The 57,671-nt window shown below is 40.6% G+C and carries 51 protein-coding genes, 3 tRNA genes, 3 pseudogenes and 1 riboswitch (1 of these 58 running past the window's edge); of the genes and pseudogenes, 16 read left to right on the top strand and 41 right to left on the bottom strand.

Annotation, left to right across the window (positions count from 1 at the left end):
• A protein-coding gene (locus P20480_RS10765; RefSeq protein WP_008129022.1) for a hypothetical protein crosses the window boundary here: on the top strand, nt 1-160 show its end. 452 nt of this gene lie to the left of the window's left edge; the window shows 160 of its 612 coding nt (coding positions 453-612); its start codon lies off the left edge, out of view; its stop codon occupies nt 158-160.
• 92 nt (nt 161-252) lie between these two features.
• Here P20480_RS10765 and P20480_RS10770 read toward each other — a convergent pair whose 3' ends face one another.
• From P20480_RS10770 to xerD, 14 genes are all read right to left on the bottom strand, one after another.
• Nucleotides 253-1,398: a RelA/SpoT domain-containing protein gene (locus tag P20480_RS10770; protein WP_006794360.1), complete on the bottom strand. Its 1,146-nt coding sequence runs from the start codon at nt 1,396-1,398 to the stop codon at nt 253-255.
• A gap of 279 nt (nt 1,399-1,677) precedes the next feature.
• The gene (locus P20480_RS10775) at nt 1,678-2,760 is read right to left on the bottom strand and encodes a hypothetical protein (RefSeq protein WP_008129019.1); all 1,083 of its coding nucleotides are present in this window, start codon (nt 2,758-2,760) and stop codon (nt 1,678-1,680) included.
• Between the two features lie 259 nt (nt 2,761-3,019).
• Nucleotides 3,020-4,396, bottom strand: a complete 1,377-nt coding sequence (locus P20480_RS10780; protein WP_006794362.1) for a Na+/H+ antiporter NhaC family protein — start codon at nt 4,394-4,396, stop codon at nt 3,020-3,022.
• Between the two features lie 177 nt (nt 4,397-4,573).
• Nucleotides 4,574-6,226 carry a penicillin binding protein PBP4B gene (gene pbp4b / locus P20480_RS10785; RefSeq protein WP_008129015.1) on the bottom strand — a complete coding sequence of 551 codons (1,653 nt, stop codon included), beginning with the start codon at nt 6,224-6,226 and terminating at the stop codon, nt 4,574-4,576.
• A 9-nt stretch (nt 6,227-6,235) separates the two neighbouring features.
• A complete protein-coding gene (locus tag P20480_RS10790) occupies nt 6,236-7,411 on the bottom strand; it encodes an exo-beta-N-acetylmuramidase NamZ family protein (RefSeq protein ID WP_008129013.1) in 1,176 nt (391 codons plus the stop codon).
• 505 nt (nt 7,412-7,916) lie between these two features.
• A tRNA-Arg gene (locus tag P20480_RS10795) sits at nt 7,917-7,993 on the bottom strand.
• A gap of 149 nt (nt 7,994-8,142) precedes the next feature.
• Nucleotides 8,143-8,219: transfer RNA gene (locus tag P20480_RS10800), tRNA-Arg, on the bottom strand.
• Nucleotides 8,220-8,254: 35 nt separating this feature from the next.
• A tRNA-Ser gene (locus P20480_RS10805) sits at nt 8,255-8,347 on the bottom strand.
• A gap of 128 nt (nt 8,348-8,475) precedes the next feature.
• Nucleotides 8,476-8,658, bottom strand: a complete 183-nt coding sequence (locus P20480_RS10810) for a hypothetical protein (RefSeq protein WP_008129011.1) — start codon at nt 8,656-8,658, stop codon at nt 8,476-8,478.
• 280 nt (nt 8,659-8,938) lie between these two features.
• Nucleotides 8,939-10,474 (bottom strand): lysine--tRNA ligase, encoded by a 1,536-nt coding sequence (gene lysS, locus P20480_RS10815; RefSeq protein WP_006793137.1) that lies wholly within the window; start codon nt 10,472-10,474, stop codon nt 8,939-8,941.
• 26 nt (nt 10,475-10,500) lie between these two features.
• Nucleotides 10,501-11,599 (bottom strand): peptide chain release factor 2 gene (prfB, locus tag P20480_RS10820; protein WP_096801177.1). Its coding sequence is split into 2 segments (ribosomal slippage): nt 10,501-11,523 and nt 11,525-11,599, totalling 1,098 coding nucleotides; the frame shifts between segments, so codons are not numbered across the junction.
• Nucleotides 11,600-11,743: 144 nt separating this feature from the next.
• On the bottom strand, nt 11,744-13,465 hold the full coding sequence (gene recJ, locus P20480_RS10825) for a single-stranded-DNA-specific exonuclease RecJ (RefSeq protein ID WP_008129007.1): 1,722 nt from the start codon (nt 13,463-13,465) through the stop codon (nt 11,744-11,746).
• 80 nt (nt 13,466-13,545) lie between these two features.
• Entirely contained in the window at nt 13,546-14,274 is a 729-nt protein-coding gene (gene dsbC / locus P20480_RS10830) for a bifunctional protein-disulfide isomerase/oxidoreductase DsbC (RefSeq protein ID WP_006793140.1), read from the bottom strand.
• Between the two features lie 62 nt (nt 14,275-14,336).
• Nucleotides 14,337-15,263, bottom strand: a complete 927-nt coding sequence (xerD, locus tag P20480_RS10835) for a site-specific tyrosine recombinase XerD (protein ID WP_008129006.1) — start codon at nt 15,261-15,263, stop codon at nt 14,337-14,339.
• A 94-nt stretch (nt 15,264-15,357) separates the two neighbouring features.
• Between xerD and fldB the strand changes: the two genes are divergently transcribed.
• Complete coding sequence (gene fldB, locus P20480_RS10840) at nt 15,358-15,879, top strand: flavodoxin FldB (protein ID WP_006793142.1); 522 nt, start codon at nt 15,358-15,360, stop codon at nt 15,877-15,879.
• Nucleotides 15,880-16,015: 136 nt separating this feature from the next.
• Here the strand turns inward: fldB and P20480_RS10845 are convergent.
• Both P20480_RS10845 and P20480_RS10850 read right to left on the bottom strand, forming a co-directional pair.
• Nucleotides 16,016-18,026 (bottom strand): annotated as a pseudogene (locus P20480_RS10845) (alpha-amylase).
• Nucleotides 18,027-18,177: 151 nt separating this feature from the next.
• On the bottom strand, nt 18,178-18,879 hold the full coding sequence (locus P20480_RS10850; protein WP_008129000.1) for a tRNA1(Val) (adenine(37)-N6)-methyltransferase: 702 nt from the start codon (nt 18,877-18,879) through the stop codon (nt 18,178-18,180).
• 75 nt (nt 18,880-18,954) lie between these two features.
• Here P20480_RS10850 and srmB point away from each other — a divergent pair, with 75 nt between their 5' ends.
• Both srmB and P20480_RS10860 read left to right on the top strand, forming a co-directional pair.
• Nucleotides 18,955-20,181: an ATP-dependent RNA helicase SrmB gene (srmB, locus tag P20480_RS10855; RefSeq protein ID WP_006793145.1), complete on the top strand. Its 1,227-nt coding sequence runs from the start codon at nt 18,955-18,957 to the stop codon at nt 20,179-20,181.
• Nucleotides 20,182-20,421: 240 nt separating this feature from the next.
• Nucleotides 20,422-20,742 (top strand): BON domain-containing protein, encoded by a 321-nt coding sequence (locus P20480_RS10860; RefSeq protein ID WP_008128997.1) that lies wholly within the window; start codon nt 20,422-20,424, stop codon nt 20,740-20,742.
• A 773-nt stretch (nt 20,743-21,515) separates the two neighbouring features.
• On the opposite strand, the gene P20480_RS10865 is transcribed toward P20480_RS10860, so the two are convergent.
• The 3 genes from P20480_RS10865 to yaaA form a co-directional block, all read right to left on the bottom strand.
• A complete protein-coding gene (locus P20480_RS10865; RefSeq protein WP_008128993.1) occupies nt 21,516-22,472 on the bottom strand; it encodes a mechanosensitive ion channel family protein in 957 nt (318 codons plus the stop codon).
• A gap of 289 nt (nt 22,473-22,761) precedes the next feature.
• Nucleotides 22,762-23,172: a hypothetical protein gene (locus P20480_RS17975; protein WP_033025331.1), complete on the bottom strand. Its 411-nt coding sequence runs from the start codon at nt 23,170-23,172 to the stop codon at nt 22,762-22,764.
• 96 nt (nt 23,173-23,268) lie between these two features.
• Entirely contained in the window at nt 23,269-24,048 is a 780-nt protein-coding gene (yaaA, locus tag P20480_RS10870) for a peroxide stress protein YaaA (protein WP_008128991.1), read from the bottom strand.
• 221 nt (nt 24,049-24,269) lie between these two features.
• On the opposite strand from yaaA, the gene tal reads away from it, so the two are divergent.
• Nucleotides 24,270-25,220: a transaldolase gene (tal, locus tag P20480_RS10875; protein WP_006793149.1), complete on the top strand. Its 951-nt coding sequence runs from the start codon at nt 24,270-24,272 to the stop codon at nt 25,218-25,220.
• Between the two features lie 303 nt (nt 25,221-25,523).
• Nucleotides 25,524-25,712 carry a DUF3545 family protein gene (locus P20480_RS10880; RefSeq protein WP_006793150.1) on the top strand — a complete coding sequence of 63 codons (189 nt, stop codon included), beginning with the start codon at nt 25,524-25,526 and terminating at the stop codon, nt 25,710-25,712.
• Between the two features lie 69 nt (nt 25,713-25,781).
• On the opposite strand, the gene ung is transcribed toward P20480_RS10880, so the two are convergent.
• From ung to P20480_RS10920, 8 genes are all read right to left on the bottom strand, one after another.
• Nucleotides 25,782-26,444, bottom strand: a complete 663-nt coding sequence (ung, locus tag P20480_RS10885) for a uracil-DNA glycosylase (RefSeq protein WP_008128988.1) — start codon at nt 26,442-26,444, stop codon at nt 25,782-25,784.
• On the bottom strand, nt 26,444-27,301 hold the full coding sequence (locus P20480_RS10890) for a cobalamin-binding protein (RefSeq protein ID WP_008128987.1): 858 nt from the start codon (nt 27,299-27,301) through the stop codon (nt 26,444-26,446). The genes ung and P20480_RS10890 overlap by 1 nt, the downstream gene beginning before the upstream one ends.
• A complete protein-coding gene (gene cobO, locus P20480_RS10895; protein WP_008128984.1) occupies nt 27,301-27,900 on the bottom strand; it encodes a cob(I)yrinic acid a,c-diamide adenosyltransferase in 600 nt (199 codons plus the stop codon). Before cobO ends, P20480_RS10890 begins: the two co-directional genes overlap by 1 nt.
• Nucleotides 27,893-29,374, bottom strand: a complete 1,482-nt coding sequence (locus P20480_RS10900) for a cobyric acid synthase (RefSeq protein WP_008128982.1) — start codon at nt 29,372-29,374, stop codon at nt 27,893-27,895. The genes cobO and P20480_RS10900 overlap by 8 nt, the downstream gene beginning before the upstream one ends.
• Nucleotides 29,375-29,376: 2 nt before the next feature.
• Nucleotides 29,377-30,381: a FecCD family ABC transporter permease gene (locus tag P20480_RS10905; RefSeq protein ID WP_008128980.1), complete on the bottom strand. Its 1,005-nt coding sequence runs from the start codon at nt 30,379-30,381 to the stop codon at nt 29,377-29,379.
• 1 nt (nt 30,382) lies between these two features.
• Entirely contained in the window at nt 30,383-31,183 is an 801-nt protein-coding gene (locus P20480_RS10910; RefSeq protein WP_008128979.1) for an ABC transporter ATP-binding protein, read from the bottom strand.
• A gap of 76 nt (nt 31,184-31,259) precedes the next feature.
• Nucleotides 31,260-31,398: riboswitch (cobalamin riboswitch) on the bottom strand.
• 47 nt (nt 31,399-31,445) lie between these two features.
• Nucleotides 31,446-32,378, bottom strand: a complete 933-nt coding sequence (locus tag P20480_RS10915; protein WP_008128978.1) for a porin — start codon at nt 32,376-32,378, stop codon at nt 31,446-31,448.
• Nucleotides 32,379-32,564: 186 nt separating this feature from the next.
• A complete protein-coding gene (locus P20480_RS10920; RefSeq protein WP_008128976.1) occupies nt 32,565-33,419 on the bottom strand; it encodes a LysR family transcriptional regulator in 855 nt (284 codons plus the stop codon).
• Between the two features lie 91 nt (nt 33,420-33,510).
• Between P20480_RS10920 and P20480_RS10925 the strand changes: the two genes are divergently transcribed.
• Together P20480_RS10925 and P20480_RS10930 are read left to right on the top strand one after the other, a co-directional pair.
• Nucleotides 33,511-33,885: a MaoP family protein gene (locus P20480_RS10925; protein WP_008128975.1), complete on the top strand. Its 375-nt coding sequence runs from the start codon at nt 33,511-33,513 to the stop codon at nt 33,883-33,885.
• An 85-nt stretch (nt 33,886-33,970) separates the two neighbouring features.
• Nucleotides 33,971-35,206, top strand: a complete 1,236-nt coding sequence (locus tag P20480_RS10930; RefSeq protein WP_008128973.1) for a diguanylate cyclase — start codon at nt 33,971-33,973, stop codon at nt 35,204-35,206.
• Between the two features lie 8 nt (nt 35,207-35,214).
• Here P20480_RS10930 and rarD read toward each other — a convergent pair.
• Nucleotides 35,215-36,136: pseudogene (gene rarD, locus P20480_RS17970) on the bottom strand (EamA family transporter RarD).
• A gap of 51 nt (nt 36,137-36,187) precedes the next feature.
• Nucleotides 36,188-36,644 (bottom strand): annotated as a pseudogene (locus tag P20480_RS17965) (thioesterase family protein).
• Nucleotides 36,645-36,751: 107 nt separating this feature from the next.
• On the opposite strand from P20480_RS17965, the gene recQ reads away from it, so the two are divergent.
• The 4 genes from recQ to P20480_RS10950 all read left to right on the top strand — a co-directional run bounded on the left by recQ (nt 36,752) and on the right by P20480_RS10950 (nt 41,466).
• Complete coding sequence (recQ, locus tag P20480_RS10935) at nt 36,752-38,575, top strand: DNA helicase RecQ (protein ID WP_008128967.1); 1,824 nt, start codon at nt 36,752-36,754, stop codon at nt 38,573-38,575.
• 7 nt (nt 38,576-38,582) lie between these two features.
• Nucleotides 38,583-38,867 (top strand): DUF3630 family protein, encoded by a 285-nt coding sequence (locus P20480_RS10940; protein ID WP_008128966.1) that lies wholly within the window; start codon nt 38,583-38,585, stop codon nt 38,865-38,867.
• A 197-nt stretch (nt 38,868-39,064) separates the two neighbouring features.
• Entirely contained in the window at nt 39,065-40,774 is a 1,710-nt protein-coding gene (locus P20480_RS10945) for a BamA/TamA family outer membrane protein (protein ID WP_033025330.1), read from the top strand.
• A 119-nt stretch (nt 40,775-40,893) separates the two neighbouring features.
• The gene (locus tag P20480_RS10950; protein ID WP_008128964.1) at nt 40,894-41,466 is read left to right on the top strand and encodes a mechanosensitive ion channel domain-containing protein; all 573 of its coding nucleotides are present in this window, start codon (nt 40,894-40,896) and stop codon (nt 41,464-41,466) included.
• Nucleotides 41,467-41,526: 60 nt separating this feature from the next.
• Here the strand turns inward: P20480_RS10950 and P20480_RS10955 are convergent, their stop codons facing one another.
• The 3 genes from P20480_RS10955 to P20480_RS10965 form a co-directional block, all read right to left on the bottom strand.
• Nucleotides 41,527-42,585, bottom strand: coding sequence for a succinylglutamate desuccinylase/aspartoacylase family protein (locus tag P20480_RS10955; RefSeq protein ID WP_006793167.1), 1,059 nt, complete (start codon nt 42,583-42,585; stop codon nt 41,527-41,529).
• Nucleotides 42,572-43,477, bottom strand: a complete 906-nt coding sequence (gene rimK, locus P20480_RS10960) for a 30S ribosomal protein S6--L-glutamate ligase (protein WP_006793168.1) — start codon at nt 43,475-43,477, stop codon at nt 42,572-42,574. Before rimK ends, P20480_RS10955 begins: the two co-directional genes overlap by 14 nt.
• Nucleotides 43,478-43,552: 75 nt before the next feature.
• Nucleotides 43,553-43,975, bottom strand: a complete 423-nt coding sequence (locus P20480_RS10965) for an ATP-dependent zinc protease family protein (protein ID WP_006793169.1) — start codon at nt 43,973-43,975, stop codon at nt 43,553-43,555.
• A gap of 266 nt (nt 43,976-44,241) precedes the next feature.
• On the opposite strand from P20480_RS10965, the gene P20480_RS10970 reads away from it, so the two are divergent.
• The gene (locus P20480_RS10970; RefSeq protein WP_008128963.1) at nt 44,242-45,213 is read left to right on the top strand and encodes a zinc transporter ZntB; all 972 of its coding nucleotides are present in this window, start codon (nt 44,242-44,244) and stop codon (nt 45,211-45,213) included.
• A 220-nt stretch (nt 45,214-45,433) separates the two neighbouring features.
• Here the strand turns inward: P20480_RS10970 and rraB are convergent, their stop codons facing one another.
• From rraB to P20480_RS11015, 9 genes are all read right to left on the bottom strand, one after another.
• A complete protein-coding gene (rraB, locus tag P20480_RS10975) occupies nt 45,434-45,769 on the bottom strand; it encodes a ribonuclease E inhibitor RraB (RefSeq protein ID WP_006793171.1) in 336 nt (111 codons plus the stop codon).
• Nucleotides 45,769-46,482: a 1-acylglycerol-3-phosphate O-acyltransferase gene (locus P20480_RS10980; protein ID WP_006793172.1), complete on the bottom strand. Its 714-nt coding sequence runs from the start codon at nt 46,480-46,482 to the stop codon at nt 45,769-45,771. Before P20480_RS10980 ends, rraB begins: the two co-directional genes overlap by 1 nt.
• A 225-nt stretch (nt 46,483-46,707) precedes the next feature.
• A complete protein-coding gene (parC, locus tag P20480_RS10985) occupies nt 46,708-49,005 on the bottom strand; it encodes a DNA topoisomerase IV subunit A (protein WP_008128962.1) in 2,298 nt (765 codons plus the stop codon).
• Nucleotides 49,006-49,015: 10 nt separating this feature from the next.
• A complete protein-coding gene (locus P20480_RS10990) occupies nt 49,016-50,110 on the bottom strand; it encodes a PQQ-dependent sugar dehydrogenase (protein ID WP_008128961.1) in 1,095 nt (364 codons plus the stop codon).
• A gap of 29 nt (nt 50,111-50,139) precedes the next feature.
• Nucleotides 50,140-52,029: a DNA topoisomerase IV subunit B gene (gene parE / locus P20480_RS10995; RefSeq protein WP_006793175.1), complete on the bottom strand. Its 1,890-nt coding sequence runs from the start codon at nt 52,027-52,029 to the stop codon at nt 50,140-50,142.
• A gap of 42 nt (nt 52,030-52,071) precedes the next feature.
• Entirely contained in the window at nt 52,072-52,632 is a 561-nt protein-coding gene (locus P20480_RS11000; RefSeq protein ID WP_008128958.1) for a YqiA/YcfP family alpha/beta fold hydrolase, read from the bottom strand.
• Nucleotides 52,617-53,402 carry a metallophosphoesterase gene (locus tag P20480_RS11005; protein ID WP_008128956.1) on the bottom strand — a complete coding sequence of 262 codons (786 nt, stop codon included), beginning with the start codon at nt 53,400-53,402 and terminating at the stop codon, nt 52,617-52,619. Before P20480_RS11005 ends, P20480_RS11000 begins: the two co-directional genes overlap by 16 nt.
• Nucleotides 53,389-53,847, bottom strand: a complete 459-nt coding sequence (locus tag P20480_RS11010) for a DUF1249 domain-containing protein (protein WP_008128954.1) — start codon at nt 53,845-53,847, stop codon at nt 53,389-53,391. Before P20480_RS11010 ends, P20480_RS11005 begins: the two co-directional genes overlap by 14 nt.
• Nucleotides 53,848-53,880: 33 nt before the next feature.
• Complete coding sequence (locus P20480_RS11015) at nt 53,881-54,519, bottom strand: NUDIX domain-containing protein (protein ID WP_008110587.1); 639 nt, start codon at nt 54,517-54,519, stop codon at nt 53,881-53,883.
• Nucleotides 54,520-54,670: 151 nt separating this feature from the next.
• Here P20480_RS11015 and tolC point away from each other — a divergent pair, with 151 nt between their 5' ends.
• The 3 genes from tolC (at nt 54,671) to P20480_RS11030 (ending at nt 57,668) form a co-directional block, all read left to right on the top strand.
• Nucleotides 54,671-56,026 carry an outer membrane channel protein TolC gene (gene tolC, locus P20480_RS11020; protein WP_008110585.1) on the top strand — a complete coding sequence of 452 codons (1,356 nt, stop codon included), beginning with the start codon at nt 54,671-54,673 and terminating at the stop codon, nt 56,024-56,026.
• Nucleotides 56,027-56,124: 98 nt separating this feature from the next.
• Complete coding sequence (gene lpxL / locus P20480_RS11025; protein WP_008128950.1) at nt 56,125-57,051, top strand: LpxL/LpxP family Kdo(2)-lipid IV(A) lauroyl/palmitoleoyl acyltransferase; 927 nt, start codon at nt 56,125-56,127, stop codon at nt 57,049-57,051.
• 44 nt (nt 57,052-57,095) lie between these two features.
• Nucleotides 57,096-57,668 (top strand): toxin co-regulated pilus biosynthesis Q family protein, encoded by a 573-nt coding sequence (locus P20480_RS11030; protein WP_033025327.1) that lies wholly within the window; start codon nt 57,096-57,098, stop codon nt 57,666-57,668.
• The last annotated feature ends 3 nt before the right edge of the window (nt 57,669-57,671 follow it).

The following is a 57,671-nucleotide window of genomic DNA, read 5'->3' as shown; positions in this document are numbered from 1 at the left end:
AGTGCAAATTAAGCAGTCGCTCTTAAGTGATTTAAAAACTAAACACGCGGTAGAAAGTGGCATAAACACCGGCGACATGCTGGCCATGGCACATAACGGCAAAGGGCAGATTGTAGGGCTTAAACATGCGAGGGGTGGAGTGAGACAATGCGAGGCTTAGTGAGATTCCGTAGTAAATTAGGTAATAATCACCACTAAGAACAGTTACCAAATCATTTCGGATACAGATTAATTTAAAATAACCTGTTTAGCTCAAAGCTCTCCTGCAAACTTCATTCTTTTCTTCATATTTAACTTAATGGGATTGTCAATCTTAGTCAATAACTCTAGATATTTTAGGAAGTTGGTAGAATCTGCAAAGTAGTTTGGGTATGCCTCTTTTATACCTCCAACATTAGAGGAAGAAACAAGCGCGACTACTATACCTTCCTCTTTTGCAGCATGCTTCTCTGCTTCGATATATTTTTTTTCTGCATCTCTTTTACCATTAAGGTCATCAGCAAATAAGGTTGATGTTAAATTATGATCTTTAAAGTTAATGACTAGTAGTATATAACCAGCTTCACTTTCAATTTCTATAAGTTGATTATCAATGACCTTTAGAGAATTAGCAAAAGCCCCTAAGCGCTCGAATACATCTAAATCCTTTAAATAATATTGGCACAGTTTGTGACTATAAATTAAGTCAATATCATTACTACTACCTAATTTTTTTGCAAATTTTGAAACTTGTTCCTGTTTTTCTAATTTTGAAAAGGCAGGGATTCTTTCTATTATTTCAAATTGCTCACTTGTAGCACTGAAAAAGTCTTTCCACTTATCCTCTCCAATACTTGACTTTAATGCTTGACCGGTAAATAGATCTACTATTTCCAATCCTGTTGCCCAATAGTGCTGAATTCGAGTCCTCAGCTGTATCTCAATGTTTTTTATTTCACCATTACAGTCAGTAAATCGTCCTATTAAATGATAACCTCGATAACCATCTTTTTTTGGAGATGTAATATAATCTTTATACTTATATTTACCATTTTCGCATTGAAATTCAGGCAGTAATTTTAGGCTTCGCACTACTTTTCGTAATTTTTTCTCGTCTTTTAATATTACTCTACACCCACCTATGTCCTGCATATTCTTAAGTTTCATCGTATTAAATCTCTTTAACTTGGAAACAATAGAAGGGTGACGCTTTAGCCTTTTAGCAAAGATAGCATCACGGTCGTGAGGCAATGCAACTTTTACTAGTATTGAAAATGCAGTATCTAAGGCATTTTCAAATGAAAACCTCCAAAAAGATAAAACATCCATGCTTTTAGAAAATAAGACAGGATCATTATCGCCTAGATTTGGCGATAAAAGTGTTTCACCAGCTTTAATTACTTGCTTCCCTGAATACATGGCTACCCTAGTTTAGAAAATATTTACATAACTAAAAGTTTAACTAATTCTTATAGTAAATCATAAAATTTTAAATAAAAGACAAAAGTTCTTAAAAGCAGTGCTGCACTTTTGAAACCTGATAATGAGAGACATGCCTTGTTTATCTTAGCTAAAAAGTGAAACACACACTTATCAATTACCAACAATAATTTTTCTGTATAAGTTTAAAAATAGATCCCATTTAACTCTGTGCAGTACGAATATCTCAGTTCTCAAATAGTTACTAAGATGAACTGACTACCTAGCAGGCTTGTAGTGTCGGATATAACGATAGTCGAATGTATTGTTATCAAGCTCGTCGCAATAACTATTAAAATCGTCACTGAGCATCATTTGTACGTCGTTTATAATCGCTTGCTCTTTAACATGTTTATCAAAGCTTAATAATAGCTGGCGGCCTTGCTTGGCATCAACAAGGCACCCAAAGTTATAAATAGCGAATAACCTTGCAAATTTATCTCCTACTTCTTCTGCTTGTAAAAGCAGCGCTTGTCCTCTGTCGTTATTAATAATACGGCCAAGAATAAATTGAGCGCGAGAATCTGATTGTTTATCAGCTAAATAACGCAATATAACTTCGGCCTGAAAGCTGTCTTGCGGAAAATCACCATGATATTGTCCTTTTTCATCAAAGTGACGGCCTGAATAATAAGCATAGGCATAAGTTAATGCTTTTTTTATGCTCATACTTGCAAGGGTTTCATCGTCAGTGCTTATATGCTTGTTTCTGAACTGCTCTGCTTGTTTGTCATAATGCGCTTGTTCAAATTCTATGGCTTTACTTTCTTTAAAAAGAATCACGCTTACAACGGTTAAAAAACAAGTTGCTAAAGACAAGCCCGTTACTAAGGGAAGCACAACAAACCAGCGGTTTTTAAACTGTTTTTGTTGTTGGTATTCGTCTGATTCGAACGCGCTATCAAAGGCTTTATGTTCGTGAAAAGGGATGTTAATACGTGAAAAATACATAGCACACCACGCACCCACTATGTATACACCCACAACAATAACAGCAAGGACATTACCACCTAATAGCATGTCTAATTGCAATGCAGAAAAAACCACACAAAAGTGCGCTAACACCCCAATAAATGCAAATATACGCTCATAGCCTCGCCCATGAATTCTCACAGCTAAGCCAATTAACACGCCGCTTATAATAAGCATGGCAATACCCGCGCCCGGCTTTAACTGATAAATAAATGCCCATAGTACTAAAATTGGCATACTCCAAAAGGCCGCACCTAACGCTGCCGACTGCGATGTTTGATTTTTTATTTTTTGAAATGCACTATTTTGGGCTTCAAGGTCGGCTCGCATCGTAAGTCCTTATACTGTTGTTAAATTTGATAATAATATAACTAGGCTTCAGTTTCAGCAGGAATTTATAAGGGAAATTTTATAAGTGGCTGGCTTTATTTGTGCCTTTATAAAATACAGATTTACATTATCGGGCTTAATTTTATCAACACATAATTGTGAATGATGTGATAAACCTATTTAACTTATTCATTGTTTGCAATATAGAACAAAAAAGCCTGCGATTAAGCAGGCTTTTAAATATTTGAGTTCCGAGCTTTTACAGCACAATAATGCTAATAACCAAATAAGCAATAAAGGTCAGTGCGCCACCAAATAACGCGTACGGTAGCTGGGTTTTAACGTGAGTGAGTAAGTCACACCCCGATGCAAGTGCCGACACTGCGCTGGTGTCGGATATAGGCGAACAGTGATCGCCAAATATACCGCCGCCTAAAATAGCACCGACCACAAGTGAAGGTGGCAAACCCAGTGCTTGTATGAGCGGTACGCCAATGGGGATAAGTATGGCAAACGTGCCCCACGATGTGCCTGTAGTAAACGACATAACCGCCCCTGTTAAAAACAGCACAGGCACTATTAAGTAAATAGGTAAGTAGTCGCCTACCAATGACGCAACAAACACACCCGTACCTAGCTCTTTTAAGCTTGCACCTAGCGTAAGCGAGAGCAAAACAATACTTACCAATGGGAGTAATTCGCCCATGCCTTTAAAGCCAGTATCAACCAATTGGTGGTGGGTAAATTGGCGCGAACTAATCATTAGTAAGTAAGCAACCACAATCGCGAGTACAGTTGCATACAATACCGATTTAGAGCCGCTACCTTCTGCCAACACACCGTTACCAGTGTAGAACATAAAGCCTACCATGCTGGCAATTAGCGTAAATAATGGCACTAACATAAAGCGCGCTTTAGAGCCTTTTACTTCTTCTTTTAGCTCGTTTGTTTGTAGCTCTAATTTTTGTTCGGCCTCTTTCATTGGGCCGTGTACTTTATCAAACGCAATGGTGTAAAAAACAATAACCAAGGTAATTATGGCGTAAAAGTTATACCCAACGCTGCCCCACAATACCGATACCGCCGATTCGCCCAATTCGTAATTACCTAATAAGCCCAGTACAAATGCCCCCCAGCCGTTAAGTAGTATTAAAATACACACAGGGGCACTGGTACTATCTATAATGTAGGCAAGGCGTGCACGGCTCATTTTAAATTTGTCGAACAGGCCACGCGACAAAATACCCGACGTAAGCACGCTTAGGTTTGACTCTATAAACACCGCAACGCCAGTAAACATAGTTAAAAAACCAACTTGGCGTTTACCTTTTGCAACCCCTTTGTTCATTAGTAAATTAACCGTTGCCGCTACGCCGCCAGATTCGCGAATGTAGGCAAGTAAAGCACCTATTAAAATACTAAATATGAGTATGCGGCTGTTACCCGGCGAACTTGCCACCGAGATAATACGCTCTATGGTATTTAAAAATGTTGTAAATACGCTATTTCCTTCCCCTTGTAGGGCAAGTAAAAACTCAGAAGACGCCACGGCAACTAGCAGCGCCATAATGACTTCTTTGCGCCAAAACACGATAGCAATCGCAATTAGCGGCGGTAAAATAGAATACCAATGCATAAAAAGTTAACCTTAATTATTAACAACCCGCGCTCAAACGCTTATATGTTAAGCCCAAAACTTAAAAAGTGGCTTAATGGAGTAAACCGCCTAGCTTAATGGATTGATGTTGCCAAGTCACCTGCAAATAAGCCATTGGGCGTAACTGTATTAGCCCATTTTAACCTATACGATAATTTATTGATTTAACAGCGCTTCGTAAACAAGCGATACCACAGATCCATATTGTGCGGTTTCGAATTGTTTGCCTGTAAATTCATAACGTTTTTGTGTGCCTTTAATTGCAGTGTGGCGCGCGTTAGTAAGCAAAACAATGGCCAAGTCGTAAGCGGGATCGATTACTGTTACGGTGCCTGTCCAACCGGTATGGCCATAGGCTTGTGCACTGGCATAAGGGCCAAAGTGCCAACGCCGTGCTTGGTTATTGCCCGCAAGCCTAAAACCTAGGCCGTACGTTTCGTTAGTGCTTTGCGGCGTTAAAAACTGCGCTAAGGCACTTGCACTAAATAATTGTTTGTCGCCGTAGCCACCATTATTTAATAATAGCTGGCAAAGCACCGCTAAATCGTGGGCGTTACTAAATAACCCGGCATGCCCAGCAACGCCGCCAAATGAGTAAAATGCGCGTTCGTCATGAACTTGGCCTTGCAACACATGTGTACGAATATTATCAAAAGTTATGCGCCCATCGCGGGTGTTGCCGCTAAGTTCGGTGGCTGCAAATTGACTGCGCTCAAAGCCTTTTTTAAGTGGGTTAAATAGCGTATTACTCAGTGCAAGGGGTTTATAAACGTGCTGCTCTAAGTACTCGTCTAGTGGCTGCCCTGTTATGCGCTCAACCAATACACCTAAAATCATGTAATCAATATCAGAATACACATGTTGCATTGGCTTTTTATTATTAAGCGGCACTTTGGTGAGCAAAAGCTGTTTAGTGGTTTGGCTATTTTGAGAATAAAATGCATCGCCTTGCTGTGTATCTTTTCGGTGAAAATCAAACACGGGTGGGTAGCCTGCGCTATGAGTAAGCAACTCTTTTACTGTGCGTTGCTCTCGCCCACCGCCTGTGTATTCTGTTAAATAACTTTGCACGGGGTTGTTTATATTGAGTTGCCCTTCGCTTATTAGTTTCATGAGTGCAAAGTTAGTGGCAAATATTTTAGTGTTTGAGGCTAAGTCGAATAGAGTATTGGTTTGCATAGGCTCTGGGCGCAGTAGCATTAGATCGTTTTGCTGGTACTGCTTTGCATCACCATAAGCTGTGAGTTTTATTAGCTCGCCATTTTTAACAACCGCCAGCACTGCACCAGGAAACCCCGCTTTAATATCACGCTCAATCAGTTCATCAACGTCAGTAAAATCAACTGGCTTGTTAGGCGTTAAATTTAATGTAGGAAATGCAAAACGCAGCGTTAAGCTTGCGCCTTTAGGTAAAATATTTTCTACCTTAAATGTGTTTACCCCATTATGAGTATGCGCCGCTAAGCTGTAATTATAAAGCGTATTAGCGGTTAACGTATTGGTAGCAAGTTTTTGATTGTTTATGTAAATATCGGCACTTTCGGCGCTGTGGTTTTGTATTAATAATTGGCCGCGCCCTTTATACGCTTTAAATGTGCCACGGTTGTTTACATAAAACCGGCTACTTGGATTTGGCTCAGGAAAGCTGGCTACAACTTGTGCGTTTGGCAGCTCTATTAGCTGACTTTTAATCAGCACTGGCTGCGATTTTAATGAGTTATGTGTACTACTGCAGCCTACAATAATTAAACTCAAAGCGGCTAACCATGCGTTTTTTATGAAGCGAGTATTTTTTAAAATAAATAACATGGTTAAGCCTTACTCATATAACAAATAAGGCGCTCGTTGCGCTTTAAATTGTGTAAGGCCACGTTGCCAACTTTGCTTTATTTGCTCAACCGACTGCCCTGCCTCTATAGCTAAACGCAGTTTATTAGTACCTGCCAATTTATCCATAAATCCAGCGCGTTCAAAAAAGTCGACGTTATGTTTATTAAGGGTGGCGTAGGCGTTTATTAAGTACGTTAAATTTAGCCCTGTGCTGTTTACTTGCCTTAAATCAAGGCCATGTATCGTTGTATTTTTAAATTTAGGGTTTAAAGCAGCGCCTTTAATAGCCCGCGGTGTAAAATTAAAATCCCCTAATTTTACCGGCGAATAACCAATAACCTGAAACGCAAAATCGGTGCCGCGGCCAATACTCACAGGGGTTGCTTCAAAAAAGCACAGCGATGGGTAAAGCGCGATTGATTGATCGTTTGGTAAATTAGGGCTGGGTTTTACAGGTAAGCTATAACGAGTTGTGCGTGTGTAACGATCAACCGGGATCACGGTGAGCTTTAGATCGGTGGCTTTATTGATCCAGCCCTCGCCTTTGATCATGTTAGCCAGCTCACCTACCGTCATTCCATGTAGCACGGGTATTGGGTGCATGCCTACAAACGATTTAAATTCGCGCTCAAGAATTGGCCCGTCAATATAGGCAATATTGGGGTTTGGCCTATCAAGCACTATAAATTCAACACCTTGCTCAGCCGCAGCCTCCATCATGTAATGCATAGAGCTTATGTAGGTGTAAAAACGTACACCCACATCTTGAATATCAAAAACAATAACATCTACATTGCTAAGAGCTTCAGCGCTTGGCTTTTTATTTTTACCGTAAATAGAAATTAGTGGAATGCCGGTTTTGCTATCTATGGCGTTTTTAACATGAGCACCGGCGTCGTGATCGCCTCTAAAACCATGCTCGGGTGCAAAAATTTTGGTTATGTTTATATTTTTAGTAAGCAGACTGTCAACCAAGTGTGCTTGCCCTACTAAAGAGGTTTGATTTACCACTAACCCAACACGTTTGTTTTGTAATTGCGGTAAGTACACTGCCGGCTGTTCAGCCCCTACGGTTACTGAATGCTTTGCTTCATTCGCATGTGTGGTAATAGTAAAAAGCGCACTTAAACTCAATAAAAATATAAAAAATACGGTTTTAAACATACAGCAAGATCCTTTTAAACAAGGTGTTTAAAATACCACAGCTTAAGTTAAAGAGCAGCGAATGCTTTTGAGTCGATACATAAGTAATTAGAAGCTACGCTTCTCACGCGAACAAGCTCTACGTCTACGACGATTTAAGCTTCAGCGTTTAATTACTCATAGTGGTTTTGAACTACTCATTTACTCCTCTTTTATTTCTCTTTGTGCAGTTATTTTTAAGAGCGTTATTCACAAAGAGGTTTAGAGACGCTGCGCTTTTAGAGAAGGACTAAATGGAAGATTTGGCAGTATGTATCATTAGGTTTAACTGATATCTGAAAGCTTTCTCAAATTTCAGGCATAAAAAAAACCGACTTAGCATCGGCTTATGTATGAAAGTGGTGGGCGCAGGACGTACCTTCTAAGAGTGAACCTCTGACCGTCGGGTTCGTGGCTTGCTATTTTCCCATATTCACTTTATTTCAGGCACAAAAAAACCGACTTAATGTCGGCTTATTTATGAAAGTGGTGGGCGCAGGAGGATTCGAACCTCCGACCGCCTGGTTCGTAGCCAGGTACTCTATCCAGCTGAGCTATGCGCCCACTTTTACTATTTGCTTTTTTATACTCAAAGCAGAGTGTGTAAAAAGTGCTGGAAGCAGGACGTATCTTGTAAGAATGAACCTCCGACCGATTTGGTTACAAACCAAACACTTTAACTTATTTATACTCTAAGCAGAGTGTGTAAAGAGTGGTGGGCGCAGGAGGATTCGAACCTCCGACCGCCTGGTTCGTAGCCAGGTACTCTATCCAGCTGAGCTATGCGCCCATCTTTACGTTTACAAGATTTCGCCATTTAAAAAATGGTGGAGAGGGAGGGATTCGAACCCTCGATAGAGCTACAAACTCTATACTCCCTTAGCAGGGGAGCTCCTTCGGCCACTCGGACACCTCTCCGTCTTGTGGGGCGTATAATAAAGATTTCAGAAAATATGTCAAACACTTTTCTATCAAAAGTGTCTATATGGTTACAGAACACACATATGTTATGTTTTTATATTAAAGAAGCCTAATTTTTAAGCTAATTAACTCTCTTCGTTAGGCGTAAGTGTGTCGTCGGTTGGGTCGCATTTATCTTTTAAACTAGCTAGGTACTGCTCTTGATAACCTAGTTGTTGAAACTCTGCAATGCATGCTCGGTAAAAAGCTTCTCGCTCTCGCTCTGTTTGACTGAGTTCTTCCGACTCTTCGATAGTTTTATCTGTCATTTTATTATTTTGTAAATCCGTTTTTATTATTTACAGCACCTAAAGAAATTAGGCCGTTTAAAATTTGGCCATAGTGTAGCTAATAAAGTTACAAAAATACAACATAATGTTTAAAAGTTACCCATTAATTTGTTATATACACATAAAATTTTTCATATAGATAATGACTAACTATCAACAGCTTAATATATGAATAATGATCTTATTAGCTATGAATAAACAAAGTAAAAACAAAAACGCCGCAATTAAGCGGCGTTTCAAGGTGTTATTTTCGTTAAGCTTAGTCAGCTTGCGGACGCATATGCGGGAATAAAATAACATCTTTAATTGTAGATGAGTCAGTAAATAACATTACTAATCGGTCAATACCAATACCCTCACCAGCTGTAGGCGGTAAACCGTACTCTAGTGCGCGTATGTAATCTTCATCGTAATGCATTGCCTCATCATCGCCTGCGTCTTTTTCTTCAACTTGGCGAGTAAAGCGTTCTGCTTGGTCTTGTGCATCGTTAAGCTCCGAGAAACCATTTGCAAGCTCACGTCCGCCAACAAAAAATTCAAAGCGGTCGGTAACAAATGCATTGTCGTCGTTACGACGTGCAAGTGGCGACACTTCCCATGGGTAACCTGTAATAAATGTAGGTTGGATAAGCATGTGCTCAGCCGTTTCTTCAAATATTTCACATAAAAACTTGCCTGGGCCCCAAACACAGTTTTCAGGAATTTTAACGTGCACTTGTTTCGCGTACGCTTTTAATTCTTCAAAGTGGTTTTCTGGGTCATTAAATACCGCAGCATCAAACTCAGGGTTATATTTTAAGATAGCATCAGCCATGCTTAGGCGCTCAAACGGCTTACCAAAGTCGTACTCTACTGAGTCGATTACTTCGCCGTTTTCATCTTTCGTTGTATTAACAACAATTGGGCTGCCTAAAACGTTTGTTGCAACGGTACGTAGCATGTCTTCGGTAATGTTCATCAGATCGATGTAATCGGCGTATGCTTGGTAGAACTCAATCATAGTGAATTCTGGGTTGTGACGCGTTGATAACCCTTCGTTACGGAAGTTACGGTTAATTTCAAATACGCGGTCAAAACCACCTACCACTAAACGCTTTAAGTAAAGCTCTGGCGCAATACGTAAATACATGTCGATATCAAGCGCGTTATGATGAGTCACAAATGGACGCGCAGACGCACCGCCAGGAATAACCTGCAGCATTGGCGTTTCTACTTCCATAAAGTCACGATCTGCTAAGAAACGACGAATACCTTCAACTACTTGTGAGCGAATACGGAACGTTTCGCGCGTTGCTTCGTTAGTAATTAAATCAACATAACGTTGGCGGTATTTTGTTTCTTGGTCTGAAAGGCCATGAAATTTTTCTGGTAATGGGCGTAGTGACTTGGTAAGTAATTCGTACTCGGCCATATCTACGTATAAATCGCCTTTGCCTGATTTGTTAAGTGGGCCTTTAACACCAATAATATCGCCAATATCAAGCTGACCATATTTTGCTTTTAAGTCTTTTTGTACGTCTTTTGATGCGTAAACTTGTACACGGCCTTTCATGTCTTGAATAGACATAAATGGACCACGCTTGGCAAGAATACGACCAGCAATTGATACTACGTGCTGTAGCTCAATTAATTCTTCTTTTGTTTTATCACCAAACTCAGCTTGCAAATCAGCCGTGTAATGTTCACGACGGAATTGGTTTGGATGACCGTTGGCTGGGCAATTTTCGCGAATAGCATCTAACTTGCCGCGACGCTCAGCGATTAACTTGTTTTCGTCTTGGATTTTATCAGTCATTTTTTAGCTCTTTATTAGCTTGGTGGTTATAGGCCAGATTTAAGGCTGGCTTCAATAAATTTGTCTAGGTTACCGTCAAGTACCGATTGGGTATTGCGGTTTTCAACGCCGGTGCGTAAATCTTTAATACGCGAGTCATCAAGAACGTATGAACGAATTTGACTGCCCCAACCAATATCTGATTTTGCATCTTCTTGCGTTTGTTTTTCAGCATTTTGCTGCTGTAGCTCAAGCTCAAATAATTTAGCTTTTAATTGCTTCATTGCTTGGGCTTTATTTTTATGCTGCGAACGCTCGTTTTGACATTGCACTACCGTGTTTGTAGGCACGTGAGTAATACGTACTGCCGATTCGGTGGTGTTAACGTGCTGACCACCTGCGCCCGATGCACGGTACACGTCTATACGTAAGTCAGACGGATTAATATCAATTTCAATGTTGTCGTCTATCTCTGGGTATACAAACGCAGAGGCAAACGATGTATGACGACGGCCACTTGAGTCAAATGGGCTTTTACGAACTAAACGGTGTACGCCTGTTTCTGTACGTAACCAACCGTAAGCGTATTCACCAACAAAGCGAACTGTTGCGCCTTTTATTCCGGCTACATCGCCATCGGTTGCTTCTACTAGCTCAACTTTAAAGCCTTTTGCTTCGCCCCAGCGTAGGTACATGCGAAGTAACATGTTACACCAGTCTTGAGCTTCAGTGCCGCCTGAACCTGATTGTAAATCAAGGTATGCATCATTTGCGTCGTGCGTGCCCGAAAACATTCGACGAAACTCTAAACCCTCTAATTGCTCGTTTAGGCCTTCAAGCTCTGCATTTGCTTCGTCAAAGGTGTCTTCGTCTTCCGCTTCTATTGCAAGCTCAAGCAAGCCTTCAACGTCATCAGCGCCAGCAACTAAGTTGTCGATTGTTTCAACAACCGCCTCTAATGCTGACTTTTCACGGCCAAGTGCCTGTGCGCGTTCAGGTTCATTCCATACAGCTGAATCTTCAAGTTCGGCGTTAACTTCTTCTAGGCGCTCTTGTTTAAGAGCGTAGTCAAAGGTACCCCCGAAGCAGTTCAGTACGATCGCGAATTTCCTTGATTTGATTAATCACAGGATTCACTTCAAACATGTACATTACTCCAAAATGGCTAGATTATTACGGCCCGACTTGAGGAATATCCGCAATAAATTATCGTCAAATGATAAAAACGCCCGATTTTAACAAAAAATCGCGCGCTTTATTAGCCTTTTATGCATGTATTGTGCATATTTTTTAGTGCACTTTTTCAAGCTCTCGTACAATTAGCTGCAAGCTAAATTTACCTCTAAACTCGTTTATATCAAGTTGATAAGCCACTTTAACAAAGCGTGCTTCGGTATCTGGCCACTCTTTTACGTCTATACCAAAAGCAATAGCGTCAACTAATCGCCCTGATTGATGTTTAAGCACCAGTTTTAAATGCTTTTCACCAACAATACGTTGCTGAATTAATTCAAAGGTATGTTCAAACACAGGCTCTGGAAATTGCTGCCCCCATGGGCCTGATTGCTTTAATAATTGGGCAAACTCCATGGTAAAGCAGTCGTTTGGCAGCTCGCCGTCGGTAAATACAATACAACGCTTACTTTCTTCGCTTAATTGCGCACTGACTGCGGCATCAAACGCTCTTTTAAAGTCGTTAAAATTTTGCTCGTCTATGCTTAAACCCGCAGCCATTGCGTGGCCACCAAACTTATTTATTAAATGGGGCGTGGCGGTATTTAACCCTTCGAGTAGGTCACGCATATGCAGCCCTTCAATAGAGCGGCACGAGCCTTTAATTTCGCCATTTTCACCACCGGCAAAAATAACGGTTGGGCGGTGGTACTTTTCTTTTAAACGGCCAGCCAAAATACCAATTACGCCTTGGTGCCAGTCATCTTGAAACAAACAAATAGCATCGGGAATGTTATCGTCGGTAAAGGCGAGCCTATCAAGCACGGCTTGTGCTTCAGCTTGCATACCTTGCTCTATTTCACGCCTTGCATGGTTTAAGCTGTCGAGTTCGCTTGCGATACGCCTTGCTTGGTTTATATCGTTACTCAGTAAACACGCTATGCCCAAACTCATGTCGTCTAGTCGCCCTGCTGCGTTTAAACGTGGCGCAAGTGAAAAACCAAAATCGCTGGCGCTTAAACGCGCTGCATTTCTGTTGGCCACTTCAATAAGTGCTGTAATACCTGGGCGTGTTTTACCACTGCGAATACGCGCTAAGCCTTGGTGTACTAATGTTCGGTTATTTGCATCAAGTGCAACTACATCAGCGACTGTGCCCAGTGCAACTATGTCTAATAAGTTTGCTAAGTTAGGCGGTGTTTGTTGCGTAAAGTAACCTTGTTCGCGCATTAGGCTTCTTAGTGCAATTAATAAGTAAAACGCAACGCCTACACCAGCAATAGACTTTGACGGAAAGTTACATTCGTGTCTGTTTGGATTTACAATGGCATCGGCATTGGGAAGCTGCTCACCTTGTAAATGGTGATCTGTAACCAACACTTTTATACCTACCGATTTTAAAATATCAATACCGGCAATACAGGATATACCGTTATCTACGGTGATCACTAAATCGGGCTTTATTTGTACTATTTGTTCGGCCAGTGCGGGGCTTAAGCCATAACCTAAGCTAAAGCGGTCTGGAATGAGGTAATCTAAATTTTGAAAACCAAACATTTGCAACCCCTGCATTAAGGTTGCAGTACTGGTTGCGCCATCGGCATCAAAGTCGCCCACAATTAAAATGTGGCTTTGCGCCTTAAGCGCATCGACTAGTAATGCACTTGCTTTGTCGATGTCTTTAAACAATTTATAATCGTGAAGCGTAGCAACACCGTTATCGAGCTCTTGGGCATCAACCACACGACGAGTCGCGTAAATTTGTTTTATAACCGGATGCAAATGACTCGGTAAGTGCGAGTCGTTAACGTTTTCGCGCGCAATGATCAGTTTTTTCATGCAGTTTTTTTAACTTATTAAGTCGTATTAAAAAGACAAAAAAAGGCCATTAAGGCCTTTTTGTAAACGTAAACACGTTATTAAGATGCTTTATTAGCATCTAACGCTGCTTTTAATGCAGCAGCAGGTTGGTAACCTGGGATCATTGTGCCATCGTCTAAAATAATGGCTGGCGTGCCACTAATACCAAAGCTTTGGCCTAGCTGGTAGTGTTCAGCAATGGGTGCACTACAACCTGCAACTGCCGTGGTACTCTCACCAGCTTTAGCTTCTGTTAACGCCTCTTGCTGATCTTTTGCACACCATACATTCATTAAATCTGCATAGCCTGAACCTTGAAGGCCACCACGCGGAAACGCTAAGTACTTAACGGTAATACCCGCATCAAGTAAATCGTTTAGCTCACGGTGTAATTTACGACAATAACCACAGCTAATATCGGTAAATACAGTGATGCTGTGTTTTTCGTTTGGTGCTTTGTACACAATCATCGACTCTTCGTATTCTGTAATACCTTCAGCACGTACGCTATTTAAAGCTTGTTCTGTTAGGTTATTACGGTTGTCTAAATCGATTAACGTGCCTTGCATTAAAAACTGGCCGTCTGGGCTTGCGTATAACACGCCTTTATTTGTAATTAGCTCTTTTAAACCAGCTACTGGGCTTGGATTTATTTGCTTAACCGTAACGCCAAGTGCCGCAAACTTAGTAACAATAGGATCATTAGCATTTGGCGTTACTGCAACGTCATTTGCCAATGCACTCATACTTGTGCACAACATGGCACCTGCTAACATTAATTTTTTCATAACTTCTCTCTATCCTAAAAATACTTAATATATTGACCGGCTTAATACTATTTAATTTCAAATTAAGCGCGCGGATGATGCTGCGCGTGTACCGATTTTAACCGTTCATTAGCAACATGAGTATAAATTTGCGTTGTTGATAGGTCGCTGTGTCCCAGCATCATTTGCACAACACGTAAATCGGCCCCGTGATTTAATAAATGCGTAGCAAATGCATGGCGCAATGTGTGGGGTGATAATGGCGATTCAACCGATGCCAAAATAGCATAGTGTTTGATTCTATGCCAAAAGGTTTGTCGAGTCATGCCCACACCACGCTTTGACGGAAATACAAAGTCGGTGGCGTGTTTGATCATTTGTGCGCGGCCCACTTGTAAAAAAAGCTCAAGCCAATGCATGGCTTCTTCGCCCAGCGGCACTAAACGTTCTTTGTTGCCTTTACCTTTTACAAACACAACCGCTTGGCGTAAGTTAATTTGCTCCATACGTAGCCCAACCAACTCACTGACACGCAGGCCTGTGGCATAAAGCAATTCAAGCATGGCTTTGTCTCGTAACCCCATGGGTTCTTCAGTATTGGGGGCGTTAAGAAGCGCTTCTACTTCGGTTTCAGAAAGTGTTTTAGGTAACGATTGCCCCGCTTTGGGTTGGGCAATATTTAGCATTGGTGTGTCGGTAATCATTTTTTCACGCACAAAGTACTGATAAAACCGTTTTAGCGCACTGATACTTCTCGCTGTACTGCGCGGCTTTAGGCCTAAATCAACCCGATGCGCTAAGTAGCTTTCAATGTCATGCCCTGTTACCGCCATTAAGTTTTCGCCTTTTAAAAACTGGCAAAACTTATCTAAATCGCTACGGTAAGCACTTAATGTGTTTTCGCTTACACCTTGCTCTAAATAAAGGCTATCTAAAAAGGTTTCTAGGTAGTCGCTATTGGTGCTCATACTGCTTTTATTTTCTGAAAAATCGTCAGATAGCGTTGTCACATTATGCTCTCATGCTTTGCTAAGGTATCAATTAAAAATACCTTACGGTAAACTTGAGCCTATCATATCAGGCAATTACACAGTGATAAATACGATGCAAATTGGTTTATTTTTTGGCTCTACTACGTGCTACACCGAAATGGCAGCAGAAAAAATACGTGACCTTATTGGTGACGATATAGTTAGCCTTCACAATATTAAAGACGAACCACTAAAAAATGCAGAGCAGTACGACTTTATCATCTTTGGTATTTCAACATGGGACTTTGGCGAAATACAAGAAGACTGGGAGTCTAAATGGGACGACATAAAAGACGTAAACCTAAATGGTAAAACCATTGCTTTATTTGGCATGGGCGACCAACAAGGTTACGGACAGTGGTTTCAAGACGCTCTAGGTATGCTGCACGACGAAATAAACACACAAACATTTACACAACTTGGCTTTTGGCCGAACGACAGCAGCTACGAGTTTGAAGCCTCAAAGGCACTCACCCCTGATGGCAAACAGTTTGTAGGGCTCGCCCTTGACGAAGACAGCCAGTACGAGCTGAGCGATGAGCGCATAGCCAGCTGGGTTGAGCAAGTAATGACCGAGTACGGTGAAACGCTTTAACTGTTTAAGCGTAATGCTTGCCGCGCTATAAAACAGCGATTTAACACATTACCAATATTGTTTATGGTAAAAAGCCAAACACGCTTAGGTGTTTGGCTTTAGTAATAATGCACATCGCTAAATTTAACGAATAGGTTTAAAAGTTACGAATATCTACATTTGAGCTGTTAAATTCAAACATATTTATTTTTCCGCATTGCGCCACATGGTTAGTGCTGGCAAAGGGTGTATTGGCTTGGTTTATATCGCTTTCCCAGCCTTGGCCATTTTTTTACAAATGCTTTTACCTCAAACCACCCATTTACTGCTTTGCTGCAATCCATGTCTACATCTAGCATCCAATAGTGTTCGCCCCAAATATTAAGCGGCGTAACGCCAAAGCCGTCGTTAGTTACTCTTTTTTGGGCACCATATGTACTTGGCCACACGTTTGTAGTCCAATCGGCTGCGGTACCTTCTGCTTGGGCGCTTTGCCCGCTTTCAATACCGTACCAATCTAGATAGTTATCGTTTACTTTCCATGGGCTTGTAGTGGCATTTTTTAAATTGTTATGACGAATAGGCATCGCACATTCAACATTGGTTGTTTGACAGTTTCTACCTAAATTTGTATTTGCATAGGTATGATCTATTCCGCCGCGTACAAACATGTCTTGCCCACTTTGGGTTTGTGCGTTAATAAATATGACGGTACGCTGCCAATCACCATTCGGATTTGAAGTCGAACCTTGTGATAACTTTGCGTTTTTATGAATTGCCATCGCATCCCAAGGTGCCACATTTAGATCAATAGTGCCGTTACTATTAACTGTAATAACCTCACCGCTACAACTTTTAGCATCGCCCGATAATTCACCTTTTAATACATTACAATATTGGCCAGGCGCCATGTCTGTTTGCACAGTGGCATTGAGCGCTGCGTCTTCTTTGTTAATGGCCATATGACCTGAGCTACCGCGGCCAAATGAAATCTGATTATTAGTGTTATCCCACCAATTTGTCACAGCCCAGTTGTCGGCGGTGTTATTTCTAAAATCGACGCCACCCGCTATGTATGACCAACGATGCTCACATTTCCAATTGCTTGCAAAACATTCTAAATTACCACTGTTATGAACGGGAACACTCGGCCCGCCCGCATCGGTATCACCATGGAAATCGTAACTCGACATTACTTTTGGATAGCCATACGGATACGCCAACATAAATACGTTAGCTAGGTCGTATAAGCGGCCATCTTCAAAGGTAATTACGTTACCCGCACCACCATGCCCCCGCTGATTATCATGATTATCTACAAATACGACCGCTGACGAGCTTGGCATAAAGCCCCACCCTTCACCAAAATTACTTAACCATGCAAGCGAGCCGTTTCTAAATGTATTACCGAGTTGTGTACTGTATTTAAACTCGGTAACTAGCCCTGTACTTAAATACTCAGAGGCATCAACGGCTTCTGTTCCCTGATCAATCACTTCATGAAACACTAACGGCGAGCCATTTATTTTAGCCATAAGGCTTTGAATATCGCTAGCTGCTACGTGTTTAGCCGCATCAAATCTAAAACCTTTTACTCCAATAGCCTGAAGGTCGTTAATATAAGCAGCGAGAGTATTTTGCACGTAATTTGAAGACGTATTCAAATCAGCAAGTCCTACTAACTCGCAGTTTTGAACGCGGTAACGATTATTACCGTAATCTTCTGGATTTATACTACAGCTTTCATGAAAGTCTTGTGGGCTATAAATTGGGTATTGTTTATTACCAAACGTGCTACCCGCAACGCCATTACCACTGCCAGCCGCCATGTGATTAATTAAGGTATCTACATAAATATCGACCCCTGCACTTTTACAACGGTTAACCATATCTACAAACTGCGTTCGGTTACCGCCTCGGCTTTGCAGTTGGTAGCTCACAGGTTGATAGCGAGTCCACCATTGGTTGCCTGTAATATGCTCGTTTGGCGGGGACACTTGTACAGCAGCATACCCTTTTGGCCCTAAAAACTGCTCGCATTCTTGTGCAACATCGGGCCAACTCCATTCAAATAAATGAACAAACGTAGTGGGTGCAGCAGCTGCAAGGTTAGGCAAAAGCAAACCTAGGCTTAAACCGGCGGTGGTGACCATTTTATTCAGCTTCATAGTGTGTGTTTCCAAATGTTGGCGGGCTAAACAACATGCCCAACGTTATTTACAAGTGGTTAACACTAGTCCTGAGGTTGATTAAATAACAACTGAATACGTATGCATTATGGGTAAACTATCCTTTATTATTAGATAATACCCCTCACAATTACGCCATCTTTAAATAAAATGCCTTACACAAAGTAATGTAATCAGTAGTGTAATTATTGTTTAACTCTCTAATGCATAGCGTTGAATTGTCGGTTTGTGATTCTAGATAACTAAACGTCATTAAACTGCGGCTTATGGGTTTGCTAGGTGTCGCTTTTACTTGGCAATGTGCATTTAAATAAAGCCCTTTTTGAGTAGCAAGCTCAATAAATACTAAAGCCTCAGTGTTTGGCAGTATTAAACTAAACCGTGACTGTGAATGGCTAAGCCGCTTAAACGCGTTAATTAGCTCCTCAAAGCTCAAACCATCGGTGTGACGCGCAGTGTTTCGGGCGGCATTATTGCCTTTTAAACTGTGATTGAAGTAAGGCGGATTAGAAATGATGACATCAAAGGGAGCGTCACTATTAAAGCTTTGAATAGTTTGATGCTTAATAGCTATATTGGGCCACGGACTATTTGCTACGTTTTGTAATGCTTGATTGTATGCGTTTTCATCTATTTCAACCGCAGTAATACTTAATGCTGGCCTGCGCTGTTTACACATTAACGCCAATAACCCCGTGCCAGTACCAATGTCTAGTAACGAGTTTGCACCAGCTAAGTTTGCCCACGCACCAAGCAAAATGCCGTCGGTTGAAACCTTCATTGCGCAGAGGTCGTGCTCAACCTTAAATTGTTTAAATGCAAAACCAGACATTTTTTCACCTTTTCATTCACCAAGCGCAGCATAGCGCGTATAATCAAGGTAATTGTCCACTATTTTAGACACTCTATGCAATTTTCTGAATTTGATCTTGATACCAAATTACTCGATGCCATTGATAAAATGGGCTACGAGAAGCCAACCAGTATTCAACAACAAGCTATTCCTGAAGCTCTTCAGGGACGTGATATTTTAGCGTCTGCGCCAACTGGCACAGGTAAAACAGCGGCATTTTTAATTCCTGCGATTCAATACTTATTGGATTTTCCGCGCCGTGAGCCTGGTTTTGCCCGCGTATTAATAATGACGCCAACACGTGAGCTGGCTTATCAAATTCATGAGCAATGTGAGTTACTAGCCAAACGTACGCACCTAAAAATAGGTGTCGTGACCGGTGGTATAAACTACGGAACGCATAAAGAAATTTTTGAAAAAAATAACGACGTGTTAATTGCCACTCCAGGGCGATTAATGGAATACCTTGAAACTGAAAACTTTCATGCTGAACATGTCGAAATGCTTATTATTGATGAAGCCGACCGTATGCTAGACATGGGTTTCAAAAAAGAAATGAGCCGTATTTGTGACGAAGCTAAAAATCGCCGTCAGTGCTTTTTATTCTCAGCAACCCTTGAGGGTGATAGCGTAGAGCGATTTGCAGAAACCACATTAAACGATCCGGCTTTGTTAGAAGCTGAGTCGTCTCGTAAAGAAAAAGCTAAAATTCACCAGTGGGTTCATCTTGCTGATGATTACCACCATAAACTCGAGCTTTTAGTCAACACCCTTAACGGCCCTGACGTGAGTAAAGCCATTGTATTTGTTAAAACCCGTGAACGTTTAGAAACTCTCATTGGTGAATTAACTAATAACGGTGTAAAAGCCGCTTGGCTGCGAGGTGAAATGCCACAAGACAAGCGCATGAAAGCAATGGAAAACTTTCATAGTGGCCGCACTAAAATATTAATTGCAACAGATGTAGCTGCTCGCGGTATTGATGTATCTGACATTAGCCACGTTATTAACTTTGATATGCCACGTACCGCCGACGTATATGTTCACCGTATTGGCCGTACTGGTCGTGCAGGTAAAAAAGGCATCGCTATTTCATTAGTTGAAGCGCATGATATTGGTATTTTGTACAAAGTAGAACGCTACATTGAACAAAAGCTTAAACGCCGTGTAATTAAAGGAATAGAGCCTCAGCATAAAGAGGCTAAGCCACCGGTTAAAAAGCGCAAAGATCCGGTAAAAATGAAAGCAAAGAAAAAAGCGAAAGTTAAAAAGAAAAAGTAACTTAGCATATTTACCAAAGCCGGCGTATGCCGGCTTTTTAATGCGTGTAACATAGGTAACCGGTGCATGTAACACCTACCCATTTAAATGTAATTATTGCCCACCTGAATTCCCACTTAACAAAATAACCTTATATTTCAATAAATTAAAACTGGCACTGAACTTGTAATATTAAACACAGAATAGCCAGAATATTTAATGGTTTGGCTAAATTTTTAATTGATATAAAAGGATTGAGTTATGAACCGCTTAAAGTTAACTATCGCGTTAGTTTCGTTTTGTTGTTTATTTTTGTTAGCCTGCGCTACCAAAGTGAGTGCAGCAACACACCTAGCCGTAGTCAGCAGCGTAGCAACTCAACCTAACCTTCAGCAAACCATTACAAGCACGCTTCGTACTAACCCCAACTTTGCATTAAGCAATATTCGCGTACAGGTTAAAGATGGCGAGGTAATATTACATGGTCAAGCGCAAACCGGTTTTGAACGTGCGCTTGCTCAAAAGTTTTTAGAAAATATGGATGGTGTTAAAATCATCCGTAACAAAATTAGTGTTATTTGAATCGCATTTTTATTAACTCAATTGATCCTAGGCGCAGCATGTTACTCCAACACATGCTGCGCTTTTTTTGTGCCAGTATTTACTTGCAACTCACATTAACTACAATAAAGAACTCGCTTTAATTACCTCTTACTTACCGCCTAATACCAATTGTAAATTGCATACATTACAACCTAATATTTGCCAAAATAATCCGCTCTTTAAATAATAAATTTATATTAAGCCTAGGCCTGTTTAACTGACATTATTAAAGCGTGTTCTATCAAGGAGCAACATAATTACGGTGTGCGATTTGTGACCCAGTAAGCTAAGTACCTACTCCTGCATTATTTTAATGACTACGCCTATGTAGGTATAACTTAAAGTCGTATACAGCTTATACGCCCTACTTGCTCCTTATTACCTATTATTTAGGCAACAAGAAGAAGCAACCTATGAGGGAAGGGACCACAAAAGTTACTGCATGTTTTATATTTATGTTGCGTTATCGTCAGTTTCGGGAAGTAACTACACAATAGGCTTAGCCTTATCGATATATCACATAGCCCGCTTTCAATTTCACCCCAAAAGGTAAATAGGCCTTAATCAATAATCAATTAACGTTGCTCTCACCTTCTCAAACACTTAAATAGCCATAAAAAAATGCAGCTTTATAAAGCTGCATTTAGTCGTTGTGACTCATAAGTCATTTTTATTTAAGCCCACAACGCGTATTTAAATGTAAAATTGCGTTGCGAGTGAGTAAATAATTCCCACTGGTATTAATGGCTCATTTATTCGTTTTGGCCTGAATCAGCTCCACCAGCGTTGCCTTTATTTGATGATTGCTGACTTATTTTATCGCTGATCATGGCATCGAGTTTTTCACCGCCTTTAATACCAAAATCGAGCGTGCGAATAGGGAATGGAATACTAATATCAGCTTCATCCAACGCTTGTTTAACGGCAACTACACCTTTATGGCGTACTGTCATAAAGTCTGGTTCACCTGGGTATTTAATCCAAAACCACACCAATAAATTAATGCTACTGTCGCCAAAGCCTTCAGCATAAACATCGGTTTCGTTTTTACGAATGACAAAGTCCAAATCGTTAATTTTATCTACAATAACTTCTTTCGCTTTTTCAATGTCGTCACCATACGAAATGCCTACCGGTACCTCTATGCGCCTAACTCCAAGTGTGGTGTAATTTTTTAACACATTTCTGAATAATACCTTGTTAGGTACTAAAATTAACTGCCCATAAAAGCTCTCTATTAGCGTGTTACGCAGGTTTATTGAGTGCACTGAACCAAACACGTCGTCGGTTTCGATTACGTCTCCTGTTTTAAAGGGCTTGCGTATACCCATTGCTATGCCCGCAATCAAGTTTTCGGTCATATCTTGAAACGCAAAACCTATGGCTAAACCAACAATACCCGCACCGGCTAATAAAGAGGTAACCGTGCCTTTTAAACCCACAAAATCCAGCGCTATAAATACCCCAACGCACAGTACAATAACCTTAAATATTGACGCCATTAAATCGGCTATTTGTTGAGAGTCGAGTGAACGGCGCAATATGTTTTTCGTTAGGTTGCCAGCAAAGCGCGCTAGCATTGAAAATATAATGGCAATAATAACCGCCACTATAAAATTAGGAATGTGACTTATAACAACATCAAACCAACCGCCGAGTTTTTCTTCTATTAGCTTTTCAGCTTCACTAATTGAGGGAATACTAATCATTTAATTTGCACCTAATGTATGAAATGAATAGAACCACTTTGCAAATTTAGTACCAGCAAAAAAAGTTAACGACCTGCAAAAGGTCAAGTCGGTGCACATAGCGAAGGTTTAAAATAAAAAGTGACTATAGATGAAAGTTTTGTAATAAAAGACAATGCTCGCTCGGTTCAATAAGCGGTGCAAAAGAAATTGCCAAAAAAGTGAATACCCTGGCGCTGCAGGTGACGATTTAATGCATAACTAACGCATATAAGGGCTCAGATATAAGCCAGTGATGTTACTCTATATGCTATTTTTTGTGCGCACTAGAGTGATTATTCTTTTTTCCTACTACTGCATAGTAGGGCAAAATGACTCCAACACCTATGCAAATGAGAACTCGAAAATAAAATAAAAATGGGTCATTTTCTTTTGTATAAATACGATTTTTCCCCACCATTTCTCCCTCTATTGCACTATACCCTCCCCAGCAGATAAAAATAATGCCAAGGATGAACACAAAGACTCGACGACCCATCATTACATTTTCACAGGAGCTTGGAGGTATATCTGAGTTAGGGATGTTTGAGTTCGCTGCAACGGTTCGTTTTGTTATTTCACAATAAATTTGCTCTAGTCGCTCAGGGTATCTAGCTTTGTCTATCGTCTCTAGCGCTTCGCGCAGCTCTTTAAGAGAGTAACGGGAGTAATCGGGTGACAATGACGTGTTCCTCTAAATTTACTTTTTTTGCTAAATAAGGTAAAACCCCGGCTTACTTTGCTTTTGAAAAGCGAAATAAGCTTGGGGTTGTAAATATTAATTTCGCTCGTCGCGTAAAAATACCGGCTCTAATTCTTTCGCTGTCGCCTCTGCACTATAGTAATACCCGTCTACGGTAAATTCTTTTAACTGACTTAACTGCGTTACTTGGTTTTCTATAATGTAACGCGCCATCATGCCACGCGCTTTTTTAGCGTAGAAACTAATGACCTTATATTGCCCATTTTTACAGTCTTTAAACTGCGGCGTAATAATTTGCGCGTTGAGCGCTTTTTTATCTACCGCTTTGAAGTATTCGTTTGAAGCTAGGTTAACGAGATATTGTGCATCTTGTGCTTTTGTTACTTCATTTAGCTTATCAGCAATAATACTGCCCCAAAACTCATACAGGTTTTTACCACGAGAGTTTTCAAGCTTAGTGCCCATTTCTAGTCGGTACGCTTGCATTAAATCAAGCGGTTTTAACAGGCCATATAATCCAGATAATATACGCAAATGACTTTGCGCGTAATCAAGGTCGCTTGCAGTTAAAGTACTCGCCTCTAACCCACCGTATACATCACCATTAAAAGCAAGCGCGGCTTGTTTGGCATTATTAATGGTAAAGGGTTGCGACCATTCGCTAAAGCGAGCAGCGTTAAGGCCAGAAAGCTTATCGCTAATTTTCATTAAACTGCCAATTTGCGCAGGTGTTAGTTCACGGCATACTTTCATGAGTTCCTCGCTGTGCTCGAGTAATTCAGGCTGAGTGAACTTATCGGTTGCCGGTGGCGTGTCGTAATCAAGATTTTTTGCAGGTGAAATAACAGTGATCATAGTTAGCTATTGACTTGTAAATTATTTAATGTCAATTTCAACATTAAATGAAACGAAAAGCACGTTTTGTTTATATAAATCCTCCCTTAAAAATTCATACATTGCCGTTTTTTAATTGATAAGGACATAAGACCTATCAAGCATTGTCACACTGTTGCAGTATGGATGGTATATATTAAGGGTCGATTTTTCTTTTAACTTGCTTGGAATGAGGAAAGCAAATGACTTCAGCTCTACAAAGGCTAAAACAACATTCATCTATCGTAGCCGACACTGGCGATATTGAAGCGATCAAAAAGCATCAACCAGAAGATGCAACCACAAACCCGTCGCTTTTATTAAAAGCGAGCGAGATTGAAGCTTATAAGCCTTACCTAGATAAAGCTTGGAGCTATGCAAAAGAAACCGAGCAAGATCCAGCTAAACAACTAGAACTTGCATGTGACTACTTTGCTGTTTTACTTGGTAAAGAAATTAGTGAGATTGTACCGGGTTATATTTCTACCGAAGTAGATGCACGTTTATCGTTTGATACTCAAGCAACTATTGATAAAGCACACACATTACTTAGCCTTTACGAAAAAGAAGGTGTAAGCAAAGACAAAATTTTAATTAAAGTTGCGTCTACGTGGGAAGGTATTAAAGCCGCTGAGCAGTTAGAAAAAGAAGGGACTAAATGTAACCTTACTTTATTATTTAGCGACGCCCAAGCCCGTGCATGTGCTGATGCAAATGTATTTCTAATCTCGCCATTTGTGGGCCGTATTTTAGATTGGCACGTTGCTAACGGCATGGAAAAACCAACGGATCCACTACAAGATCCAGGTGTTCAATCAGTACGCAGCATTTTTGAATTTTACAAACGTCATGACTACAAAACAGTAGTGATGGGCGCAAGTTTCCGTAATACGGGCGAAATTATTGCACTAACAGGTTGTGACAAGCTAACTATTAGCCCTAACCTTTTAGAAGACTTAGGTAACCTTGAAGGCGCACAAGAATATTTACTAGAAAGTGATATTCCTAAAGAGCCAAAACCTGAGCCGCTTACAGAAGCTCAGTTCCGTTGGTTACATAACCAAGATGCAATGGCAACTGAAAAGCTAGCTGAAGGTATTCGCTCTTTTGCTGATGCACAAGAACAGCTAGAAGCACGTTTTAAAGCAATGTAATTGGTTTGAACGTACTTTAAAAAATACGTCGCAATTGCGGCGTTTTTTTATGCCTGTAAAGTACGGACTAATAACCCGACCTCCCTCATACATTTTAGCTGTAAAAAAAATAACCCTCATCGACTTAAATTTGTTTGTAAATTTTATACAACGTGTTTTTGTATTTAAAAGCAATACTTTACTTGTATAAATCTTCATTTAAACATCACAACTTTGTAACATCTCTGTCACTTTTTTATTCTATTTTAGCTGGGCCTGTGGTATAGGTACTCTTGAGGTCAATAAAATCAATAGGAGAAGTTCATGGATAGCCTAAACGATATATTAGAGATACTAGAAGGTCCTGATGAAAAAAGAAAAACCTCTCAGAAGAACAAAAAAAGAAAATGGCGCGAAATAGAAGCAATAAAAGATAAACAACGTCTACGTAAAGAATTAGAGGAGTTTGATTACTTTGCAGACACAATTGCAATTGATGAGCTAGATTTTTAATTTCTATACCCACCAATTACACAAAAGCCCTCATTTATGAGGGCTTTTTTAATGCTTAAGCTTATGAAGCTAAACCTGCCAATTTATAGGTTTTTTACCTTGCGCTAACAGCAGTTCGTTAGTTTTCGAAAAGTGCTTACAACCAAAAAAGCCTCGGTGAGCCGACAGCGGCGACGGATGTGGCCCACTCAAAATAGAGTGGCGAGTGCTATCTATGCCTTTCCCTTTTTTTTGCGCATGCGCTCCCCACAAAATAAACACAACTCCATCACAGTTCGCGTTGATGTGAGCAATAACATTATCGGTAAATTGCTCCCAACCTAAATGCTTATGAGAATGGGCTTGCCCTTGCTCTACTGTTAAAACAGTATTTAGTAAAAACACGCCTTGTTCTGCCAAGCTTTGTAAGTAACCATGCTCAGGAATAACAAAGCCCTCAATATCTGTAGCTAACTCTTTGTATATATTTTTAAGCGAGGGTGGGAGTTTTTTTACCTCGGGCATAACAGAAAAACACAGCCCATGAGCTTGTCCTTCGCCGTGGTAAGGGTCTTGCCCTAAAATTACCACCCTAATATTGTTTAGCGGCGTGGCATTAAATGCATTAAATACGTACGGCTCGGGAGGGTAAACAGCAATACCTTCCGCTCGGCGGTTTTCAACTGCATTTAAAGTTTGCTGCATATAAGGGTGCTGTAGCTCGTTTTGTAAAAATGTATCCCAGTCGCTCATTACATACTCTTTATTATTTTTCGTGACGCGTCTATTTTATCACACATATCAGCAAGGCCATCTAACATACGCGGTGTAAAGCGGTGCAGTAAATCGGCATTAACGCGAATAAACTGGTTATTTGTAACTGCAGGCACTTCTGGCCATGCCTGCCAATTAACATTAGGCTGCGGGGTGTTAGATTTTTCGTCAGGAATAATAATAATTTGAGGCTTAGTAACAATGACATTTTCAATGCTGATTTGTGGATACGGGGTCGTGCTATTAGCAAACACATTATTTACGTGACAGGTATTTAATAGTTGGCCAATCCATGTACTTTCACTGATTGTCATCATAGGCTCAGCCCATAACTGATAAAAACCAGATATAGGCAACTTCCCTTGCTGCTTTTTAATAATAGCGGCTAACTTTTGCTTAAAAGCTTTAGCAACCTGTTGGCTTTGCTTTTCGTACCCTGTTAGTTTACCAAGTGTTAGTAGCTCGGTTTGCACGCCTTCTATGGTTGTAGGGTTACTTAAATGAACTTGAATACCCAAGCGTTCTATTTGTGCGATATCTTCCTGCTGATTTCCGCTTTTCCAAGCAATTACTAAATCAGGTTTTAAGGCTAATAATTTCTCAAGAGAAATACCATAGTACCCGCCAATGCGAGCTATATTTTTTGCTTCATATGGGTAGTCTGCATAGTCAACGGTGCCCACAATATTATCACCTGCACCAATGGCAAATAGGTTTTCAACTATGTGTGGGGCAAGCGCAACTATACGTAGTTTTTTAATCTCAGGCGCTGAGTTCGCCACAGCATTGCCGTGTAAACTAAGCAGCATGAAACCTATAAAAAGCAATTTAAACACTAGTAGTCAAACCCTTCTAACGCTTTTACACCTGAGTCGAATGCGTGTTTTACATTACGTACTTCGCTCACTGTATCGGCAAGGTCAGTCAATGCTCTGTGCGCTGCGCGCCCCGTGATAATAACCGACTGCATAGCTGGGCGATTATTAAGTGCGCTTACTACTTCGTCTAAGTCGATATAACCATAAGTCACCATATAGGTAAGCTCATCAAGTAATACTAAGTTAATACTGCTGTCGGCAAGCATGCGCTTTGCCTCTTGCCATGTTGCTTGTGCTGCTAAGGTATCGGCTTCTTTATTTTGTGTATCCCACGTAAAGCCAGTATTCATTACAGCAAACTCAACGCCTGCGCCTTGTAATAAATTACGCTCACCACACTCCCATGTCCCTTTTATGAATTGGCACACAGCGGCTTTTTGACCGTGGCCAACACAGCGTGCTACCACGCCAAAACCAGAAGTCGATTTACCTTTACCATTACCAGTAATAACCTGAAAAATACCTTTAACCTCTTGCGCGGCTTCCACACGGGCATCTACGTGTTCTTTTACTTTTTGCTGGCGCTGTTTGTGTTTGTCGTTTGTTTGTTCAGTCATTATTATGCCCTTTATAAATCGAGGTAATTTGCGCTATATCTAAATGTGTTTCGCACATGGTTGCTAAACGCGCTAACTGCTGTTCGCGGTGTGTATCAATACTTATTGGATCAATATTTAAATCTGGCTTTACCCATTTTAAAATTTCCATCGTGGAGTTGGGCTCATCAAATAAACCGTGTAAATAAGTGCCCGCAATTGCATTATCGTCACTTATAAAACCATCTGTTTTAAACCCATTTGGATGGTCATTAAAAGTAATTAAAGGGGTCTTTAATGCATTGCCTTTACTTACTCCCGCATGGATTTCATAACCACTACATAAAGTTTGTCGATTATTTAGCTTTAAAGTGGCCGTCACTTTACTTAATACTTTTTGCGATGTGAGTGTGGTTTCAAACTCACATAATGCCAACCCACTCACACTTTTTAATGACGACTCAACACCCTCGGGGTCGTAAATTATGTTACCCAGCATTTGCATTCCCCCACAAATTCCAAGCACTTTTCCACCATAGCGTAAGTGACGTTTTAACTGATTATCCCACCCTTCGTTTATCAAAAAGGTTAAATCGCCAAGTACGTTTTTACTACCTGGCAATATAATAAGATCAACATCAGGAATGACCTGCGTATGGCGTATATAGTTAACATTAATATTTGGGTGTAAACGCAGTGCATCAAAATCGGTATGGTTACTAATATGCGGCACTAATAATATTGCAATATTGATAGTTGCATGGGTAACGTTATTGTTTATTGCAACAGCATCTTCCGCGTCGAGAGTTAAATCGTGAAGGTATGGCAGCACTCCTAAAACAGGCTTACCCGTGTATTGCTCTAACCAGTCAAGCCCTCCTTGAAGCAAACTTATATCGCCTCTAAAACGGTTAATTACAAAACCCTTTACACGTGCTTGCTCTGATTCGCTAAGTAATGCCAATGTCCCCACTAAATGAGCAAATACACCGCCTTTATCTATATCAGCAATAATAATCACTGGGCAGTCTACTTTTTCAGCGTAGCCCATGTTAGCTATGTCGTTTTCACGCAGGTTTATTTCAGCGGGGCTTCCCGCACCTTCCACCAATAAAAGATCAAACCGTTTTGCTAAACGCTCGTGTGATGTAATGACAGCGTCCATGGCGACTTTTTTATAATCGTGGTACTTGCCGGCTTCCATGTTGCTAATCGCTTTACCATGAATAATAACTTGGGCGCCTGTATCGCTATTGGGCTTAAGTAATATCGGGTTAAAGTCGGTTTCGGGCTCTACCTTAGCAGCAATAGCTTGCAAAGCTTGCGCACGGCCAATTTCGCCACCGTCGTTTGTCACTGCGCTATTAAGTGCCATATTTTGTGGCTTAAACGGTGCGACTTTTATGCCTTGATTTGCAAATACTCGGCAAAGTGCAGCCACTAAGGTGCTTTTTCCCGCATCCGAGGTAGTACCCTGTATCATGAGTGTTTTCATGGCTACACCTTAGACTTTCTAAAAAAGAGTAAACTTAAGAAAAACGCACTCCCCATAGCGGCCGTGATCACCCCTACTGGCAACTCTTGATTTTGAAGTAAAGAACGAGACAGTACATCGACCCACACCATAAATGTGCCTCCTGCTAAGCTTGTTATTAATAGCCCTGCTACGGTGCCTTGTGAAATAAAAAAGCGCACAATATGTGGCACCATTAATCCAACAAAACCAATACCGCCACACATTGCCACCAGCACAGCGGTTATTAATGAGCTTAAAATTAGCATCAGCAACCTAAATCGATGCACTTTAACACCAAGGGTTATGGCACTTTCGTCACCTAATAACATGGCATTAAGCTGGCGCCTAAAACTAATCATTACGCAGGTGCACAGTGTAATCACTAAAAAGGGTATCCAAAGCGTTGCCCACTGCGCACGTGCAAAACTTCCTAAGGTCCAAAATAAAATAGCTGCAACGGCTTGCGGCTCGCTCCAATAAAGCAACAAACTCGTAAATGCACTAAATAAAAACGAGAGTGCAACACCGGCAAGTAACATAGACTCAACTTGCCCGCCCTGCTGCCTTGTGGCAATTAATATAAGTAAGCTCATTGCTAATAAGCTACCAAGCAAGGCTGCGGCCGAAAGCATAAAACCCGCGCTAATTCCCACAAATGCCATAAGTACAACTACACCAAACGAAGCACCTGACGATATACCGAATAAGTAAGGATCGGCTAATGGGTTACGTGTCACGGTTTGTAAAATTAGCCCAGCGATAGCTAACCCGGCACCTGCTAAAAACGCCAATAATGTACGGGGCATTCTTAATTCAAAAATAATACGGCTGGTGAATGAAGCATCATTTAAATAAATAAAACTGTTAAATACATCCTGTATTGAGGTATCTGCAGCACCAAAGCTCAATGCTAAAAATAAACTTACTAAGGCAATAGTAATGCAAATAATCAGTGCAACTGAATGGCGTACATGCATTGCTAACATATTATTTGTAACCATAAAAGTAGGTAATATGAGGCGTAACTTTACCCAATTGAGATTCTTGAGGATGGTTACTAACCTGAGCGCATACACCAAATACATCATCAAGCATGTGCTCAGTCAGTACCTCTGCAGGAGAGCCGGTATGCGTTATTTCTCCATTTTTAATGACGACAAGCTCATCACACATAGCGCTAGCCAAATTAAGATCATGAAACGAAGCAAATACTGTAACACCAAGAGACTTTGCCAGCTCCATAACCTGTATTTGGTACTTAACATCAAGGTGGCTAGTGGGCTCATCCATAATTAACAGCTGAGGTTGCTGAACAATAGCACGTGCAATGAGTGCCCGCTGCTTTTCGCCCCCAGAGAGCGATTCAAAATTTTGATTTGTATGCAGCTCAAGCCCTACCGTTTTTATAGCTAGAGTGATTTGTTGTTTTTCGCTTTGCGATGTAGAGCTAAATAACGATTTATGAGGCGTTAGGCCAAGAGCCACAACATCAAATAACGACAAATTAAAATGCGATGGCGCCTCTTGTAAAACAACAGCAACGCACTTTGCATATTCATCACTTTTAAGCTGCCAAATATCATGGTTATTAAACTCTATAACCCCTTCATTAGGCTTATTAAAACGATATAAACAACGCAGTAAACTCGACTTACCTGCACCATTAGGGCCAATTAAGCCCACAAATTTACCTTCAGGTATTTGCACATTAATGTGTTTGAGAATAGGTTTATTTGCTATTCCCCACGAGAGATTTTGAACGTTTAATAATGGTGCTTTAGTTTGCAATACTCTGTCCTAGACACGAGTACCCACTTGTAATGCAACCACCAAAAAGGAGTACATTAAATTTAGCATGAGTAGGCCCGCTCATTAAAAATTGATTTGTATCTGACTTAAAGCATAGCGCTAATTACAGTTGCGGGAACAGTTGAGGAATTGCACCTCATTCCAAATGAAGCTCTATTATGGGCGGGTAAGTAAATAATTTAAAGCAAAAAAAACCGCGCTAATTACAGCGCGGTTAAAAAGGGAGTGTTTTAACTCGTCGTTAAAACTTATATTCCATACCTAAACCTAAGTAATCTTGGTCTACGTTGTTGTCCATATCAAAGCTTGAGTAAAAGCCAAATACTTTAATGTTTTTGTTAAGCTTGTGATCCACACCCACTGAAATAGCTGTTTTATCATCGCTATCGTCAAAGTCCATTGCTTGGTACTGAACTTTAAACGTGTTTTTACCCATGCTGTATGCTGCATTTAATAAGTAACCGTCACCTTCAGCTGAACCGTCTACTTTTTCTTGAGTTTGGTACATAGCACCGAGTTTAAAGTCTTCAACTTTACCTTGGATTGACGCGCGTACTACATCGTAGCCATTTACTTCACTATCGGCTGCGATAGAGGCATATACTGCGCTCTTTTTAAGTGCCACGTCACCGTAAGTAACCGCCATTGAGTAACCGTTATCAGCGTCTACATCATCTTCAGCTACAAAAGTAGCAAGTACTTTAAAACCTTCGTATGAGTTTGATGAATAACTAACAGTATTCCCTAAACGGTTTTCACCTTTAAATACATTTTTAATATCGCCTTCAAGGTCGTTAAACAAGTCTAACTTACCTTGAGATTGTTTAAGCGCAGTATCGTTACGACCAATAACCACTTGGCCAAACGCACCTTTTAAACCAACGTATTGGTTACGCGCAGAAATATTGTCGTCGTTATCGCCTTTTGAATCAGCATCAGACACATCAACTTGAAACTCAAACTTATATACCGCTTCTAAACTATCATTTATTTTTTCAGAACCTTTAACACCAAGACGAGATGCATTACTTTTTATCTCAGTAAAAGATCCTTCGCCGTCATCAGATGATTGCACTGTTACATTCGCTTTACCGTAAATGTCTACATCGGCAAGTGCATTAAAAGATAAACCACTTAATAGTGCTAAGCATAAGCTCGATTTTACAAATTTCATGTTATTTCCTTGGATAATCACAAAAGACTAATTTTTAAAACGACTGCAGTTTGTCACCACTAAATGACAGAAATATTACAAATGAAATATTTTTGACTTTTAAAGTTAATAAAACTGCATTATTTATGAAATCAAAAGGACATGAACATCAATCATACAAATATGTACCCACTTAAAACCCAATTACTAAGCATGTGCCTTAATAGTAGGTAGTAAATTTATGAGTGTTTCTATCAGTTCCTTTTGTTCGTTATCTCTATGGTAGGCTACAAATATATCTCTTGACGTATTTTCTACATTTTTTACATGAAATAATTCACCATTTTCTAAATGTTGCTCAACCAAAACATGTGGAATAAATGCGCTACCACCACATTGTAGTATTAAATCTAACGCAATTCGTCCGGTACTTGTTCTAAAGTAAGGAGGCGTTTTACCGGTAAACTGGCGTGCATGCCAAAGTGAAAATGTCGTTCCCCAGTCAACATACACGTACTGATTATCAAAAAAGTTTTCGTTTGTTGCAGTGTCATACCCACTTACAGGAATAATAGGCAGTTCACAAATACGCTCAACAACTAACTCATCTACTTTTGGTGGATCAAATAAAATGGCTAAATCAAGCGTGCGCTCAAGCAATAGTCGCGTGCTTTCTTGTTGAGCTTTAACTTCAGCCACCAAAGAGACTCCAGGCATAGCCGACACAATATTAGTAATACCAAACTGCAAAAAGGCATCCCAAATATTAGGCGTCCCTGCCAAGCTAATTTGTTTATGCATATTATCAGCAAGGGCTACATCTACTTTGGCGCGCTGCATGCCTGTTATGATCATTTGCGCATGAGGTAATAACCGCTCACCAGGCGCTGTTAATTGAATATTATTACGCTGGCGAATAAATAAATTAACACCAAGCCCTTGCTCTAATTGACGAATACGAAAGCTAACCGCCGATTGCGTTATATAGAGGTTCTCTGCGGCTTTACCGAAATGACGCGTGCGCACTACTTCAACAAATGTTTTTAATAAATCGATATCCACTTTTTTATCCTCACGATAAAAATAACTTGTTTAAAAAATTGCCAAACTTGCATCATACTCCAACTAATTAATAGGGTATGAGGATATAGCTATGAGCATTAACATTTCACTACTACGCCAAGCATTTGTTAGCCAACGTCAATTTTATGATGATCAAAATTTTCCACGTGGTTTCAGCCGCAGCGGAAATTTCACCTTATTAGAAGCCAGTATACTAGAACAACATGGCATTGTTTTAAAAGGTTTATATAGTAAGACGATTGAACCACAAAATGAGCACCAAGAAAATTTTGTAGCCGTAGTAACTGGCTCACAAGAACCCACTAATCCGATTGAACGAGCATGGCTGAAATACCTAAAGCTCACTACTTGTAAAACGAAGTTTCATACCTTATTTGGCCGCTCAAAAATATCGAGCCCTGCGCCAATAAATCATGAACGTTATTCAGAATCAGATAGCCTATAACACACTCAGCTATTTGCTTTTTGGCGCTTTTACAGTTACAAAGTGTATTAAGCAATTTTTTTGCATAATATAAACTGGGTGTTCCGTGAAGCGAAAAATATTAATAGTTGAAGATACACCTGCTATAGCGCTTGTGCAGAAACATATAGCGCTAAAAGTAGGCTACGAAGTAGATGTAGCAGAAACGTTAGCACAAACAAAAATACTAATTAGTCAAAATAATTACTTTTGCGCTGTTGTAGATTTTATTTTGCCTGATGCGCCTAATGGTGAAGCAGTACCGTGCACAATTAACGCAGAAATCCCTACCATTGTCATGACGGGTAGCATTGATAAAAGAACACGTGATACTGTTGAAAAATTCCCAATAATTGATTACATAATAAAAGAAAATAAACAAGCTTATCAATACCTTGAAAAACAACTTAAGCGTTTGCCTCGCAACGAAAGTGTAAAAGTATTAGTTGTTGATGATTCTATATCTACCCGCCACTATATTGTGAGCTTATTGTTACGTCATAAATATCAAGTATCTGAAGCTGAGGATGGCAAGCAAGCACTTGAAATGTTGGCAAAGTCACCCGACATTTCAGTGATCATCACTGATAACGAGATGCCCAACATGAATGGCGATGAGTTATGCAGTGAAATTCGCAGATTATACAATAACGACGAAAAAGCAATTATTGGTATTTCAGGCGCTGACTCGTCGGAGCTATCTACTTTATTTTTAAAAAATGGCGCAAATGACTACCTCCATAAACCCTTTAATAACGAAGAGTTTTATTGCAGGCTAAGCCAAAACGTCGACATGCTTCAACAAATAGCCACAATTAAGCGCCAAGCGAATACGGATTACCTTACTGACCTACCTAATCGTCGTTACTTTTTTGAGCAAGCAAATACGTCTTTAAAAGCGCTCAGCCTTAAAAAGGCAAACGGCTCACTGGCTATGATTGATATAGACCACTTTAAATCTATTAACGACACATATGGCCATGATGCAGGCGATCAGGTTTTAAAAGGACTGGCTATTTGCTTTAAAAAATACTTTGAAAAATATTTAGTCGCGCGTTTAGGTGGCGAAGAATTTGCCGTTTACTTTGCTGATGAGAACACCCCAGAAGCACTGAAGAGACTGGAAGGGTTTAGGTATTTTGTAGAAAATAACAGCCAAGAGTTTAGTAAAGAAAAAATAAAACTGACTATTTCGATTGGCTTTTTTGGCGGGCCCGTTTATCAAATGGATACATTATTAAAACAGGCCGACCAAAAACTTTATGAGTCTAAAGAAGCTGGGCGCAATCAAGTAACTAGCTAAATCAATAGTTAAGCAACTTCGGCGGCTGTAATGGCCGCTTTTTTACGCTTACGTGATTGATGATAAGAATCCCAACTAAAGATAGCCAGAGCACTCCAAATACATGCAAAGGTAATAAGCCTTTCTGTATCAAATACCTCATCGTAAAACACCACAGCAAGTATAAACATTAAACTAGGCCCTATATATTGAAAAAAGCCTAGGGTTGTATATTGCAAGCGCTTAGCGGCACCTGTAAAGCAAAGCAGCGGCAATGTGGTAACAATACCAGCACTAATAAGAAGTAAATTAGTAAGCCAATCGTTATTTGGCAGGCTTGAAGTAGCAGAAGGTGCCATCATCCACCAATAAACCAACGCCACTGGTAGTAATATTAACGCCTCGAGCAAAATGCCCGGCAACGCCTCAACAGGAAGCTTTTTTCGTAACAGGCCATAAAGTGCAAACGATATCGCGAGTGAAAAAGCAACAACAGGGAACGAGCCAAAACTCACCAACTGTAATATCACACCCGAGAACGCAAGCCCAACAGCCACACCGTTGAAATTTTCGGAGGCGTTCACCTAAAAAAAGCATGCCTAATAAAACATTTAACAGCGGATTTATGTAATAGCCTAAACTTGCATCGAGCATATGGTTATTGTTAATCGCCCATATAAATAATCCCCAGTTAAAACCAAGTAGCCCCGAGGTGACAACCAGCATTAGCATCAGTTTGGGCTGTATTATAATGTGCTTAATTTTACGCCAGTACTTTAAAACACTTACCACTAAAATTAAAAATACGACTGACCACACAACACGATGCATTAAAATTTCAAATGCACTCACATGTTGTATTAACTTGAAGTAAATGGGAGCAAGACCCCACATAACAAAAGCAAGACAGGCAAATATTGCGCCTTTACGCTGCTCGGTAACAATTGGCATAGTAAACACTTAGTGATTTAAAAGGTCGCCAGTTTACTCGCCAAACAGGTTTTATCCAACTAAATACGTGCCCGTGCCAAAAGCGATTTGTACAGATTGCTCATTATGTAATTCCATTCGGCACACGCACACTTTATTACCCGAACGAATAAGCGTGGCACTGGCGGTAAACACATCCCCTTTTCCTGGGCGCAAATAATCGGTGCGTAAATCAATAGTGCCCAGTGTTGCTAATTTTTTTTTGTACACTGTTCATATCTAAATCGGTCAGCTTATCTATCACACTCGCCGCTGCGAGCATACCACCGACGTTATCGAGCACCGCTGAAATAATCCCACCATGAAGAATTTTTTGGGCTGGGTTACCTATAAAAACATCCTGCCACGGGAATGTAATTTTAGCTTGTTCTGGGCTAAGTGATTCTACCGATATATTTAAAAATTGATTAAACGGCATACCATTTACGAATAGCGCTCCCATTTGTTCAATTAACATTTCTTTATTCATTATTATTCTCTGATATTAATAGGTACATCGAGTAAAACATACCTTGTTTAAAACTACGAGCGTAAAGCTAAAGACATCTTATAAAAAAAACACTAAAATACCCGCCAATGAATACATCTACACTACCTTCAAGCACCTTAGTGCGAAAACCCGAGACTGTCCTCAAACAAGTGTTTGGTTACAGCGAGTTTCGAGATGGCCAAAAAGCCGTTATTGATGCCGCTTTAAATGCTCAGGACACACTTGTTTTGCTACCCACTGGTGGCGGAAAATCTGTGTGTTATCAAATTCCGGCGTTAGTTCTTGAAGGGGTGACCATTGTTATCTCGCCACTTATTTCGCTTATGCAAGATCAAGTCGCGCAGCTTCAAGCTTTGGGTGTAAAAGCGGCATATGTTAATAACAGCCTAGCTCGCGAAGAACAGCAACGTGTTTATCAGCAACTTCATCAAGGGCTTATTAAACTATTGTATGTAGCCCCCGAAAAAGTATTACAACGTGATTTTTTAGAGCGATTATCGCATTTAAAAATAAGCTTATTTGCGATCGATGAAGCGCATTGTGTGTCGCATTGGGGTCATGATTTTAGACCGCATTATTTTCGCTTAAACGAACTTAAGCAACGCTTTGCCCACGTGCCTATGATGGCCCTTACAGCGACGGCCGATAAAGCCACACGCTTTGATATTGTTGAACAGTTAAAACTTCAGCAGCCTTACATTCATACTGGCAGCTTTGATAGACCTAACATTCGTTACACCATAGAAGAAAAATTTAAACCTATGGTGCAACTATTACGCTACTTAAAAGAACAAAAAAACCAAAGTGGCATTATTTATTGTACTAGCCGAAAGCGTGTTGACGACATAGCAGAAAAACTTGCCGACGCAGGCCTTAATGCAGCCGCTTACCATGCAGGTATGAGCAACGAACAACGCCAGTTTGTGCAAACAGGGTTTGCCCGTGACGATATTCAAATAGTGGTAGCAACCGTCGCTTTTGGTATGGGGATTAATAAGCCCAATGTACGTTTTGTTTTGCACTACGACATTCCCAAAAGTATAGAAGCGTACTATCAAGAAACAGGAAGAGCAGGGCGCGATGGCTTAGCCGCCGAAGCAATTATGTACTTTGATCCTGCCGATATAGGCCGTGTAAGACGCTTTTTTGAAGATATTGACGACGAGCAACGTCGCCGTGTAGAAGAGCAGCGCTTTAATGCCATGGCAAGCTTTGCTGAGGCACAAACGTGCCGCCGTCAGATACTACTTAACTACTTTAGTGAATACCAACGCGAGCAATGTGGTAACTGTGATATTTGCTTAAACCCACCAAAAAGCTTTGACGGTACGCTTGTTGCCCAACAAGCGCTTTCGTGTGTATACAGAGCTGAACAGCGATTTGGTTTAGGATACATTGTAGAGCTATTACGTGGCGCCAATACGAGTCGTATTCGCGATAACAACCACCATCAGTTGAGCACTTACGGCATAGGTAAAGACAGAAGCAGTGAGTTTTGGCTGAGTATTTTACGCCAATTAATCCACCAAGGATTACTAAGCCAAGATATAACACAAGGCGCCTCTTTGCGCTTAACCGAAGCCGCCCGCGCTATATTAAAAAGCGAATACGCGCTGCAATTAGCTGAACCTCGCTTACAAGCAAAACACGTATATCAAGATAAGCTAGCGCAATTTAATTATGATAAAAAACTATTTGCTCGCTTGCGTTCATTACGTAAAGAACTTGCAGATGCCGACGATGTGCCACCGTATGTGGTATTTAATGATAAAACGTTAGCCGAAATGGCGCAGCTAATGCCCACGAACGACAGTGAGTTTTTAAAAGTGTCTGGCGTTGGTTTTACCAAGTTAAACAAATACGGCGGAGCTTTTTTAACAGCAATTCGCAACTACTTAGCCACACAATAAGCCAATTATGAGCAAAATAGATTACGACCACACGCACCAATGCATCATCATTACCCCAACAGAGCCGCCACACGATGAAGACTTTGAGCTATGGAGTACCTTATTTTTACACTCAGATGATATCGCTATTAGCGAGTATTCGGCGGGAGCGGATAGGCATCAGGTACGTTTTTCTTATAGCCAACAAACGTTTAATTTAAATTACGAGCATTACAGTCAAAGTATTTGGATTAACGGCGAAGGGCCTGAAGCAGAACATTTATTAGCCGCTTTGGCTTTTTATTTAAATTAACCCGTTTTAGCGATGGATGAATGAACTGTTTTTATAATCGGGCAATAGTTAACACCTAAACGGCTCTTTTTAACAAATAGTTTTTAATATAATAAATTAATTATTTCCCCCCCCCATGCTTTTTACTTACATTTAAATAACAATGATGTAAGCTAATATTACGGGTGTAGTTTGCTACGCAGTAAGTAAGGGGTTAAATGATCAGTAATACGTTGTTTTCGCCCTATCTTGTTGGGGTTTTTGTTCTGTGTCTATTAATGTCTAATGCTTATGCAGAGCCATTACCTTCAAACACAGGTACCTGCCCTCTTGAATCATCAATACATTTGAGTGAAGAAAAACTACGTCGCCAACTCAGCGATGAAACGCTTCTAGTTGCTACAAAACCAAATGCAAAAATTGCCACTATTACGCTAGAACAACTCAATGTATTTAATACTGCGCTGGAAGAAGAAAATAACGCACTGTTTAGATTTGCTAACCGAGCACACATTCAAACTGAGCCTGAGGTAATTAAAAACCTACTGCTTTTTGACTCTGGCGACCTTTACGATGCCAAAAAACTTTCTGAATCAGAGCGTCTACTGCGAAAAGAAAACTACCTATACGACGCACAAATTAGCGCAACAGAAAACTGTGATGGCGATATAGATGTTAAAGTAATTACCCGTGATTTATGGACACTCTTGCCAGAAATAAACTTTAGCCGTAGCGGAGGCGAAAATAAATCGAGCATTGGTTTTAGAGAATCAAACTTGTTTGGCTGGGGTAAAAGGTTGTCTTTTTCTCGTACAACCGATAGCGATCGTAGTGGCTATTTATTTGTTTACGACGATCCTAATATTTTTTCTAGCCGCTATCGTGGTCGCGTAGAGTATGCCGATAACAGCGATGGAAAGCGTCATTTACTTGAGCTTACTTATCCATTTTATGCCATAGACACACCTTACAGCTACGGTATTTTAAGCTACTCAGAACAACGAGAAGAATCCTTATATCGGCGCGGTAAAGAAATTAGTGAATTTGATCAAACAACCGATCTCAATCGCATTTTTATTGGTCATTCTAAAGCATTAAGTAATAGCTGGACCCAGCGAATTAGCTTAGGTTATGTAGATGAGCAGCATACATTTACTGCTATTCAAAACACGTTTGAGCCTTTAGCTAAAGATAGAAGCTACAGTTATCCCTATATTAGCGGCCATTGGTTTGAGGATAATTTTATTAAAGTACGAAATTTTGACAGTATTTATCGCACTGAAGATTTAAACCTAGGCTGGAATGCACAAGCATTACTCGGTTACTCAGATGAGTCATTAAGTAATGACGATAGCCGCTTGGTGTATTCGCTTAATGTTAAAACAGCGCATTTTTCTGGCGATAATACGCTTTGGCGTTTTAGCACAAACCTAGAGGGATTTTGGAACAAAGAACAAAAACAACTCGAAAATTTTAAAGCAATTTCGCAAGTACAATATTATCTAAATACGAGTGTTGATCAGTCTTGGTATGTCAAAGGTCGCGTACAATATGCAAAAAACCTAACAGCCGACCAACAGCTTACCTTAGGTGGCGAGACAGGCCTGCGTGGTTACCCTATGGATTATCAACATGGCGACCGTAGCTTTTTAGTGAGCCTAGAAAAACGCTATTACTGGGAGTACGATTTGCTACAACTATTTAAAGTAGGTGGCGCAGGCTTTATAGATATTGGTAGGGCATGGTTTAATGACCAAACAAATGGTGAAAATAATCATGTTCTCAAAAATGTAGGCGTTGGTTTGCGCCTAGCACCAAGTAGAGCAAATGCAAGAACTATGATCCACCTTGATATAGCCGCCCCCATAGATAGCGCCGACGATGTCGACTCTGTACAGTGGCTTGTCAGTGTAAAAAAATCTTTTTAAATAGCTACTTAGCACCAAAATAACACGCTAAACTAAGGCCTTTAAGCTAGTTAAGACTCATCTAACACGTTGCTTTATTTACTACTTTTAATTGTCACATAACTGCAAAAGGCGCTCTTTTGAAATTTTTAGATGTTTTAGAATTACTCACCAATCAATATAAACTTATAGTCACCATTATTGCCTTGTTACTGTTTCCAGTGCTTTTAAAGCTAACTAAAAAGCTACTTGAAAAAGCCATTAAAGGTAAAGTTGATTTGCACCGTAAATACCGCGCAGAGTTACTTCTTAAAATTATTCTTGCCTTTGTCATGTTATGTTTAGTGCTGGTATTTTGGGGTATTGAACTAAGAGGATTATTGGTTCTAGGCTCGTCACTATTTGCAATGTTAGGTGTAGCGCTATTTGCAGCATGGTCATTATTAAGTAACCTGACCGCGTTTTTATTAATGTTTATTCAAAACGACTGCCGTGTTGGCTTTTGGGTACGCATTATCGATGGCGCAAACCATATTGAAGGGCGAATTGTCGAAATGGGCTTAATGAATGTCGTACTTGAACATATTGATGGGCACCGCGTCATTTACCCTAATAACTTATTTGTTACCCGCCCTGTTTTGGTTTTAAACGCAGAACCTAAACCATCAAAAGCACCTGCTGTTAAACGTATTATAGGCCCTAAAAAATCATAATTTTTATATAAAAAAAGCCGCTTTAATGATTAAAGCGGCTTTTTACTAATTGCTTAAGTATTAGTTATTTAGCTCTGCAGTTTTTAGCTCATCTTCTAAATCATTTATTCCATCAATAAATGTTTCTAGCTGCTGCTCAACCACGCTATTGTCGTTTGCAAAGTAAGCAATGTGGAATACAGCATCGCCTTCATTTACTAATGGCATAGTTTGCTGACCTATAATAATCCCACTTCGTGGCGCACGCAGTTCTAGCTCAGAATCACCAAGTGGACTACTTATAAACGCCAGTACTTGCCCTTTTGTCACACGCTCTCCTAACGAAACTTGAGCGCGCACAATACCATCTACTTCAGCACGCACCCAACTAGTTGAACGCGCAATGATAGGCTCAGGTATTTTTTTAGGGCGTTTACCACGCATCATTTTTAAATGACGCATTACATAATCAACACCTTGTACACCTGCGGCTATTGCTATGGGATCAAAACGCAGCGCTTCACCCGCTTCGTAAGTAATAACCGGTATGCCTAAATTCGCCGCTTCACTTCTTAATGAACCATTACGCAATGACGCATCTATTACTGCTGGTGTGCCAAAGGCTTTAGCCATCTGCGCCGTAGCCTCATCCGCCAAATTTGCACGTATTTGTGGCAAGTTTGTTCGGTGTATAGCCCCAGTATGTAAGTCAATAATATGTGTGCAATGCACTGCAACTTGATTGAAAAACATATACGCCATACGACCCGCTAGCGACCCTCTTTCAGAACCTGGAAAACTGCGGTTCATGTCACGACGGTCGGGTAAATAGCGCGACTTATGAATAAAACCAAATACGTTAACAATGGGTACCGCGATAAGCGTGCCACGTAGCTGGCTTGGATCTATTTTAGCCAGTAATTGACGTACAACTTCTACACCATTTAACTCATCACCATGAATAGCGGCACATACCATCAGTACTGGGCCTTCCATTACGCCATTAACAACCTCTATTGGTATATTAAGGGGTGAGTGGGTATAAAGCTTTGCAGCTTCTAAAGCTAACGTTTTGCGTTCACCAACACCAATGCTTTCACCTAATAAAGTGAAAGGACGGTTAATTTTAACCTTTGCCACGAGTTGCGGTTCCTTTAATTGAGGCATTTTTTTCGATGAAATCAATCACCATGCCCGCAATGTCTTTACCTGTTGCTATTTCTATACCTTCAAGACCTGGTGATGAGTTAACCTCCATCACTAGAGGCCCACGAGATGAGCGAAGTAAATCTACACCCGCTACATTTAAGCCCATTGCTTTTGCTGCAGCAACGGCGGTTTTACGCTCTTCAGGCGTAATGCGAACTAGTGTAGCGCTACCACCACGGTGAAGGTTTGAACGGAACTCACCTTCTTGCGCTTGGCGCTTCATCGCTGCAATTACTTTATCGCCTAACACAAAACAGCGAATATCCGCACCACCCGCTTCTTTAATGTATTCCTGAACCATAATATTGGCTTTTAAGCCCATGAAAGCTTCGATTACACTTTCAGCAGCTTTGCGCGTTTCAGCAAGTACAACACCAATACCTTGTGTGCCCTCTAGTAATTTAATCACAACCGGTGCACCGCCAACCATTTCGAGTAAATCTTTCACGTCATCAGGTTTGCTCGCAAAACCCGTTACAGGCATGCCTACACCCTTGCGTGATAATAACTGTAACGAACGTAATTTATCGCGTGAACGAGAAATAGCCACAGATTCGTTTACTGGGTATACCCCCATCATTTCAAATTGGCGTAAAACTGCACAGCCGTAAAAGGTGACTGATGCGCCAATACGCGGCACAATTGCATCAAAATCTTTCAGATTTTCACCACGATAGTGAATTTCCGGCTGTTCAGAGTTTATATTCATGTACGAGCGAAGTGCGTCTATTACTTTCACTTCGTGCCCACGAGCCTCTGCAGCCTCGATTAAACGACGTGTTGAATATAACTTTCTGTTACGAGATAAAATACCGATTTTCATAGTTAAAACCTTAACTAAATTTTACAGCATTAGTGCTTAATGGCTGCTTTTTATGCAACTTAAGCCCAATACTTTTTATAATAAATGAGATAATGCCGTGTCAACAATAACACGATTCTCCATGGCTGTTCGACCTAGCAACATTCTAAACTTCATGGTTGCACGGCTTGTGAGGGTGACTTCAATAGGCCAGCTATGTTCACCCGCATGTAATGTTGTTTCTATAAAATAACGCAGCTGTTTTTCACCACTGGAACTGGTTACGTATTTCATTTTTTTCACTTTAGCATTACAAGTAATTTGAGTTTCTTCGTCATCTTGTAACGGTTGAGCTGTAAATTTAACCCACTTTTCGCCATCAACTTCGTATTCTTCAATGTTAATTGCATGAATACATGAAGTGCGCGCACCAGTGTCAACTTTAGCCTTGATCCGCTCAATACCAAGCTCAGGTAAACTTAACCACTCACGCCAACCTATTGTTATTTTTGTCGTCATAAATGTGCCCTTAGTAAAAAAGAGGTTTATACGCTACGGGTGAAAAAACACCAACGAAATAAATTTATCTAGTCGATGAGTAAATTAAATTGATCTTTTAAGGTAACTCATCACACAATGCGCGTCTTGCTGAGCATAAAATTAAATCAGCACTATGACTCTACTTAAATTGAATATGTTTTAACTTATTAAAAGTAAATATGTTTTGGGTATGTAGATACACTATAGTTTACAGTATTAAAAATACACTCTTTTGAGATCTTATTATGATTAATGGTTTGCTTCATGCCCTAGTGCTTGATGAAAAAGGCGGTACACGTGCTGTTAAAAGCAGCGAAGACCTTCACAACTGGCAACCTGAGCAAGGTAAATTATGGGTCCATATGGATTACAGCCAAACCGACGTAGTCAACTGGCTCAAACACTGTGAGCTTTTAACCGATTATGAGCTAGAGTCATTTACGGCGGATGAAACACGCCCACGTATCACGCAGTCTGCAAATGGACACATGCTGTTTTTGCGCGGTGTAAACTTAAACCCAGCGCAAAGCCCCGAGGACATGGTGTCGGTACGTTTATTTATTAACGAAAATATAGTCATCACTTCTCGTAAGCGTCGCCTTTTATCTATTGACGATGTACTTAGTTCGTTAAAAGACAATAAAGGCCCGTGTTCTATATCAGAGCTTGTGTGTGCTATTACACAAAAGCTGACTTCACGTATGCAAAGTGTTATTAACTCTTTAGATGAAACACTTGATGGCTTTGAAGAAGAAATAGACGAGCCAAGTAAGCGTTTTGACAACCAAGCGCTATCGCAGTTACGCCGCCAAACTATTGCGCTTAAGCGTTATTTAAAGCCTCAAAAAGAGGCGCTCACTACAATGGTAAACGGTCATTATGAGTGGCTTTTAGATGACGATAAGGCAAAGCTAAACGAAACCACTAACTTACTTATTCGCTACCTTGAAGAATTAGACAGCTCAATAGAGCGTGCACAAATTATTCAACAAACAGTTACTAACCATGTTTCTGAGCAGCTAAACCAACGTATGTATGTGATGTCGGTAGTGGCTGCCTTGTTTTTACCGCTAGGCTTTTTGACAGGTTTGCTCGGGGTAAACGTTGGGGGAATTCCTGGTACAGACAACCCCTATGCATTTACGCTGTTTATTGTTTTTTTAGTGATACTTACTGGTGGTATTGGTGTGTATTTTAAAAATAAAAAGTGGCTCTAATAGTATTAAATAATCTATCTGAAGGCTGAAAAATCATGTCGATGACAGGGCAAATATTTTGTTATTCTAAATACCTAAGTTTAAACCATTGCCTCCCAGGTTTAGCCCTTCAAGTTTATTAAGTATTGATATGAACCTGATATAACAAACAATTAAAAACTAAAAAGGACGCGCATTATTAAATGCTCGCCTTTTTTATTTTTCATACTTGAGTCGCTAATTACTCTTGAAAGTAAGTGCCCCAACCGTCGTACTCAACGTCGCATTCAACAGCAAGTGCTGCTAGTTTATCAACGTCTTCCATAATAACGTCTACGTCTAGCTCAGCTTCTACTACTATGTCGAAGCTCCATATTTTGCTGCCGTCTTCAAGCTCAAGCTCTGCTGGCTCTTCAACATCGTAGCCTAATTTAAAAGCAGCCAATGCGGCTTGCTCTAGTTTAGGGAAGTCTTCACACACAAAGTGGTGTTCTACTTCATAAAGTATTTCAGGATCTGATCCATCTTCAAGTAATGAACTTACGATGTCTTCACTTATTTCGCGCCAGTTTTCCATTATTTCTCTCTCACTTGAGCATCTAATTCGTTTATTTTAGCAGCCATAACAGTATGTACGTTTTGAGCGTGCTCTCGCGCACTTATACTTTTATCAAGTGATATAGGCGCTAACATTTCGATGTAAATTGTACCATTATCCCAACGATTTAGCTTAATGGTTTTATGCGTTGTATTCATACACACGGGAACCACTGGCACGTCCGCACTCATCGCGGTATGAAAAGCACCTGTTTTAAAAGGTAATAAACCGCGCCCATAGCTTCGTGTACCTTCTGCGAATACCCATATAGATAGCCCATTTTTCTTAATTTTTTCAGCTGCTTTTGAAATAGTACCAGCCGCTTTTGAACGATTTGCTCTATCTATTAAAATATTGCCCGACAGCCAATAAAGTTGACCAAAAAATGGGATCCACTTTAGGCTCTTTTTACCAAGACTTACACAGTTTTTTGGTACCATTGCTGGTACTGTAAATAAATCATAACTATTTTGATGATTTGCAACGTACACTGCAGGGCCAATATTCTCAGCATCTTGATGGCGTGTCAGCACTAATTTAACACCGATCATTTTGGCCATAGAACCAAACCAACCTGCAATTATGTGAACATTATTTGGGTGAAAAGGCCTGACTAATGAAAGTAATAAACCAAAAATACAACTCAACAATATAAACATAAACATAATAAAAACACGTATTACAGCTAACAAACTCGTTCTCCAAATCAATTGTGTGCGGTGCGCATGTCATTGTGCACTATGACACTATTATAGCGTTATTTTGTGACACAGACGAGACAATAGCGAACAACTGTACGCTGAAATAGAGTCAATGCTAAAATTAATTGCCCAACACATAACAATAAAATGGTAAAAACTGGGCTCTACAAACAAAAACGGCCTGCAATTGCAGGCCGTAATACGTTAGCTCAAAGCTTATGATTCATCTGCCGTACTTTCAACAGGCTCTTCATCTTGAGGCGTTAGCTCAACAACAGCTTCATCAACACGCTGCAAGCCTCGCGGTAACTTGTTACCTCGACGACCTCGTTCACCATGGTAATGCTCTAAATCTGTTGGTTTAAGGGTTAGCTTGCGTTTACCAGCATGCAATGTAACGCTACTTCCTAGAGGGACAACAGCCAGTACTTTCACAAACTCTTCACGAGCCTGTACCTTTGCACCAGGGATAGAAATAATTTTATTACCCTTACCCTTACCTAGTTTAGGTAAATCGCGTAGTGGGAATAAAAGCATGCGTCCTTCGTTAGAAATAGCCATACAGTAATCGCTAGCTACATCGCTCACTCTAATTGGTTGGAGTAAAATACCGCCTTTAGGCACACTCACTAACGCTTTACCGTTTTTGTTTTTACTCACAAGGTCTTTAAAATCAGTGATAAAACCGTAACCCGCGTCCGATGCCATAAGTAATACTTGACTATCTTCAGCCATAACAACGTGCTCAAAATTTGCACCGGTTGTTAAGTTAAAACGCCCAGTCATTGGCTCGCCTTGGCTACGTGCCGACGGTAAACTATGTGCATCAGTTGCAAATGCACGCCCTGCTGAATCTAAAAATACGGCGGGCTGATTACTCTTACCGCGAGCTGAAGCTCTGTAGGCATCGCCTGAGCGGTAACTTAATCCTTGCGCATCCAAGTCATGACCTTTACCAACACGTGCCCACCCTTTGTCTGAAAGAACAACAGTCACTGATTCCGATGGAATTAAATCTTTTTCGTTTAAAGCTTTCGCTTCCGAGCGCTCGATAACAGGAGAACGACGATCGTCGCCATACATTTCTGCCGCTTCTTGAATTTCTTTTTTAAGCAACGTTGACATACGGCGGTCAGAACCAAGCGTGAGTTCTAATTTATCACGCTCTTTAGCAAGCTCATCTTGCTCACCACGAATTTTAAACTCTTCAAGTTTAGCTAAATGGCGGAGTTTTAACTCTAAAATAGCTTCTGCTTGTATATCGGTTAAATCAAAGCGCTGCATTAAAATAGGCTTTGGCTTATCTTCACTGCGAATAATTTCAATCACTTCATCAATATTTAAGAATGCTGCTAATAAGCCTTCTAAAATATGTAAGCGCGCCAGTACTTTATCTAAACGATACTGCAAACGACGACGAACAGTCTCGCGCCTAAATATGAGCCACTCACTTAAAATACTACGCAAATCTTTAACCTGCGGACGACCATCTAGCCCCAGCATATTTAAGTTTACGCGGTAGTTTTTTTCTAAATCGGTGGTCGCAAACAAGTGAGCCATTAATGGCTCTGCTTTAATACGATTAGAGCGTGGTATAATCACTATACGTGTTGGGTTTTCGTGATCTGACTCGTCACGTAAATCAGCAATCATAGGCAGTTTTTTTGCGTTCATTTGCGCTGCAATTTGCTCAAGCACCTTACCGCCTGAACATTGATGCGGAAGCGCGGTGATCACAATATCGCCTTGCTCTTCACTATACACCGCACGCATTTTAATTGAGCCTCGGCCGGTTTTGTATATTTTATGAATATCGGCTTTTGGGGTAATTATTTCGGCATCGGTTGGGTAGTCAGGTGCGTGTACTAGCTCTAATAATTCATCAAGCTCTGTCTTTGGTTTGTCGAGTAATAAACAACATGCACTGGCTACTTCTCTCACGTTATGAGGCGGAATATCAGTTGCCATACCAACAGCAATACCGGTAATACCATTAAGTAAAATATGTGGTAAGCGTGAGGGCAATACAACCGGTTCATCTAATGTACCATCAAAGTTTGGTGTCCAATCTACCGTGCCTTGGCCAAGCTCTTTAAGCAGTACTTCAGAAAACTTAGATAAACGCGCTTCAGTATAACGCATTGCAGCAAATGATTTAGGATCATCAGCAGCACCCCAGTTTCCTTGGCCGTCAACAAGTGGATAGCGATACGAAAACGGTTGCGCCATAAGTACCATGGCTTCGTAACAAGCACTATCGCCATGAGGATGATATTTACCGAGTACGTCACCCACGGTACGGGCTGACTTTTTATATTTAGCTGCGGCCGATAAGCCTAATTCGCTCATCGCGTAAATAATACGACGCTGCACTGGTTTTAAGCCATCACCAACATGTGGCAAAGCACGATCCATGATCACGTACATGGAATAGTTTAAATAGGCGTCTTCAGTAAAGCGCCCCATTGTTTGTTGCTCTATTCCTTGCATTAGCAAGGTATCTGTATCACTCATTAAAGCTTACCTAGTTTTTCTTATAGCTTACGCGGTAGATTACATTGGCGTAATCGTCACTTACTAACAGACTGCCGTCACCTAACTCTGCAAATGCAACTGGGCGTCCAAATGTTGTTTCGTCTTTCATAAAGCCGGTAATAAACGGCGTGTATTTAGTCACACGGCCTTGCTCTATTGTGGCTATAGCTACTTTGTAGCCTGCTTTTTTACTACGATTCCATGAGCCATGTTCAGCAACAAATAACTGCTCTTTGTAGCTTGCTGGGAATTGTTTTGCGTTGTAAAAATGAATACCTAATGGTGCCACATGGGCAGGCAATGCGAGCGCAGGAGACGTGTAATCAGCAATATTTTCTCCTTCACCAAATTCAGGATCAACAATCGCACCGGCGTGAATATAAGGGAACCCAAAGTGCTCCCCTTCTTTACTTACGCGGTTTATTTCATCTGGTGGAATATCATCGCCCATCATGTCGCGGCCATTATCACTAAACCACAAAGCCTGAGTACTTGGATGAAAATCAAAACCAACGGTATTTCGAACGCCCTGCGCTATTGTTTTAATTTGCTTGGTTTCTACGTTTAGTGAAAAAATACGACCAAAGCGCTCGTCTTCGGCGCAAATATTACACGGTACACCTACAGGAATAAGCAATTCGCCTGTGGGTGTGAAGCGTAAAAACTTCCAGCCATGGTGGCGCTCTGAAGGCAATGCGTTGTAGATCACATCAAACTTTGGATCTTTTAATTGGGTGTCTATATTTTTAAAGCGAATAATACGATGCACTTCACCTACGTATAAATCACCATCTTTAATAGCCAGCCCTGAGGGCATATTTAAACCCTCTGCAATCACAATTTTTTTATCGGCTACGCCATCGCTATTATGATCGATAAGCGCATACACATTACCTGCTTTGCGCGAGCCTGCGTAAACAATGCCTTTTTTTGATACTGCAATTTGGCGCGCATTTTCAACGTCGTCTGCAAATAAACTAAGTTCAAAACCAGGTGCAACACTAAGCTTGTCTAGTATGTTTTTAGCCATTGCAGGCGCACTTATTAAACTCAGTAACAATACACTTGCTAGTAGTTTATTCATTTCTATCTCCTAGTGGCCAACACGCATCATTATACTTGTGCCTTGTTACCATGATCTTCTAACCATTGGCGCCTGTCTGGCGAACGCTTTTTAGCAAGTAACATATCCATCATTTCCATGGTTTGAACTTCTTCATCAAGTGTTAGCTGAACTAAACGTCTTGTGTTTGGATCCATGGTGGTTTCGCGAAGTTGCAGTGGGTTCATTTCACCCAATCCTTTAAAACGCTGTACGTTTACTTTACCGCGTTTTTTTTCTGCTTCAATACGGGCCAAAATACTGGTTTTTTCATCTTCATCTAAGGCGTAATATACCTCTTTACCAATATCTATTCTAAATAATGGTGGCATTGCTACATATACATGACCTGTTTTTACTAACTGCGGAAAGTGTCGAACAAACAAAGCACATAACAGTGTGGCAATGTGAAGACCATCAGAGTCAGCATCGGCCAATATACAAATTTTATTGTAGCGTAGCCCGCTCATGTCGGCTGAATCAGGATCGATCCCTAAAGCCACAGAAATATCATGCACCTCTTGCGATGCTAATATTTGCCCTGACTCAACTTCCCACGTATTTAAAATTTTACCACGCAGCGGCATTATTGCTTGAAACTCACGATCTCGCGCTTGCTTAGCCGAGCCACCAGCAGAGTCACCCTCTACTAGAAATAGTTCGGTACGGTCGTTATCTGCTGCGCTACAGTCGGTAAGTTTACCTGGTAATGCAGGGCCCGCTGTAACGCGTTTACGCACTACTTTTTTAGCGGCTTTTAAACGACTTTGTGCGTTTGATATACACAGCTCAGCTAACAACTCTGCTGTATCTGTATGTTCATTTAACCAAAGGCTAAATGCATCTTTTACAACACCCGAAACAAGTGCCGCACACGTGCGTGAAGACAGTTTTTCTTTTGTTTGGCCGGCAAACTGAGGGTCTTGCATTTTAACCGAAAGCACATAACTACAGCGCTCCCATATATCGTCTGGGGTAAGTTTTACACCACGAGGTAATAAGTTTCTAAATTCACAAAACTCGCGCATGGCTTCAAGTAAGCCTTGGCGTAAACCATTAACATGTGTACCGCCTTGCGCAGTGGGGATTAGGTTTACATAGCTTTCAGCTATCGATTCACCGCCCTCTGGCAGCCATACCACAGCCCAATCAACACCTTCTATAGCGCTTTTAAACTCACCTACAAATGGGTCTTGTGGCAGCGTTTCGAAACCTTTAACCGCTTCAATTAAATAATCTTTTAAGCCGGTTTCGTAAAACCATTCTTGCGTTTCTTTTGTTTGTTTATTAACAAATTTAATACGCAAACCAGGACAAAGTACCGCTTTGGCTTTTAATAAATGATTAAGCTTGGTAATAGAGTAATTAGCAGAGTCAAAATAGCTGGCATCGGCCCAAAAGCGAACGGTAGTCCCGGTGTTACGTTTACCGACAGTGCCTATAACGTTTAAATCTTCAACTTTATCACCGTTTTCAAAGGCCATTCTGTATTGCTGCGCATCACGGCGAACTGTTACTTCTACACGTGTAGATAATGCATTTACAACTGAAATACCTACCCCGTGTAAACCACCTGAAAACTGATAGTTTTTGTTTGAGAATTTACCACCGGCATGCAGCTTAGTAAAAATAAGCTCTATACCTGGAATACCTTCCTCTGGGTGAATATCAATGGGCATACCACGACCGTCATCACTTACTTCAAGCGAGTTATCTTCGTGTAGAATTACATCAATCTTAGTTGCATGGCCCGCCATAGCTTCATCGACACTGTTATCGATTACTTCTTGGCCTAAATGATTTGGGCGCACAGTATCGGTGTACATCCCGGGGCGTCTTTTTACCGGATCTAATCCATTAAGTACTTCAATGGCTTCGGCGTTATAATTTTGATCACTCATAGTTTTTATCTTTATATGCGCTAAGGCTGTGCTTAACTAGTTTTACGTGATTTTAAGAAAATCTACAATACTTGCAAAGGTTTGTTCAAAGCCAAGATAGCTATGATCGCCACCAAACTCGATCCTTTGCTTACATTGCGAATAATAGTTTACTGCGTGTTGAAAATTTAACACTTCATCGCCTGTTTGCTGTAATAAATACAGTAATTCAGGGTGCTTTAGGTCATCAACAGCCAACGCTTTTAAAGCCGCTATGTGGCTGCTATTCAATTCATAATGATAATCTTGATACGGATTATAATTTAAACCAAGCAACGGCTTTAATAAAGTGTATGGCGCAACCGCGGGATTTATAACCACAGCAGGAATTTGATAACGCTGCGATAAATACGTGGCAAAAAATCCACCTAATGAGCTACCTAATAAAACAGTATTAGGTGTAAGTAATTGCTCAAGCGCTATGATGGCTTGTATGGGCTCATGGTTTAGGCACGGTACACAATAGTCAACGTCATAGTGTGCCATAAGCTCGCCAAAGCGCACAGCTTTATATGATTTATCTGAGCTATTAAAACCATGAATATAGATTACCCGTTTAGCCATACTACTTCCATATCTGTGCTTATATTCTCTTTTTTCGTGCTAATACATATCAACCTGTATGCTGGCCCATAGTCTTGCTGTATCCATTCGGGGCTGTGTTTTTTAAACTGCACTGAGCTGGCTGGAGTCGCGTAAATGGGAAGCGCTCTAAACGTTTGCATGTATTCGTTATGCACATGACCATGAAACAAGCCGAAAACGTTTTCGCTATTAACTAATATATTAAGTAATTGCGGCCCGTTTTCGAGCATGTGTTTGTCTAGGTAGCCATCAATGGGGAGTGGGTTATGGTGACAAAACATAATTTTGGAACTCGCCGAAGCAAACAGCCGTTCGGTAATTTCATTCAAATGCGTGCCTGTTACCCACCCTGCAGGCGTTGGCCCTTTAGAATTAATAAGAAGTAACTCAACGCCATTTGCCACTATATGTTTAGCGCGATTTATTTGCCCACCACTCATTCGGTTAAGCTGGGCAATATCATCATGGTTACCTGGAACCCAAAAAACAGGGCATGTTAAATCACTTTGGTTAATCAGCTCACTAAATAAAAAATAAGACTCTGCGCTGTGATCTTGCGTAAGGTCGCCGCCAAATATTACAAAATCAAGGGATTGCTTAGCCATATGAGCCAGCGCCTGTTCAAAGTAAATCGCCGTATTTACGCCAAAGTACTCACCGGCTTTATTTGAGAATAAATGACAATCGGTAATATGTGCTATGCGTAACGACGACTTATCAATGAGGTAAGGTTCATCAAACCAAGCCATTATTTACATCCCAATTCAGCGTTGCTTGTCCGTGTTCTACACAGGCTACAAGCCAGTCGTATAAAAATGCATTAAGTTGATATTTTTCATCTTTTTGATGCATTTTTGGATTAGGGTAACCATAAGAAGGCTTAATACGCTGATGGTAATCGTGATGGATAATTTCAGCCACTTTAGCATCGTGATACAACCTCACAGTTAAATAAAGCGGTGCAATTCCCTTTACCATGCCGCTTAGCTGCTTAATAGAAATATCCATAGTGTATTTTGCACTGCCATCAACCTTAGTCGCAAACTCACTGTTCCCCAACTTCACTTCTCGGCTGCAGCCAATCGCTCGTTCAGCCGGTAACAATTTTAAAAGTCGTAAGTAGTTGTGCTCACAAAGCGTTAAATACTTTGGGAGGCTTTGGATATATCTATTTGTTGCTAATTGTACTGTCAAAATACCACCATTATACTGTGAGCCAATTTGTGGCTATGAAGAAGAATCTGTCCACTTGTGTTTCATTTTTTCATGGTTAAGCGCAAGCCACTGCATGCAAATAACGGTTGCAGCATTATCCATTTCACCATTGTTGAGGCGAGTTAGCGCATCATCAACGCTGAGTACGTGAGTTTTTATATCTTCACCTTCGGTTTCAAGGCCATACACACCAGACTCAACGTCACTTAAATCGGCTCGTGCAAGATATAAATGTAACCGCTCTGTTGTACCACCAGGGCTTGAAAGGTACGAAAGCATAAATTCAAGCTCTGTTAAATTAAGCCCAGCTTCTTCGTACGCTTCTTTCTTTACGACCGATTCATAATCGTCACTGCCGTCAGTCATTCCAGCAATACATTCTAGTAGCCAAGGTGAATGTTTGCTTTTAATAGCCCCTATACGTATTTGTTCTATTAAAAGCACAGTGTCTGATATGGGGTCGTAAGGCAACACAGCAATGGCGTCTCCACGCTCTAAAATCTCGCGACTAATAAGTTCTGATTTACCGCCCGCAAACAAGGCATGTTCAAACTGATACAAATCAACCTGAAAAAAGCCTTTATACAAATTTTTGACCGGCTTTACGCTGACATCTTTATGCGTAAACTGAACAAGTTTTTTATCTGGCACGTAAGCATCCTCTACTTATTAAAAACTTTGAAGTACGTTAATATATTCTGTTACATTTCGACGCACTGTTTTACTCTTTTTATTTTTAGTTATTACGTAAAACAGGTTACCATGGTTTTAGTATAAAAATTGTCTAAGGACCGAACAACATATGAAAAAGAACATTCTTGCGGCGCTAGTTAGTTTATCATGCGCATTAGGCACAACAGCAGCAAGCGCTGAAGATTTACTACAAGTTTTTGAAATTGCAACGGCCAACGATCCTACCGTTTTAAAAGCAAAAGCCCAAGCAGACGCACAATCTTACCAAGCAGATACTGCAATGGCTGCATTATTGCCGCAAATTGGTTTAACAATGGGTTATACAAAAAGTGACTCAACCTCTTTTCAAAGTGTGACGGACCTGACAAGCCAAGTTAAAGTCGAAAGCGACTCTGATCAGTTCACCCGTGGTCTTAGCTTAAGCCAAACTTTATTTGATTTAGGCGCATGGAACTCATTAGACATTGCAGACAAACAAGCGTTGCAAGCAAATGCTCAATACGACTCGGCGAAACAAAACTTAATTGTTCGTGTTGCGGAAGGCTACTTTAACGTTTTAAGTGCGATTGATAACCTTGAATTTATTAAAACGGAAAAACGCGCCATCGAACGCCAGCTTGAACAAACTAAACAACGTTACGCTGTTGGTTTAACGGCAATTACCGATGTACACGAAGCACAAGCACAGTTTGACAACTCTGTTGCACAAGAAATTATTGCTAATAACTCAGTAGAAACAGCGCGTGAGCAACTACGAGAAATTACGGGTAAATATCACGCTAAGTTAGACTTTTTAAATACAGAGACATTTTCTACAACTAAGCCAGCTCGAGACTCTAGCGACTTTTTAAATATTGCTAAAGATAAAAATATTAGCTTGCAAGTTGCTAAAGTAACCGTAGATATAGCGCAAGATCAAATTAAACTGGCAAGAGCGGGTCACTATCCAAAGCTAACCCTAAGTGCAAGTTATGGCGACTCTTTAACAGATACAGATATAAATGGTACAAGCCTAACTAGACAACCTCGTGCAGACTCAACCTCAGTAGGCCTTAACTTTAGCCTGCCTTTATACTCTGGAGGTGCAACAGTTGCAGCTACTGATCAAGCACGTGCATTTTACGTTGCAGCTAGCCAAGATTACGAAGCCAATTACCGCGCAATTACCCGCACGGTTATTACGTCTTACAATCAAGTAGTGTCTGACATTGCAACTTACAAAGCGTTAGAGCAAGCTGTTGTATCTGCCCAAAGTGCTTTAAAAGCAACAGAGGCAGGCTTTGAGGTCGGTACGCGTACAATTGTTGATGTACTTGTAAGCACACAAAACCTATACAATGCTAAACGTAACCTTGCTGATGTACGTTATCGTTATGTGCTGTCTACTCTGCGCTTAAAGCAAGCAGCGGGTACACTAACAAGCAAAGACCTAGTAGCTATAAACCAGGGTTTAAAAGCAGTCTAAGCAGTCAAAAAACACATACAAAGCCAGCTACATGCTGGCTTTTTGTATTTTACAGCGCTTAGCGTTAAACTAGCGTTTTTAATTTTAGAGCAATTTTTGTGGTCACCTCATCTCCTTTTAAAGCATCTTTTTTAGGCCCTCGATACTGGCTAACGTGGATTGGCGTTTTTTTCTTATACCTAATTTCTTGGCTTCCGCAAAAACTTCAATTAGCCCTGGGCAAACTACTTGGCCGTTTAGTTCATAAATTTATGAAACGCCGCCGACACATTGCCGAAGTAAATATTAAACGCTGCTTTCCTGATATGAGCGACGAAGATCAAAAAGCATTGGTGCTAAAAAATATGGAAAACACTGGCATTGCGATGGTTGAAACCGGAATGGCATGGTGGTGGCCGCAGTGGCGAGCGAAAAAAGCTTTAGGGTCTTTAAAAGGGCTTGAACACTTTGAACGAGTGCAACAATCTGGAAAAGGCGTACTGTTACTAGTACCTCATGTTTTACACCTTGAAATGGCAGGCCGATTAATGGGGTTGGGCTGTATGGGTATCGGTTTTTACCGCCCGCACAACAACCCACTAATGGAGTACTTTACGACTAATGGCCGCCTTCGCTCTAATGAATACTTGGTCGGTAAAAAGGACGTAAAAGGCTTACTAAAAGCCTTAAAAAATAAAAAAGTGTGCTACTACCTACCCGATCAAGACTACGGCCGTAATCGCTGCGAATTCGTCCCTTTTTATGCAGTGCAAGATACCGCAACTACAACAGGTACACTGATGTTTGCTGGCAGTAAAAATTGCGAAACTATGAGTTTGATTACCCGCCGAGACGAAAGTGGAAAGTACCATTTAGAAATTATTCCAGAGCTTGAAAACTTCCCAAGCGGTGATGACAAAGCCGATGTCACGCGTGTTAATCAACGCATGGAATTATCAATTAATGCCGCACCAGAGCAATACATGTGGCTACATCGCCGTTTTAAAACGCGACCAGATAAAAATACTCCTTCATTTTACAAATAGTAATGGTATAACAATAACAGGAACAAATAAGGGTGGTTGTTGTAATGTGGTTTTGGATTAGGTACTTGTCATTTGCAGTCATATTAATAGCGCTTGCTGCGTACTTTTTAATGGGAAATGTTCCAACATTAGATTTAAAAGAATCTAAAAATGCCGCTGCCGAAGGATTATCTCGCTTTTATGCCTCGATTCGAAATCAAGTTAAAAGCAACAAAGAGCGTGACCAATACGTATTGAGTTTAAAAAAGCCAGATCAAACTGTCGATAGAGTTTTAGAGCAGCGTACGCGTACTGTTACCCCCATGCCAGCAAGTTGGACAGGAAGTGTGGAGCCTAGGCGCTTCGAAAACGGTTCAACATTGAAAGATGTTTTAGTTGAGTATGCTAAAAGCGAAGGCATTGAGCTCTATTGGTACTTAAGTAAAGACTATGTCGTTAAAGATCATTTTAGGGTCGACAGTAATTTCACCTCAGCCCTGTACCAAGTAGGCAGAGCTATAAATGATGACTTTGAACACGAGGTTTACACCTACTTTTGTAATAAGCAAAGAGCGGCAGTAATTACTGAATTGCCCTCTGAGTTTGTGCGTGCTAACTGCTTAAAACTCAACATTTGAGTT

The sequence above is a fragment of the Pseudoalteromonas sp. BSi20480 genome (genome assembly GCF_000241365.1).
GTDB lineage: Bacteria > Pseudomonadota > Gammaproteobacteria > Enterobacterales > Alteromonadaceae > Pseudoalteromonas > Pseudoalteromonas marina.
This window is presented reverse-complemented; position numbering and strand designations above follow the sequence as displayed.

Bases quoted from the DNA above. Each gene is read 5' to 3' on its own strand.
- P20480_RS10770 (WP_006794360.1), bottom strand. From the start codon at position 1,398: ATGTATTCAGGGAAGCAAGTAATTAAAGCTGGTGAAACACTTTTATCG.
- P20480_RS10775 (WP_008129019.1), bottom strand. From the start codon at position 2,760: ATGCGAGCCGACCTTGAAGCCCAAAATAGTGCATTTCAAAAAATAAAA.
- P20480_RS10780 (WP_006794362.1), bottom strand. From the start codon at position 4,396: ATGCATTGGTATTCTATTTTACCGCCGCTAATTGCGATTGCTATCGTG.
- pbp4b (WP_008129015.1), bottom strand. From the start codon at position 6,226: ATGTTATTTATTTTAAAAAATACTCGCTTCATAAAAAACGCATGGTTA.
- P20480_RS10790 (WP_008129013.1), bottom strand. From the start codon at position 7,411: ATGTTTAAAACCGTATTTTTTATATTTTTATTGAGTTTAAGTGCGCTT.
- P20480_RS10810 (WP_008129011.1), bottom strand. From the start codon at position 8,658: ATGACAGATAAAACTATCGAAGAGTCGGAAGAACTCAGTCAAACAGAG.
- lysS (WP_006793137.1), bottom strand. From the start codon at position 10,474: ATGACTGATAAAATCCAAGACGAAAACAAGTTAATCGCTGAGCGTCGC.
- recJ (WP_008129007.1), bottom strand. From the start codon at position 13,465: ATGAAAAAACTGATCATTGCGCGCGAAAACGTTAACGACTCGCACTTA.
- dsbC (WP_006793140.1), bottom strand. From the start codon at position 14,274: ATGAAAAAATTAATGTTAGCAGGTGCCATGTTGTGCACAAGTATGAGT.
- fldB (WP_006793142.1), top strand. From the start codon at position 15,358: ATGCAAATTGGTTTATTTTTTGGCTCTACTACGTGCTACACCGAAATG.
- P20480_RS10850 (WP_008129000.1), bottom strand. From the start codon at position 18,879: ATGTCTGGTTTTGCATTTAAACAATTTAAGGTTGAGCACGACCTCTGC.
- srmB (WP_006793145.1), top strand. From the start codon at position 18,955: ATGCAATTTTCTGAATTTGATCTTGATACCAAATTACTCGATGCCATT.
- P20480_RS10860 (WP_008128997.1), top strand. From the start codon at position 20,422: ATGAACCGCTTAAAGTTAACTATCGCGTTAGTTTCGTTTTGTTGTTTA.
- P20480_RS10865 (WP_008128993.1), bottom strand. From the start codon at position 22,472: ATGATTAGTATTCCCTCAATTAGTGAAGCTGAAAAGCTAATAGAAGAA.
- yaaA (WP_008128991.1), bottom strand. From the start codon at position 24,048: ATGATCACTGTTATTTCACCTGCAAAAAATCTTGATTACGACACGCCA.
- tal (WP_006793149.1), top strand. From the start codon at position 24,270: ATGACTTCAGCTCTACAAAGGCTAAAACAACATTCATCTATCGTAGCC.
- P20480_RS10880 (WP_006793150.1), top strand. From the start codon at position 25,524: ATGGATAGCCTAAACGATATATTAGAGATACTAGAAGGTCCTGATGAA.
- ung (WP_008128988.1), bottom strand. From the start codon at position 26,444: ATGAGCGACTGGGATACATTTTTACAAAACGAGCTACAGCACCCTTAT.
- cobO (WP_008128984.1), bottom strand. From the start codon at position 27,900: ATGACTGAACAAACAAACGACAAACACAAACAGCGCCAGCAAAAAGTA.
- P20480_RS10900 (WP_008128982.1), bottom strand. From the start codon at position 29,374: ATGAAAACACTCATGATACAGGGTACTACCTCGGATGCGGGAAAAAGC.
- P20480_RS10905 (WP_008128980.1), bottom strand. From the start codon at position 30,381: ATGTTAGCAATGCATGTACGCCATTCAGTTGCACTGATTATTTGCATT.
- P20480_RS10915 (WP_008128978.1), bottom strand. From the start codon at position 32,378: ATGAAATTTGTAAAATCGAGCTTATGCTTAGCACTATTAAGTGGTTTA.
- P20480_RS10925 (WP_008128975.1), top strand. From the start codon at position 33,511: ATGAGCATTAACATTTCACTACTACGCCAAGCATTTGTTAGCCAACGT.
- recQ (WP_008128967.1), top strand. From the start codon at position 36,752: ATGAATACATCTACACTACCTTCAAGCACCTTAGTGCGAAAACCCGAG.
- P20480_RS10940 (WP_008128966.1), top strand. From the start codon at position 38,583: ATGAGCAAAATAGATTACGACCACACGCACCAATGCATCATCATTACC.
- P20480_RS10945 (WP_033025330.1), top strand. From the start codon at position 39,065: ATGATCAGTAATACGTTGTTTTCGCCCTATCTTGTTGGGGTTTTTGTT.
- rimK (WP_006793168.1), bottom strand. From the start codon at position 43,477: ATGAAAATCGGTATTTTATCTCGTAACAGAAAGTTATATTCAACACGT.
- P20480_RS10965 (WP_006793169.1), bottom strand. From the start codon at position 43,975: ATGACGACAAAAATAACAATAGGTTGGCGTGAGTGGTTAAGTTTACCT.
- P20480_RS10970 (WP_008128963.1), top strand. From the start codon at position 44,242: ATGATTAATGGTTTGCTTCATGCCCTAGTGCTTGATGAAAAAGGCGGT.
- rraB (WP_006793171.1), bottom strand. From the start codon at position 45,769: ATGGAAAACTGGCGCGAAATAAGTGAAGACATCGTAAGTTCATTACTT.
- parC (WP_008128962.1), bottom strand. From the start codon at position 49,005: ATGAGTGATACAGATACCTTGCTAATGCAAGGAATAGAGCAACAAACA.
- P20480_RS10990 (WP_008128961.1), bottom strand. From the start codon at position 50,110: ATGAATAAACTACTAGCAAGTGTATTGTTACTGAGTTTAATAAGTGCG.
- parE (WP_006793175.1), bottom strand. From the start codon at position 52,029: ATGAGTGATCAAAATTATAACGCCGAAGCCATTGAAGTACTTAATGGA.
- P20480_RS11000 (WP_008128958.1), bottom strand. From the start codon at position 52,632: ATGGCTAAACGGGTAATCTATATTCATGGTTTTAATAGCTCAGATAAA.
- P20480_RS11005 (WP_008128956.1), bottom strand. From the start codon at position 53,402: ATGGCTTGGTTTGATGAACCTTACCTCATTGATAAGTCGTCGTTACGC.
- tolC (WP_008110585.1), top strand. From the start codon at position 54,671: ATGAAAAAGAACATTCTTGCGGCGCTAGTTAGTTTATCATGCGCATTA.
- P20480_RS11030 (WP_033025327.1), top strand. From the start codon at position 57,096: ATGTGGTTTTGGATTAGGTACTTGTCATTTGCAGTCATATTAATAGCG.